This window comes from Saccharopolyspora sp. NPDC050642 (assembly GCF_040654735.1).
Lineage (GTDB): Bacteria > Actinomycetota > Actinomycetes > Mycobacteriales > Pseudonocardiaceae > Saccharopolyspora > Saccharopolyspora elongata.
Map to the genome: position 1 here is coordinate 229295 of NZ_JBFAIN010000009.1, position 57362 is coordinate 286656.

The following is a 57362-nucleotide window of genomic DNA, read 5'->3' on the forward strand; positions in this document are numbered from 1 at the left end:
TTCGTTCGCGGCGGTACCGTTGGAGCCACGATATGCCGATACGCCCGGGAGCGGTGCATCTGGACCAACGGCGGCTGCGAGATCGCCGAGTTCGGGTACGGCACGGTGATGTGCACGGGCGAGGCGTCTTCGAAGGGCAGCATTCCCCATTCCTCGGCGGCGGTGCGGTGGCTGAGCACGGCCCACGAACCGCCGTACTGCAGCGCGGCTGAGATCAAGGACGACCTCGGCAGCGGCCCGGTGAATACCGAGTACACCCCCGGCAGCACTCGCTGCCAGCGGCTCGCGGCGAGGTGGGCACGGACCGCGCTCCAGGACACCCCGAAGTCGGACAGCTGCTCGAAACCTACGACGCCGTGCTGAGAATCGACCAGCTTCACCCATCGTTCTTGGTCCTCCCGCACCGGGAATTTCGGTCGAGACCACAGTGGATTTTTTGACATGCGTCCACGATCTGACCCACTTCTGCTCCACACCAGGGGCATTGGCGGATCTGTGGACAGGTCGGCCGCCTGTGGACAACTCCCGTGCACCGGTCGTGAGTGGTTATGGTCGCTGCAGCGGCCATAACCACTCACGAGGTCATTTGCGCAGGAGGCGTTCCCGGAGGGTTGTCAGGGTGTTCCGGGTTTCCACGGCTTGGGTTTCGTGGAGGGTCGCCACCCCGTGGACGAGGAGGTCCGTCAGGGTCAGCGCCGAGGTCGATTCGGCCGCGACCCGGCCCGCTCCGCCCGCCGCGTAGAGCGCCACGTCCAGTTGCGGGGCGAACTGCTTGGCCAGGCGGCGTTCCGAGATCAGGATCCGGCGCGCGCCGACCACCTGGGCGTGGTCGAGCAGCACCTCCAGCTCCGGCAGGGCTCGCCCCGGCAGGTAGATCACCACGACGTCGTCGCGGCCCAGCGGCAGCAGGTCGTCGGCCAGCCGGAAGCCGGTGCTGCCGACGAACCGGGCCCGCCGCCCGAGCCGGTTCAGCCGCAGCGCCAGGTGCCGCGCGCCGAGTTCCGAGCCTCCGACGCCGAACGCCATCACCTCGCGCGCGTGGGACAGCAGGCTCACCGCCGTCCGCACGTCTTCGAGCTTCAGCGCGGCCAGGGTGTTCTCCAGCTCGTCGCGGGCCTCGGTGAACACCGTGGCCATCGCCCGCTCCAGGTCCGGGCCGATGCTGGCCAGCCGCTGCTCCAGCCGGGTCGCCGGCGCCACCGTGGTCACCAGCGCCCGCCCTGCTTCGCGCTTGAGCTCCGGCAGCCCGCTGTAGCCGAGCTTGCGCGCGGTGCGGACCACGGTCGCGTCGCTGGTGCCGGTGTGCTGGCCCAGTTCTTCGGCGGTGGCGAAGACCAGTTGCTCCTGCGGCATGTTCAGCAGGTAGCGCGCCACCTTCTGCTCCGCGCGGGACAGCCCGTCGAGGCGCTCCTGCACCCTCGCGCGGAGGTCTTCGGCCGCCACCTCTCCTGAAGTGTTCGCTTCAAGTCTTGACTTATCCGTCATCCTCACTACATTTCTTGTAGCAGTCACGCCCGTCACATTTTTCCTGTAGCGAATACTACAGCGCTTGGTGAGAGACCGGATGAACAACTTGACACTTCCCACCGTGGAACTCCGCGGCACCGCGCGGGAACGGGGCCGCCAGTACGGCGAGTTCGCCCGGGCCCAGATCGACCGCGCCCTCGCCTACTACTCCGACGCGTTCGGCAAGTCGACCGGCCTGACCTGGCAGCAGGTCACCGCCCGCGTCGACGAGCTCCGCCCCGGCTGCGAACGATTCGCCCCCGACCTGGTCGAGGAGATGACCGGCATCGCCGAAGGCGCCGGGGTCGGCTTCACCGACGTCCTGGCGCTCAACGCGCGCGGCGAGCTCATCCGGGACAGCCTGCCCGCCACCGACGAGGACGCCGACGGCTGCTCGTCGTTCGCGCTGCTGTCGGAGGCCAGCGGCGACGGCCACGTCTATTGTGGACAGAACTGGGACTGGCGGCACGGCATCAAGGACACCATCGTGGTGGCCCGCATCGTGCAGCCGCCGAAGCCGACCGTGGTGATGCACCTGGAGGCCGGGCAGGTCGGCCGCCAGGGCGCCAACTCCGCCGGCCTCGCGCTCAACGCCAACGGCCTCAACGGGAACTTCGGCGCCACCCGCGGCGTCCCGCAGACCCTCATCCGCCGCAAGGTGCTCGACTCGTCGAGCATGCACGAGGCGCTGGAGGTGCTCAGCAAGGCCGACCAGCAGATCGCCAGCAACGCACTGCTGACGCACCGCGACGGCTTCGCCATCGACGTCGAGACGACGCCCAAGGCGCACGGCTGGATGTACCCCGAGGACGGGGTCCTGGTGCACGGCAACCACTACCAGGCGTTCATCCCGCCGCAGCTGGCCGCCGACTACCGGCCCCGGCCGGTGGACTCCCTGTTCCGCGTGCCCCGCATCCGCACCGGGCTGCGCCAGGCGCGCACCGCGTCCGGCGGCGATGCCGTGCGCAAGGCGATCAAGGACGCCTTCTCCGATCACTTCGGCTACCCGGAATCGGTGTGCACCCACCCCGACGAGCGCACCGACGAGATCCGCCAGTGGTCGACCGTGCTGCACAACTGCATCGACCTCACCGCGGGCGAGTACTACGTGGCGGCGGGCAACCCGTGCACCGAGGAGTACCAGCTGCTGCCGTGGAACCTCTACGACGGACCGGGCGGTGACGGCTGATGCGAAGATGCCTCGCCCTGCTCTCCGTCGGGCTGCTGGCCGGCTGCGGGAGTTCGGCGCAGCTCGGCGCGGTCCAGCTGGTGCCGAACACGCCGCCGGCGGTCGCGCCGGCCGGCGACATCACCTGGTTCCTGGACTCCGAGCCGCTCACCCTCGACACCGACTACCACGGCGCCACCACCGAGGACACCGTGGTGGCCAACCTCTGCGACCGCCTCTACCAGCTGCAACCGGACCTCACCGTCCGCCCGTGGCTGGTCGGGGAACCGGCGATGCCGGACCCGGCGACGTTCGTCTACCGGGTCCGCGACGGGGTCCGGTTCCACGACGGCAGCACGGTCACCGTCGAGGACGTCGCGTTCAGCCTGCGGCGGCACGCCGAGGACGGCAACGACGAGTCCGACGAGTTCGGCAACGTCGAGTCCATCGACGTCACCGGCCCGATGGAAGTGACCGTGCGGCTGGAAGAACCGGACGCGCAGTTCAAGTACCGGATGGCCGGCGACGCCGGGATCGTCCTCAACGCCGACGTGGTGAACCGGCTCGGCCAGGACTTCGGCAGCCCCGGCCGGCCCGACGCGTGCAGCGGCCCGTACTACCTGGACCGCTGGGACGCCGGGGCGAGCCTGACGATCAAGCGGTTCCCGGACTACTGGAACCCCGAGCTCCGGCCGCTGACCGAGAGCATCCGGTTCGTCTGGGGCGACGAGTGGGCGGCGGTCAACAGCCTGCGCACCGGCGCCGCCGACGGCGCCTACCTCGACGACCCGAGCATGGCGCCGGCGCTGAGCACCAGCCCGGAGCTGTCCCTCCACTTCGGACTCACCACGTCGGCGTGGCAGCTCATCCCGACCGGTCGCGGGCCGATGGCGGACGTCCGGCTGCGCACCGCGCTGTCGCTGTCGCTGGATCGCCAGGGCATGGCCGAGGCTGCCTTCCGGGGCGCCGCCGAACCGTGGAAGCTGCCGGTCGGCGCGGGCACGTTCGGCACCGGCAAGGAGCTGTTCGAGCAGGCCTACCAGCAGATCCGCGACGTCCCGATCCGCCCCGGCGAGCAGGACCTGGCGCGCGCCCGCGAGCTCGTGCGAGACGCGGGGCCGCCGGCGGAGCCGATCGTGGTGGCCAACGACGGCACCGCAGTGGGCAACGTGCTGGCCAACGGCGTCCGCGACGCCGGGCTGAAGCTGGGGCTGCCGGTGGAGATCCGCACCGTGCCGCCCGCCCAGTTCTCGGAGCTGTTCGCCTCGCCGGAGGCGCGGGCCGGCGTCGACCTGATCGTCAACGACTGGTACCTGTCCAAGCCCGACGGGCTGGGCATGTACGACAACGTGCTGCCCGACAGCGTCAACAACTACCTCGACTTCCGCGACGAGCAGTACGAGAGCACCTTCGCCTCGGCCGCGGCCACCTACGACGACCTGCAACGCGCCCGGCAGGTCATCCGGCTGCAGGACGAGTACCTCGGGCACATGCTGTCCATCCCGCTGGTGATGGCCCCGACCACGCTGGCGATGAGCAACCGGCTCACCGGCGCGCCGGTCTCCAGCGCCTACCTGACCTATCCGTGGGCGGCCGATCTCGGGAGGCGGTCTTGATCGCGCTGTTGCGTTGGCTCGGCCAGGTGGTGATCACGCTGCTGGTCGCGTCGTTCCTGATCTTCGCCGCGATGTACCTGGCGCCCGGTGACCCGGCGACGGTGCTGGCCGGCGGCGCGGAGAACGCCAGCGAGGAGACGCTGGCTGCGATCCGCGCCGAGTACCACCTGGACCAGCCGTTCCTGGTGCAGTACGTGCTGTGGCTCGGCGGCGTGGTGCGCGGCGACCTCGGCCGGTCGTTCGTCTACGGGCAGGACGTCGGCTTCCTGATCGCCACCCGGCTGGAGACCACGGTGTGGCTGGCGCTGTACGCGGCGGTGCTGACCATCGCGATCGGCGTGCTGCTCGGCTCGCTGGCCGCGGTGCGCCGCGGGCCGCTGGACTCGGTGGTGTCGGCCGCGACGGCCATGCTGGCCGGGATCCCGCCGTTCGTCGCGGCCGTCGGGCTGATCGCCGCGTTCGGCGTCGGGCTGGCCTGGTTCCCGGTGACCGGTGCCGGCGAGGGCGTGCTCGGCAGGCTGCACCACCTGACGCTGCCCGCCGTTTCCCTGGCGGTGGTGTCGCTGGCGACCATCACCCGGGTCACCCGGCAGTCCATGGTGGACATCCTGGTGCAGGACCACGTCCGGGTCGCCCGCACCCGCGGCATCCCGGAGCGGCTGGTGATCGGCAGGCACGTGCTGCGCAACGCGGTCGGTCCGATCGCCACGATGGCGGGCATGATCACCGCGAGCCTGCTGGCGGGCACCGTGGTGGTGGAGTCCGTGTTCGGGCTCAGCGGCGTGGGATCGCTGCTGGTCAACGCCATCAACACCAAGGACTTCCCGGTCACGCAGGCGGTCCTGCTGTGCATGGTGCTGGCGTACGTGGTGACGACCGGGCTGACCGAACTGGTGCAGCACCTCGCCGACCCGCGGCTGCGCCGGGCCCGGCGCGCGGGTGTCCCACGACAGGCAGGAGCGGCGGCATGACACTGTCCGGATCACTCGTCGCCGACGCCGCGGTCGCGTCCGGGCGGCGGCGCAACGGCCCGCTTTTCTGGGGCGCTGCAAGCGTTCTCGCGGCCCTCGGGCTGGCCGCGCTGGCGGCGCCGCTGATCGCGCCCTACGACCCGACGGCCACCGATTTCGATTCGATCCTCGCCCCGCCGGGCATCGAGCACCTGCTGGGCACCGACCAGCTCGGCCGCGACATCCTGTCCCGCATCCTGCACGGCGCCCGCACCAGCCTGATCGCGCCGCTGGGCGTCCTGGCCATCGCGCTGCTCCTCGGCCCGGTGCTGGGCGTCGTTGCGGCGTGGCGCGGCGGCTGGCTGGACGCGGTGGTCTCCCGCGCGACCGATGCGCTGATCGCCTTCCCGGGCCTGCTGTTCGCGGTGCTGACCATCGCAGTGCTCGGCACCGGTGTCGCCGCGTCGGTGCTGGCCCTGGGCCTGGCGTACTTCCCCGCGGTCGCCAAGATCACCCGCAGCGCCGCGCGGGCCGAGCGGCAGCGCCCGTACATCGAGGCGTACCGGGTGCAGGGCATGGGCGGTGCGGCGATCTGCCTGACCCGGCTGCTGCCCCGGGTGATGCCGATCGTGCTCGGCTACGCGGTGGTGCTCTTCGGCGACGTGCTGATGGCGCTGGCGAGCCTGAGCTACCTCGGCTTCGGCTCGCAGCCGCCGTCGTCGGACTGGGGCCTGATGGTCGCCGAGGGCCAGTTCGCGATGCTCGAAGGCGCGATGGCCCCGACGCTGGTGCCCGGCGCGATGATCGCGATCGCGGTGGTGGCGTTCAACATCGTCGGCGTGCGGATCGCCGACCGGCTCGGCAGGGTGGAGCACTCATGAGCCTGGCAGAACTCCGAGATCTGACGGTCGGTTTCCCCGGCTGGCCGATCCTTCGCGGCATCGACCTGCGCGTCGGGGCGGGCGAGGTGGTCGGGCTGGTCGGCGAGTCCGGTTCCGGCAAGTCCACCGCCGCGATGAGCATCGCGGGCGTGCTGCCGGCCTCGGCAGCGGTGTCCGGACAGATCACAGTGGACGGTCGGGACGTGCTGGGCATGTCCCCGGCGGGGCTGCGGGAGCTGCGGACCCGCAAGGTCGGCGTGGTGCAGCAGGAACCGCGCGCGGCGTTCAACCCGGTGCGCCCGGTCGGGCACTTCCTGACCGAGCAGCTGCGCACGAATCTCGGCTGGTCCCAACAGGATGCCCGCGACCGGGTGGTGGACCTGATGCGCGAGTGCGGGCTGCGGGAACCCGAGGCCATGCTCGCGCGGTACCCCCACGAGTTCTCCGGCGGCATGCTGCAGCGGCTGGTCATCGCCGCGGCCCTCGCGCCGGAACCGGAGCTGCTGGTCGCGGACGAGGCGACCAGCGCCCTGGACGTCACCACGCAGGCCGAGATCATCGGGATCCTGAGCCGGGCACGCGCCGATCGGGGGCTCGGGATCCTCTTCATCACCCACGACCTGCCGCTGGCGGCGGCGTTCTGCGATCGCGTGGTTGTCCTGCGCTCCGGCGAGGTGGTCGAGGAGCAGGGCGCGCGCGAGCTGTTCGCCGCGCCCAAATCAGCCTACGCCGCGGAACTGCTCGCCGCCGTCCCGGTGCTGGACGAGGACGGAGTCGACGCATGACGCTCGAAGTGACCGGCCTGCGCAAGTCGTTCGGCCCGACCCGCGCGGTCGACGACGTGTCGCTGACCGTGCCCGATGGCGGATCGCTGGGCCTGGTGGGCGAATCCGGTTCCGGCAAGAGCACGATCGCCCGCATCCTGGCCGGCCTGGAACGACCCGACGGCGGCGAGATCACCTTGGACGGCGCGCCGGTCGCCACGCGCCCGCGCACCGGCCGGACGCGGCTGGCGAGGGCGAAGGCCATCCAGCTGGTGTTCCAGGACCCGTACCTCTCGCTCGACCCGGCCGTTCCCATCGGCCGCTGCCTCGACGCGGTGCTCCGCCTGCACGGCTGGTCGGACCGGGCCGCACGGCACGCCCGCGTCGGCGAGCTGCTCGACCAGGTCGGACTGGACACGGCGAAAAGGCAGGCACTGCCGCGGGAACTCAGCGGCGGCCAGCGGCAACGCGTGGCGATCGCGCGGGCCGTCGCGGTGCGGCCGAAGCTGCTGATCCTCGACGAAGCGGTGTCCGCGCTGGACGTTTCGGTGCAGGCGCAGATCCTGCGGCTGCTGGCCGAACTGCGGCGCGAGACCGGCACGGCCCAGCTGTTCATCAGCCACGACCTGGCCGTCGTCAACGAGGTCACCGACACGATCGCGGTGCTGCTGCGCGGCCGCCTCGTGGAAAGCGGCACCACCCGCGACGTCCTGCGCGCGCCGGAGCATCCGTACGTGCAGCTGCTCAAGGACTCGGTGCCCCGGCCGGGCTGGAACCCGGCGGCCATCGCCGCACGCCGCGCCGAACTCCCGGAGCTGGCGGGCTGATTTCGCGGCGGGTGTCGGTCCCGGCCGGTATAAAAGATGGCCGGTGCTCCGCGAGTCGCCGATTCCGCAGATCAAATGCCGTGAGCGTTTCGGGGTGCCATGACGCCCCGAGACGCTCACGGGCGCGCGCCTGCGGAAGCGGTGCCGCGGGGCATCCGGAACCAATGCCTTTCGCACGGTTGGAGAAGCAGCGCAGCATGAGCCCGGATCCGTCCGAACGCATCAACTCCGAAACCGCCGAGACCTGGCGGGCCGCCGACAGCCACGACCTGATCGAAGTCCGCGGGGCGCGGGAGAACAACCTCCGCGACGTCTCGCTGGACATCCCCAAGCGGCGGCTCACGGTGTTCACCGGTGTCTCCGGTTCCGGCAAGTCCTCGCTGGTGTTCGGCACCATCGCGGCCGAATCCCGGCGGCTGATCAACGAGACCTACACGGCGTTCATCCAGTCGTTCATGCCCAGCCTCGGCCGGCCGGACGTGGACTCGCTGCGCAACCTGAGCACCGCGATCGTCGTCGACCAGGAGCGGATGGGCGCCAATTCCCGCTCCACGGTCGGCACCGCCACCGACACGCACACGATGCTGCGCCTCCTGTTCAGCCGCCTCGGCACTCCGCACGTCGGCACCGCGACGGCGTTCAGCTTCAACAGCCCCGAAGGCATGTGCCCGGAGTGCGAGGGGCTCGGGCACGTCTCGACGATCGACGTCGACGAGCTCCTCGACAAGGACCGCTCACTCAACGAAGGCGCGATCACCGTCCCCGGTTTCGCGGTGGACTCCTGGTACTGGCAGGTGATCGCCGGCTCCGGGCTGTTCGACCCCGACGTCAAGCTGCGGGACTTCACGCCCCAGCAGTGGGAGGACTTCCTCCACAAGCCGGCCACCAAGATCAAGCACGCCACCATCAACACCACCTACGAGGGCCTGCTGGTCAAGGTGCAGCGGGTCTACCTCGCCAAGGACCGCGAGGCGATGCAGCCGCACATCCGGGCGTTCGTGGACCGCGCGGTGGTGTTCGCCGACTGCCCGGCCTGCGGCGGTGCCCGGCTGAACCCGGCCGCGCTGGGGGCGAAGATCGGCGGCCGCAACATCGCCGACTGCTCGGCGATGCAGATCAACGAGCTCGCCGAGTTCGTCCGCGGCATCAGCGACGAATCGGTGGCTCCGCTGCTGGAGGCGCTGCGCGACACGCTGGATTCGCTGGTCGAGATCGGCCTGGGCTACCTGAGCCTGGACCGCGAGTCCGGGACGCTCTCCGGCGGCGAGGCGCAGCGGGTGAAGATGGTGCGGCACCTCGGTTCGAGCCTCACCGACGTGACCTACGTCTTCGACGAGCCGACGGTGGGCCTGCACCCGCACGACATCCAACGGATGAACGACCTGCTGATCCGGTTGCGGGACAAGGGGAACACGGTGCTCGTCGTGGAGCACAAGCCGGAGACGATCGAGATCGCCGACCACGTGGTGGATCTCGGGCCGGGCGCGGGCACCGCCGGCGGGCAGGTGTGCTTCGCCGGCGACGTGGCAGGCCTGCGGCGCTCGGATACCCTGACGGGACGGCACCTGGACCACCGGGCCCGGCTGCGCGAGGAGGTCCGCAAGCCGGCCGGCCACCTCTCGATCACCGGCGCCGACGCGCACAACCTGAAGAACGTCGACGTGGACATCCCGCTGGGCGTGCTGACCGTGGTCACCGGCGTCGCCGGGTCGGGGAAGAGCTCGCTGATCCACGGTTCGCTGCCCCGCCGCGACGGCGTGGTCGTGGTGGACCAGGCCCCGATCCGCGGTTCGCGGCGCAGCAACCCGGCCACCTACACCGGCCTGCTCGACCCGATCCGCACGGCCTTCGCCAAGGCCAACGGCGTCAAGGCGAGCCTGTTCAGCGCGAACTCCGAGGGCGCCTGCCCGAACTGCAAGGGCATCGGGCTGGTCTACACGGACCTGGCGATGATGGCCGGCGTCGCGACGGTCTGCGAGAAGTGCGAGGGCAAGCGGTTCACCGCCGAGGTGCTGGCCCACAAGTTGCGCGGCAAGGACATCAGCGAGGTCCTGGGCATGTCGGTGGCGCAGGCGCACGAGTTCTTCACCGCGGGTTCGGCGCGCGCGATCCTGGGCCGTCTCGTGGACGTCGGCCTGGGCTACGTCCGCCTCGGCCAGCCGCTGACCACGCTGTCCGGCGGCGAGCGGCAGCGCCTGAAGCTCGCGATCCACATGGCGGAGAAGGCGTCGATCTACGTCCTCGACGAACCGACCACGGGCCTGCACCTGGCCGACGTGGACCAACTGCTCGCGCTCCTGGACCGGCTGGTGGACGACGGCGGCACGGTGATCGCCATCGAGCACCACCAGGCGGTGATGGCGCACGCGGACCACCTGATCGACCTCGGCCCCGGCGCGGGCCACGACGGCGGCCGGATCGTCTTCACCGGCACCCCGGCCGAGCTGGTCGCGACCGGCGACTCCCTGACGGCCCAGCACCTCCGCAAGTACGTCGGCGGCAACTAGGACCGCGGGAGGGGCACCGCGAACGGCGCGGCGCCCCTCCCCCGGTGTGGTCGGCGTCACCGATGAGTTTCTCCGGCGCGCGCTGTCTTCCCCAGCACCAAGAGTTCAGGAGGAACCCGCGTGACCCAGCTGCTGAGAGTGCAGAACTTCAACGTCTCGCTCGACGGATTCGGTGCCGGTGAGGGCCAGAGCCTCGAGCGGCCGTTCGGCCACGCCGACCCCGGCACCATGTTCGCCTGGGGCGGCGCCACGGCCAGCTGGCCCACCCGAACCGATCCCGGTGGCAGCCGCGGGCTCGACGACTACTTCACGCGGGACTTCGCCCGCAACATCGGTGCCGAGATCATGGGCCGCGGCAAGTTCGGCCCGCAGCGCGGACCATGGGAGGACCACGACTGGCTGGGCTGGTGGGGTGACGAACCCCCGTTCCACACCCCGGTTTTCGTGCTGACCCACCACGTGCGCCCGTCGTTCACCCTGTCCGACACCACGTTCCACTTCGTGGACGGCGACCCGGCGACGGTCCTCGAACAGGCGCGGGAAGCGGCGCGGGGCAAGGACGTCCGGCTCGGCGGCGGAGCCACCACCATCCGGCAGTTCCTCGACGCCGACCTCGTCGACACCATGCACGTGGCGGTCTCGCAGGTGGAGCTGGGATCCGGGTCGAAGCTCTGGGAGTCGCCCGACGAGCTGCGCGACCGGTTCCACCTGGAGATCGTGCCCAGCCCGAGCGGCGTGACCCACCACCTGTTCTGGCGGAAGTGACGCGAGCCGGGCCCGGTGGTGAACGATCACCACCGGGCCCGGCTCGCTCTGCGTCGGATCAGGCGGTGACGGCCTGGCGGGGCTTGGCGAGGTCCCAGCGGTGGCGGGTCAGCACCACCGGCACGCCTTCGCCGCGGGCCTCCGCCGCGAACACCTCCGCCCGCGCCCGGCGCCACCAGACCACCGTCCGGAACGCGCCGAACAGCAGCATCGCCACCAGCGCCAGCATCGCCACCCGGTACTCCGAGCCGCCCGGCATGTCCTGCGCCAGGTCCAGCACCAGGCCCACGAACAGCACGCCGAGCGCCGTCGCGGAGTGGCCGCCCGCGTTCGCCACGCCGGTCGCGGTGCCGACCCGGGACACCGGGTTGTAGTCCCGCACCAGGGCGAACGCCACCGCCGAAACCGGGCCGCCCAGGGCGAAGACCAGGAACGCCGTCGCGATCACCACCAGCGGCGGACGGCCTTCCGGCCAGCCCAGCAGCACCACCCAGGACAGGGCGTTGAGCACCAGGTAGCCCAGCACGATCCACATCCGGCACTCCGGGCGGCTGCCGATGAGCGCGCCCACCACGGGCCCGCCGACGACCTGCCCGATGATCAGCAGGCTGAGCATCACGCTCGCCGTCGCCGCCGGCACGCCCAGCCCGTTGACCAGGTACGGGAAGCCCCACAGCAGGGTCAGCGCGCCCGAGACGAACATCGTGCAGAAGTGCGCCCAGAACGCCAGCCGCGTGCCCGGCACCGACCAGGCCTCGCGCACCTGCTGGAACACCGCACCGCCGCTGCGCGCCTGCGCACCGCCGAGCGAAGCGTCCCGCACGACCGTCGAGGTCACCGCCGCGTAAGCCAGCGTCAACGCGCCCACCAGCAGGAACGTCGCCGTCCAGCCCATGTTCTGCAACGCCAGCGCGAGCGGGAACGTGGCCGCAACGCCACCCAGCGCCCCCAGTGCGCTGGACACCGTTGCCACCAGTGCGTAGCGGCGGGCGGAGAAGTGCGCCGCCACCAGCCGCAGGATGCTGACCCACATCAGCGCGTCACCGAGGCCCAGAACCGCGCGGGCGAGCAGGCCCATCGAGTAGGAATCGGCGAGGGCGAAGAGCATCTGCCCCGTGCCCAACAACAACACCGCTACGGTGATCACCTTCCGGGAACCGAAGCGGTCCACCAGCAATCCGGTGGGAATCTGCATGCCGGCGTAGATGCCGACCTGCAGGACCGTGAACGCGCTCAGCGCGGCCGGACCGACGTCGAACCGGTCGAGCGCCTGCGTTCCGGCGACCCCCAAGCTGCCCCTGTGAAATACCGCGGCGAGATAGGCGATCACCGCCGCGCTCCAGATCCACCATGCCCGACTCTCCGGTCGGTCGGCAGCCACGAAAGACCTCCTTGTTCAGTTCTGTGCAGCGAAAGTCGAAATCAAGATCATCGATGATCGATCGTTCACCGGGTTTGTCGTCGCGAGCCGACGCGGAGTTACGGGAAACGCACGTGCACTGCACCACACTTCGCGCGGACGTCCGTTTTCCCCACCAAGACCGGAAACCCGCACGATCATCCACTATGGACACTCGCCACCGGTGGTCCCTGGTCCGCAGTTTCAATTGAAACTGTGCGTCCACCGACGGGCACCCGCTGGCAGTTTCAATTGAAACTGTCGGATCAGAGCTCTGCGGCGACCTCGTCGAGGAGGCCGATCAGCCCGGCAAGCGCGGGGTTCGGATCGTCCGCCCGCCACACCAGCGCCAGCGGGATCGGCGGGGCGTCGTGCACCGGAACCAGCACCACCCCGGGAACCTTCAGGTGCGCGGCCGTCGACGGCACCAGGCTGACACCCGAACCCGCACCCACCAACGACAGGATCGTGTGGGTGTCCGGCGCTTCCTGCACGAAGTCCGGGCTGTAGCCGTGCCGCAGGCACGCCGCCTGCACCAGCTGGTTCACCACCGACCCCCGGTTGGTCGGGTAGCTGATGAACGACTCGCCCCGCAGGTCGTCCAACCCCAGCTGCCGGACGCGGGCCAGCCGGTGGTCCTCCGGTAGCGCCGCCGCCAACGGGTGCTGCTCCAGCTCCCGCACGCAGAGCCCCTCGGTCGGCACCGGCAGCCGCAGCAGCCCGGCGTCGACCTCGTGCTGGTTGATCTGGTCCACCAGTTCGCCGCCGTAGAGCGGGCTGAGGATGTCGAAGCGCACGTTCGGGTAGCGCTCGCGGAACTTCCGCACGATCAGCAGCATCACCCGGTACGACGTCTGGCCGCTGAAGCCCAGCCGCACCACGCCGATCTCACCCGCGGCCGCCTGCCGCGCCAGCCGGGGCGCGGCCTCGGCGGACTGCAGCGTCTTGCGCGCCTCGCGCAGGAACGCCTCCCCCGCCGCGGTCAGCGCCACCTGCCGCGTGGTGCGGCGCAGCAGCGCCACCCCGACCTCGTGCTCCAGGCGCTTGATCTGTTGCGATAGCGGTGGCTGGGACATGTGCAGCCGCACCGCGGCCCGCCGGAAGTTCAGCTCCTCCGCCACGGCGACGAATGCCTGCAGGTGGCGTAGCTCCACCGCTCCAACCTCCCGACAGCGAGCGCCTTTGCCCAGGTCAGCGCCGATTATGTCGCGCGACCGAATCAAACCTACCCGAATTTGGTGTTAGACGGAACACACCCGCTGACCTAGCGTCGAGGAACCGCGTTCGCGATGCGGCGGGCGCCGGGCCCCGTCCGCCGCATCGGCGAATCCTGCGGTGTCCCAACGGGTTTCGACCCGCCGAGCAGCGCGGCGGGTGCCCGCGGTCGGTGGAGACGGAGCCAGATTCGATGAGACGGCTTTCAGAGCAGGAAAGAATGGGGCGCAAGGCCGGGATCGCCTCGTTCGTCGGCACCAGCATCGAGTGGTACGACTTCTACATCTACGGCACCGCGTCCGCGCTGGTGTTCGGCAAGCTGTTCTTCCCCGTCGTGACGCCCGCGATCGGCGTCCTGGTCTCGTTCGCGACGTTCTGGGTCGGGTTCCTGGCCCGGCCGCTGGGCGGCATCGTCTTCGGCCACCTCGGTGACCGGGTCGGTCGCAAGAAGGCCCTGATCATCACACTGCTGCTGATGGGTTTCACCACCGTCGGGATCGGCCTGCTGCCCACCTACGCCACCATCGGCATCGCGGCGCCGATCTTGCTGGTGCTGCTGCGCGTCGTGCAGGGCCTGGCGGTCGGCGGCGAGTGGGGCGGCGCGGTGCTGATCGCGACCGAGCACGCGCCCAAGGGCCGCAGCATCATCTCCGGCTCGTGGGCGCAGCAGGGCTCGCCGTCCGGGCAGATCCTCTCCTCGCTGGCCTTCACCCTCGTCTCGCAGCTGCCCGACGAGTCTTTCTACAGCTGGGGCTGGCGGATCCCGTTCCTGGCCTCGGCGGTGCTGGTGGTGCTGGGGCTGGTGATCCGGCTGAGCATCGAGGAGTCGCCGCAGCTCACCAAGCTCAAGGAGACCGGGCAGACCGCGAAGTTCCCGCTGCTGGACACCTTCCGGCACCACACCGGGCTGGTGGTCCTCGGCGTCTTCGCCTGCGCGATCGTCTTCTCCGCCTCGTACTTCAAGAACACCTTCGCGGTGTCGTGGGCGACCAACGAGCTCGGCTTCCAGCGCGAGACGTTCATGACCGTGGTGCTCATCGCCAGCATCACCCAGTTCTTCGTGCAGCCCTTCGGCGCGGTGCTGGCCAGCAAGTACGGCGTCCGCAAGATCGTCACCATCCTGCTCGTCGCCGAGCTGCCGGTGATGCCGCTGATGTTCCTGCTGATCAGCACCGGCAGCTTCGCGTGGTCGGTGGTCGGCATGGTGCTGGCGACCGTCCCGCACGTGATGTTCTACTCGATCCTCGCCGGCGTGCTGGCCGACTCGTTCCCGGCCCGCGTGCGCTACACCGCCATCTCGCTGTCCTACGGCCTGGCCGGGACGTTGCTGGGCGGCACCACCCCGATGATCGGCCAGCTCCTGCTGACCGCCTCCGGCTCGATCCTGCCGGTGATCGGCTGGGCGCTGGTGACCGTGCTGATGTCGCTGATCGGCGTCCGAATCCTGTTGACCCGGTCCGCGCAGCGCGCGGACCGAGAAGCCGCCGAGCCCGCCGTGGCCGGGTGAGCGAATGGCTCGATAGCGGCTACCGCCGCTCGCAAGGCAAGACCTGGCGAAGGAGTGAGGAGAACGATGGACCCGAACGTGTTCGACGACGTGCTGCGCACGGTGCGCGACTTCGTCCGCAACGAGGTGGTGCCCGCCGAGGACGAGATCGACGAGACGAACGCGATCCCGCAGCGGGTGCGCGCGACCGCCGCCGAGATGGGGCTCTTCGGCTTCGCGCTGCCCGAGGAGTACGGCGGGCTGGGCCTGTCGATGAGCGAGGACGTCCGGCTGGCGATGGAGCTGGGCTACACGGTTCCGGCGTTCCGCTCGATGTTCGGCACCAACAACGGCATCGCCGGGCAGGTGATCGTCAAGTACGGCACGGAGAAGCAGAAGCAGGCGTGGCTGCCGCGGCTGGCCGCCGGCGAGGCGATCGCGTCGTTCGCGCTGACCGAGGACGGCGCGGGTTCGGACCCGAGCTCGGTGCGCACCAAGGCGGTTCGTGACGGCGACGACTACGTGATCTCGGGCGCGAAGCGGTTCATCACCAACGCGCCGCAGGCCGACCTGCTCGTCGTGTTCGCCCGCACCGACCAGGAAGCCGAGGCGCACAAGGGCATTTCGGTGTTCCTCGTCGAGACCGGCCTGGACGGGGTCCGGATCGGGCCGCCGAACGTGAAGATGGGCCAGGCCGGGGCGCACACCGCCGAGGTGTTCTTCGACGACGTGCGCGTGCCGGCCGAGGCGATCGTCGGCGGCCAGGAGGGCACCGGGTTCGCCGCGGCGATGTCGTCACTGACCCGCGGCCGCCTGCACATCGCGGCGATCTGCGTGGGGTTGGCGGGCCGGATCGTCGAGGAGTCGGTGCGCTACGCCGCCGAGGCCGAGCAGGGCGGCAAGCCGATCAGCCGGTTCCAGCTGGTGCAGGCGCTGCTGGCCGAGTCGCAGGCCGAGCTGTACGCGGGTCGGTCGATGGTCCTGGAGGCCGCCCGGGAGTACGACTCGGGTGCGGACACCCGGCTGGCGCCGTCGTGCGCGAAGTTGTTCTGCAGCGAGATGGTCTCCCGCGTCGCCGACCGCGCGGTGCAGGTGCACGGCGGCTCCGGCTACATGCGCGGTGTCCCGGTGGAGCGCTTCTACCGCGACTCGCGGGTGTTCCGGATCTACGAGGGCACCAGCGAGATCCAGAAGCTGATCATCGCCAAGCAACTGCTCCGCCAGATCTCCTGACCCGGTTCCCCGCAATTTCAATGGAAATCGAAGGTCCGATTTCCATTGAAATTGCGGCACCACCGGTCACCCGGGCACGGATCCAGGCCGAACGCGAACGATATTCGCTTCCCTTTGCTAGGAGGACTCTGTGGGCGCCGTCGACAACACGGCCATCCAGCGACTGCTGCATCCCCGATCGATCGCCATCCTGGGCGCCTCGGACAACCCGATCAAGTTGTCCGGCCGGCCCATCGAGCTGATGAAGCGGTTCGGCTACACCGGCCGGTTGCTGCCGATCAACGCGCGGCGCTCCGAGGTGCAGGGCCTGCCCGCCTTCCGCAGCCTCGACGACATCGACGGCGACATCGACCTGGCGATGGTGATGCTGCCCGCCGACAAGGTCGTCGACGGGGTGCGGGACTGCGCCAAGCGCGGCATCCCGGCGGCGATCGTCGGCGCCTCCGGCTTCGCGGAGGTCGGCGGGCGCGGCGAGGCGCTGCAGCAGCAGTTGCAGGACGTCATCGCCGAGACCGGCATCCGCGTGCTGGGCCCGAACTGCCTGGGTATGTTCAGCCTGCGGGACCGCGCGCTGCCCACGTTCACCTCGGCGATGGACGACGGCGGCGACCTGCGCGAGGGCCCGGTGTCCTTCGTCAGCCAGAGCGGCGCGTTCGGCACCTTCATCTTCAGCGCGGCGCAGGCCGCCGGGCTGGGCATCTCGCACTTCCTGAACACCGGCAACGAGGCCGACCTGTCGGTGGCCGAGGTGCTCGGCGGGCTGGTGGAGACCGACGAGACCAAGGTGCTGATGGCCTACCTCGAAGGCGTGCACCACGGCCGCGAGCTGCTGCAGGTGGCCCGCCGGGCGCACGAGCTGGACAAGCCGATCCTGGCGGTGAAGGTCGGCCGCTCGGAGGCCGGTGCGCGCGCCGCGCAGTCGCACACCGCGTCGCTGGCCGGCGAGGACGCCGTGTTCGACGGCGCGACCCGCCAGCACGGCATCGTCCGGCTGGACGGGATGGAACAGCTGCTGGACGCCGGCCTGGTGTTCGCCGACGGCAGGCGCACCCGCGGCAGACGGCTGAGCACGCTGTCGCTCTCCGGCGGCGCCGGAGTGCTGATGGCAGACCAGGCCAGCAGCAACGGCCTCCAGGTGCAGCCGTGGGACGAGGCGTGGCAGCGGCGGATGGCCGAGGTCATCCCGCCGTTCGGTTCGCCGCGCAACCCGGTCGACCTGACCGCCACGCTGATCAGCGACCCGGGCATGCTGCGCCGCGCCCTGGAGATCACCGTCGAGCACCCCGGCACCGACATGATCGCGGTGCTGCTGGGCAACTCCGACAACGCGTCCGGGCCGCTGATCGACGCGATCGAGCAGGCCTACCGCTCCACCGACCGGCCGCTGGTGGTGGTGTGGACCGGCGGCAGCGGGCGGCCGCGCCGGCGGCTGCAGGACCTGGGCATCCCGTGCTTCACCGACCCCGGCCGGGCGGCAGCCGCGCTGGGGAAGCTGGCCGACTTCAGCCTGCGCCCGCCGCTGCCGACGGCCGAGCGCCCGGACGACATCGACGACCAGGTTGTCCGCGGAATCCTCCGGGACGCCCGGCAGCAGGGCCGCGCCCAGCTCAACGAGTACGAGTCGAGCCGGTTGATCGCCGCCTACGGCGTGCCGTGCTCGGGGGCGTTCCCGGCCGACGACCCGGACTCTGCGGTGGCCGCCGCGCGGGACCTGGGCGGTCCGGTGGCGGTCAAGCTGCTGTCCGACCACATCGGGCACAAGTCCGACATCGGCGGGGTGCGGCTGGGCCTGACCGGTGACGCGACGATCCGCACGGCCGCCGCGGAACTGCTGGACATCGCGCGGGAGGCCGGCGATCCGGCGGCGCGGCTGCTGGTGCAGCGGATGGCCGGCGGCGACACCGAGCTCATCGTGGGCATCAAGCGCGACCCGGCCTTCGGTCCGGTGGTGGTCGTCGGGTTCGGCGGCGTGCTGGTGGAGGTCCTCGCCGACAGCCAGGTCGGCGTGGCGCCCCTGGACGCCGACGCGGCGAAGCGCCTGCTGACGTCCCTGCGCGGCAGCCGCCTCTTCGGCGAGGTCCGCGGCAAACCCGCGCGGGACCTCGACGCCGCAGCGGACGTGGTCGCCCGGCTGTCCTGGCTGGCCCACGACCTGGCGGACGACATCGCGGAGCTCGACGTGAACCCGCTGCTGCTGGACCAGGTGGGCGAGGGCGTCGTCGCGGTGGACTGCCTGGCGGTGCTGACGAAGCCCGAGAAGTGAGTGCGGTGCCGCAATTTCAATGGAAATCGCGGCCCGGCACGGCGCCGAGAACCAAGGAAGGTACGGAGATGACTGAAGTGACGCCCCTTGCCGGGGCGGCGCCCGAGGCGGTGTTCCGCGACGGCCTGACGGCCGGTGAGTTGCGGTTCCAGCGCTGCGGCAAGTGCGCGGCGGCGGTGTTCCAGCCGCGCGTGCTGTGCCCGGCGTGCGGCAGCGACGAGTTGGACTGGGAACGCAGCAGCGGCCTCGGGACCGTCTACTCGACGACCGCGGTGCGCGGGCGCGAGGGGATGCACAACGTCTCGTTGATCGACCTCGACGAGGGCTTCCGGATGATGTCGCGCGTCGACGACGTGGATGCAGATCAGGTCGTCATCGGCACCCGCGTCGAATTCACCACGGTCGAGCAGGACGGGGCACCGGTGGCGGTGTTCCGGGCCGAATCCGCCGCCGCGCGTGACGACCGACCGGGTGCGGGTGTCCCGCAGGACAAGGAGCAGTCATGACGTTGCGCGGCACCACGGCGGTCGTCGGCGTTGCCGAGTCGGACCTCGGCCAGGTCGCGCCGGGCCTGACCCCGCTGGACCTGGTCGGGCAGGCGACGGTGCGGGCGCTGGCCGACGCGGGCATCCAGAAGTCCGAAGTGGACGGTCTGTTCACCGCGTCGTCCTACTACCCGATGTCGGGCATGGACACCGCCGAATACCTCGGCATCCGGCCGAAGTACGTCGACGGGTCGACGATCGGCGGCAGCTCGTTCGTCTCGCACCTGCTGCACGCCGCGGCGGCGATCAACGCCGGGGTGATCTCGACGGCGCTGATCGTCTACGGCAGCACCCAGCGTTCCGATGGCGGCCGGCTGGTGTCGCCGTCGAAGGCGAACCCGTTCGAGGCGCCGTACCGCGCGCGGCACCCGATCAGCATGTACGCGATGGCGACGGCGCGGCACATGCACCAGTACGGCACCACCCGCGAGCAGCTGGCGGACGTGGCGGTCGCGGCGCGGCAGTGGGCGCAGCTGAACCCGGTGGCGTTCGCCCGCGACCCGCTGACCCGCGAGGACGTGCTGGCCGCGCGGATGATCAGCGATCCGCTGACCAAGCTGGACTGCTGCCTGGTCACCGACGGCGGCGGCGCGGTGGTGCTCACCGGCGCCGAACGCGCCCGGCAGCTGCCCGGCAAGCCGGTGTTCCTGCTCGGCGCGGGCGAGGCGACCTCGCACCGCAGCATCTCGGCGATGCCCGACCTGACGGTCACCGCGGCCGCCGAATCGGGCGGCCGCGCCTTCGCGATGGCCGGGCTGTCCCCGCAGGACGTCGACGTGGTCGAGCTCTACGACGCGTTCACCATCAACCCGGTCCTGTTCCTGGAAGACCTCGGGTTCTGCGAGAAGGGCGAAGGCGGCGCGTTCGTCGCCGAGGGCCGGATCGCGCCGGGCGGGAAGCTGCCGGTGAACACCAACGGCGGCGGGCTGTCGTACTGCCACCCCGGCATGTACGGGATCTTCACCATCATCGAGGCGGTGCGGCAGCTGCGCGGCGGATGCGGAGCCCGGCAGATCGAAGGCGCCGACGTCGCGCTGGCCCACGGCAACGGCGGCGTGCTCTCCAGCCAGGTCACGGCGATCTTCGGCACCGAACGCACCCTGTGAACGACCGACCACAGTAGACGGTCCGGCACTTCCCGCAGTTTCAATTGAAACTGCGCGGGTGCACGGCACGTCCGGGCGTATCGGGGGGACGCCCGGACGTGTCCCACCGGCATGGGACAGCACTAGGAGGATTTGCAGATGTTGCAGGACAAGGTCGCCGTCATCACCGGCGGCGCCAAGGGCATCGGGTTCGCCATCGCGGAGAACTTCGTCGCTCAGGGCGCGAAGGTCGTGCTCGCCGACATCAACGCCGACCACGCCCAGGAATCCGCGGACAAGCTCGGCGGCAAGGGCACCGCGCTCGGCGTGGCCTGCGACGTCACCGACCCGGACGCCGTGCAGGCGGCGATCGAGGCGGCCACCGGCGAGTTCGGCTCGCTGGACGTCATGGTGAACAACGCAGGCATCACCCGCGACGCCACCATGCGCAAGATGACCCTCGACGACTTCGAGGCGGTCCTCGACGTGCACGTCAAGGGCGCCTGGCTGGGCACCCGCGCCGCGGCCGCGGTCATGCGCGAGCAGGGCAGCGGTTCGATCGTGAACATCTCGTCGATCTCCGGCAAGGTCGGCATGATCGGCCAGACCAACTACAGCGCTGCCAAGGCGGGCATCGTCGGACTGACCAAGGCCGCCGCCAAGGAGGTCGCGCACCTGGGCGTGCGGGTCAACGCGGTCCAGCCGGGCCTGATCCGCACCGACATGACGGCGGCGCTGCGCGAGGACGTGTGGAACGCCAAGCTCAAGGAGATCCCGATGCAGCGCGCGGGCGAGCCGGATGAGGTCGCCAACGTGGTGCTGTTCCTGGCCTCCGACATGTCGTCGTACATGACCGGCTGCGTCCTGGAGATCACCGGCGGCCGCCACATCTGACGCCGCACACCGACGAGGGCGCCGCCTCCTGCGCGAGGCGGCGCCCTTTCGCTGCTCAGCCGCGCAGCTTGACCGGGAGCCCGGTCAGCCTGCTGCTCAGGAGGCCGCCGATGCCGGTCTGCCGGAGCTCGCCGAACGGGACCGCGAGGCGGGCGTCGGGGAAGTCGGTCCGCAGCACCGAAGCCACGGCGCGCAGTTCGAGCTGGGCGAGCTGCGCGCCGATGCAGAAGTGCGGCCCGGCGCCGAAGGACAGGTCGGGGCCGGCTGGGCGGGCCGGGTCGGTGTTGATCCCCAGGACGTCCACGAGCACGGGCGCCCGGGCGGGCAGCCGCGCACCGGCCAGCTCGACCTCCTCGGTGGTGAACCGCCAGAGCGTGAACGGCGCGGGCGGGTGCATCCGCAGCGTGTCGCGGACCAGTTCGTCGACCGCCTCCTCGTCCGCTGGGATCCGGTGCGCGCCGTCCGCGAGCAGGCGCGCGATCAGGAAACCGAGGGCCGCGTCGGTGGTGAGCTGTCCGGCGAAGATCAGTCCGAACAGGTGGTACCGCAGCTGGTCCCGGGTGGTCCCCGGGGCGACCCGGTCGCGCAGCTCGGCGGCGAATCCCCTGCTGTCGTCCCGGATTCCGTCCTCCGCGAGCTCCGAGAGCTCAGCGATCGCCCTCCCCTGCGCGCCCGGCTCGGCGCTGAACATCAGCCGGCAGGCGTCGGTTGCGCGGTCGAGGTGGTCGAGCGGAACGCCGAGCAGGTCCAGCAGGACGGTGAGCGGGTAGCGGGTGGTGAAGTCCGCCACCAGGTCGACGTCCGCGCCGCCGGCGGCGAGCTCGGCGAGCAGTTCCCGGGCGATCGCATGGATCCGGTCGGAGTGCTGGTGGATCCGCTTCGCCGCGAAGATCGGTGCGTGCGCGCGCCGCAGCTCGGCGTGCTCCGGCCCGTCGAGGGTGGTGAGGGACGGCTGTTCGGCGGCGGTCCGTTCGAGCCCGGCGCGCTGCGGATCCCAGTCCAGGGGCGCGAATGCGGGGTCCTTGACTATTCGCGGGTCGACGAGAACGGCGCGCGCCAGCGCGTCGTCGGTCACTATCCACGCTCGCCCTCCGGCGGGCGCGTCCACCTGGACGATCGGCCCGGCCGAGCGCAGCGCGGCACGCGCGGGATCCGGCTCGTCCAGGCCGCGGACGAACGGGGCGAACGGGTCTACGCCATCGGGGTGCGGCGCGTTGGTCATCGGGCTCTCCACGAGGTCTACCAACTAGCTTCATCAACAAATTACTTCATGGTGAAGCTAAAGTTGGTAGGGTTGGATTGTCAACGCACCAACCACGGCAACGACGCGGGAGAGCGAACGACCCATGACCGAGGCACGGCAACCCGACGACACCGCAGCGCGCAGCGCGCGCCTCCTGGACGGCCTCCGGAGCTTCGGCGCGAACTACACCGACCTCACCGGCCGCTTCGCGACGTGGCTCGGGCTGCATTCGACCGATGCCGCCGCCCTGGTGGAGATCCTCTACGCCGAGGACAAGGGAACCCCGCTGTCGCCGACCCGCCTCAGCGAACGCCTCGCGCTGACCACCGGCGCGACCACGAACCTGCTGAACCGCCTGGAAAAGCTCGGGCACATCGTCCGCACCCGCGAGCACGCCGACCGGCGCAAGGTGACCCTGCGCAGCAGTGCGCGCATCGAGGATCCCGCGCGCGAGTTCTTCGGCCCCTTCAGCGAGCGCTTCAACGCCCTGGTCGCGCAGTACCCACCGGAGCAGCTGGAACAGTTCGAGAGCTTCCTCGACCAGCTGTGCGCCACGATGGGCGAACCGCCGGACGCGGCGGAGTAGTCGCGGGTCAGTCGCGGGGCGCTTCGTCGACGTCGGCGAGTTCGGCGAGGATCGCGCTGGTGTGCTGGCCGACCTCCGGGATCGGATCCATGCGCGGCTCCCGGCCCGCGACGGTCACCGGCGGCAGCAGGGTGCGCAGCGGCCCGGCGGGCGAGTCGACCTCGCGCCACCGGTCGCGGGCGGCCAGCTGCGGGTGGTCGGCGAACTCCGCCATAGTGCGCATCCGCGCGTTGGCGATGCCGACCTCCTCCAGGCGGGCTTCGATGTCCGCGCTGCTCAGCTTCGCGAACACGGCCTCGATGACCGCCTTCAGCTCGGCGACGTTCTCGACGCGCTTGGGGTTGGCGTCGAACCGGGGATCGGCGGCCAGTTCCGGCCGGTCGAGCACCTGCTCGCAGAACTTCACCCACTCCCGCTCGTTCTGCACGCCGAGGAACACCTGCGCCCCGTCACCGGCCGCGAACGGGCCGTACGGCGCGATGGCCGCGTGCCGCGCGCCGGCGCGCTTCGGCGCGGTGCCGCCGTATGCCGCGTAGTAGTACGGAAAACCCATCCACTCGCCCAGCGCGTCGAACAGCGAGACCTCGAACGCCGTTCCCTTCCCGGTGCGCTCGCGCTCGTACAGCGCCGTGAGCACGCCGCTGTAGGCGTACATGCCGCCGGCGATGTCCGCCGTGGAGATCCCCGTCTTGGCCGGTTCGGCCTCGCTGCCGGTGATGGAAACGAGCCCCGTCTCGCACTGGATCAGCAGGTCGTAGGCCTTCTTGTCGCGGTAGGGGCCGGAGCTGCCGTAGCCGGAGAGGTCGCAGACGATCAGCCGCGGGTGCTTCGCCGTCAGCTCGGCCGCCCCGAGCCCGAGCCGCGCCGCCGCACCCGGTGCGAGGTTCTGCACGAACACGTCCGCGGTCGCCAGGAGCTTGTCCATGATCAGCCGGTCGGCCAGTTCCTTCAGGTCGAGCGCGATGCTCTCCTTGTTCCGGTTGAGCCAGACGAAGTGACTGGCCAGGCCCTTCACCGAGGTGTCGTAGCCGCGGGCGAAGTCGCCCGTCGGGCGCTCGACCTTGATCACCCGGGCGCCCAGGTCGGCCAGTTGCCGGGTCGCGAACGGGGCGGCGACGGCCTGCTCCAGCGACACCACGGTCACGCCTTCCAGCGGAAGCATCGACCCTCCAGGCGAGTATTTGTACGGCCAATTGCCCGCCAACATTGCCCCGCCCGACCAAAAGTTGTCAATGCCCACGATCACGCCGCCCAAGAAAAATGGCCGTACATATGCGCCGGACCGAGCGAGACCTCCAGCGGCTGGTGAGGCCGCGCAGCAAGCCGCCTTCGCCGATGCCCGGCGGCTGCTGCACGGCCTGGACGCCGATGGTGTGTAAGCCCGTCAGGTGAGGTGGCGGCGGAGGAAGTCGAGGGTTCTCGGCCAGGCCGTTCGGGCCGAATCTTCGTGGTACGCCGCCGGGTTCTGGTCGTTGAAGAACGCGTGTCCCGCCGGGTAGACGTGGATCTGCGGGCGGACTTCGGACTGCTGCTGGATCTTGTCGCGCAGTTCCGCTACCGCGTCCATGCTGATGGATCGGTCGTATTCGCCGAAGTGGCACAGCATGGGTGCCGTCAGTCCCGCGAAGTCCGTGTCCGTCACCGACGGCAGGCCGTAGAACGGCACCACCGCGCCGACCCGGTCGCCCTGCTGGGCGGCGAGCACGATCGCGAACTTGCCGCCCATGCAGAACCCGACCGCCCCGACCGCCGAGCCCGTCACCGAGTCGTGCGCCAGCAGGTAGTCGACCGCGCCGGAGAGGTCCCGCGCCGCCTGGTCGACAGGCAGCTCCTGCATCAGCCGCGCCGCCTCCTGCGCGTCGTGCGTGGTGTGCCCGCCGTAGAGATCGGGCGCCAGCGCGACGAATCCCTCCGCCGCCAGCCGGTTCGCGATGTCGGCGACGTGGTCGGTGAGCCCCCACCACTCCTGGATCACCACCACGCCGGGGCCAGAACCGGACGGCGTCGCCAGGTAACCGTGCGCCGTGCGCCCGTTGCTGGCGAAACTGACGTTCTGGTGCGGATTCGTCACGCTGGTACTCCTTCGTCCGGCCGACCCCGACCGGCCCATCGTCGCGCTCGGCCGGGCTGATCGCACACGGTCACACCGCGCCGCCGGGCGAACCGCCCGGCGAAGATCGGCAACGTACCGAGGACCGGCGGCACCTGCCAAGGCCCGACCCGGTGATCCGCGACGGGGTCAGACGAGGACGCCCGCGATGGTGGCGCTGAGCAGGTTCGCGAGGGTCGCAGCCATGATCGCCCGGACGCCGTCCTTCGCGATCCAGCCGCGGCGGCTGGGAACCAGGCTGCCCAGGCCGCCGAGCAGGATCGCCAGCGAACCGAAGTTGGCGAACCCGGTCAGCGCGAAGGTGATGATGGTGGCGCTCTTCTCGCTGAACTGCCCGATCTGCGGGCCGAAGTCGGCGAACGCGACGAACTCGTTGATCACCAGCTTCTCGCCGACGAACCCGCCGGCGGCGACCGCCTCGTGCCACGGCACGCCGATCACCCACATCAACGGCGAGAACAGGTAGCCGAGGATCTGCTGGAGCGTGAGGTCGGGCAGCCCGAACAGCCCGCCGACGCCGCCCACGATCAGGTTGACCAGCGCGATCAGCGAGACGAACGCGAAGAGCATCGCGCCGACGTTCATCGCCAGCTTGAGGCCGTCGGCGGCGCCGCCGGCGGCGGCATCGATGATGTTGCGCGGCTTCTCCTCCGCCTCGGCCTCCACGGCGATCTTCGTCGCGACGGCCGCCTCCGCCTGGCCTTCGTCCTCGGCGGAACCGGCCGAGCCGGCCTCTGCCGGGGCGGACTCAGCCGCACCGGCCTCGGCCGGGGCGGGCTGCTCCTTCGCCGCGGGCATGACGATCTTCGCCATCAGCAGACCGGCGGGCGCCGCCATGAAGCTCGCCGCGATCAGGTTCTCCAGCTTCGCGCCGAGCATCGCGTAGCCGACCATCACGGTCCCCGCCACCGTCGCCAGCCCGCCGACCATCACCGCGAAGAACTCCGAGCGGCTCATGCTCTTCAGGTACGGCCGGATGGTCAACGGCGCCTCGGTCAGGCCGAGGAAGATGTTCGCGGTCGAGTTCAGCGACTCCGGCCGGGTGGTGCCCAGCACCTTCTGCAGGCCGCCGCCGATGATCCGCACCACCCACTGCAGGACGTTCAGGTGGTAGAGCACCGCGGTCAGCGCCGAGATGAAGATGATGATCGGCAGCACCTGGAAGGCGACGACGGTGCCCTGCGACGGCAGGATCGGCCCGACCATGAACTCGATGCCCTCGGTCGAGGAGCTGATCACCTTCTGGACGCCGTCGGCGACGGCGCTGAGCACCTGCTTGCCGAGGTCCCAGCGCAGCACGATCACCGCGAAGGCGATCTGGATCAGCAGCGCACCGATCACGGTGCGGGGGTTGATCGCGCGCCGGTCGGTCGACAACGCGAACGCGAGCAGCAGCACCACCAGCATGCCGCCGATTCCCCACAGGACCTGCACCTGAACCGCCCCTCCCGGTGCCGCCGCGAGAATCCGCGGCGGAGTACTCGAACGCCGGAATTCTCGCTTCCCGCGAATTCCAACGACGAGGCGGGCGGCCGCTCCAGGCCGGGCGCGCAACCGGTCGATCACGGTCCGTCACGCCCGGCCAGCCGGTCAGCGGTCGGCGAGCAGCGGGATCGACCGGCGGCGTCCCCAGGCGATCACCAGGAACAGCAGCACCAGGGCGAACGGCATGAGCGCGACGACCGGCCCGTCGAGCACGAACACCTGGGTGATCGTGGCGCCGACCATGACGCCAGCGAGGCCGAGCGCCGCCAAGCCGGCCAGCCGGGGCACGAGCAGGCCGATGGCGCCCAGCAGTTCGAGACCGCCGGTCAGGTATCGGAACCACTGCCCGAGCCCGATCAGGTCGAACATCTGCACCGCCGTCGGGTCGCCGAGGAGCTTCGGGGCCGAGGCGAGCACGAAGAACGCCGCCAGGAGGATCTGGAGCACCCAGAGCGCGACGTTCGCGCCCCGCCGCTGGGAAACCGCCGCATTCGAACCGATCGTCATGACTGGCACGCCCTCTCCACACCGGATGGAAGTGTTCGCTACTCCCATAGACCGGGGGTGCGACGAGAACTCATCGGTGCCGGGCGGCAAGCCTCGACCCGATCCAGGTCCCGATGCCGGACCCGGCTCAGGAGCGCGACGGTTGTTCCTTCGGGATGAGCCGCGTGAAGAACAGCGAGATCCCGGCGATGAGCGCGAGCACTGCGTCGGCTGCACGCAGGGCCTGCAGCCGCGCGGCTGCGTTCTCCTGCACGATCGCGGAAGCGGCGCCCGGCGGCAATCCGGTCGCGGCGAGGGCCTGTTCCAGGGCGGCGTCGGACAGGAAGGGGGCACCGCTGACGAGCTCGACCTCGGCTTGGGAGGTCACCTGGGGCGGCACGCTCGGGTTCTGGCTGATGCCCTGCAGGAACGATGTGGTCAGGGCAGCGATGAGCACCGAACCGGCCAGCGCGGTGCCGACCGACACGCCGAGGTTCGTGGCGGTGTTCTGGAGACCACCGACCTCGCCGGTCTGTTCGTCCGGGACCGCGGAGACGGTCACGCTGCCCAACTGCGAGGCCAGCGAGCCGATGCCGAGCCCGGCCAAGAGCATGGGCACGGTCGTGACTTCGGGGCCCGCACCGAGCTCGAGTGCCGCCAGCAATGCCACCAGCCCGCCGAAGAGGGCGACCAGACCCCACTGCACCACGCGACGCGGTGATGCATCCGGCCACACCTTCGGGATGCCGACCGCGGCGAGGAGCAGGGTGATGGACAGCGGCAGCAGGCGCGCGCCGGTCTGCAGAGCGGTGAGTCCGAGGGAAACGGACAGGAACAGGGGCACGATGAAGAACAACCCGGCCTGCAAGAGGAACTGGAAGAAGAAGATCGTCAATCCCCCGCGAAGCTGCCGATCGCGCAGCATGGCGGGGGCGACGAGCGGTTCGAGGCCGTGCGCCACGCGCCTGCGCTCGCACGCGAGGAACAGCTGGAGCACGAGCATGCCGGCCAAGATCAGCCAGAGGGTGGCGGAGACGCCCAGCAGAGCCGGTGCGCCCGGCTTGGGCGCCACCCATCCCCAGCTGCTCGAACGCAGCACCGCGTAGACGACCAGCCCGAGACCCGCCGCGGACAGCACCGTGCCGACGAGATCGAAATCCGGGCGGCGGTGCGGCGGCGCGTCCGCCACGCGGCGTGCGAGAAGGACGATCACGATCACGATCACGACCTCACCGGCGAAGACCCACCGCCACGAGAAGTACGTGGTCACGAGGCCGCCGACGAGCGGCCCCACGGCGACGGCTATCGCGCCGGCGGACGCCACGAGCCCGTACGCCCGCGGCCGCTGGGCCTGCTGGAAGTTCGCGGCCACGAGCGCGACGATCGCCGGCATGATGAGCGCGGCGCCCAGCCCTTCCAGCAGGGACCAACCGAGGATCAGCACTCCCAGGCCGGGGGCGAGCGAAGTGGTCAGGGAGCCACAGCCGTAGATCACGCAGCCGACGGTGAACGCGCGGCGTCGGCCGATCAGAGTACCGATCTTGCCGCCGGTGATCATGAACATCGCCATCACCAGGGCGTAGAGCGTGATGGCGGCCTGGATGCCGCTCACCGTCGTGCCGACGTCCTCGGCGACCGTCGCGATGGACACGTTCATCACCGAGGTGTCCAGCGTCATCAGGAACTGCCCGACCGCCAGAGTTCCCAGCACCGTCCCGCCGCCGGTCCCCCTCCTCGCCTGCATGCGGTAATCATCTGCGGAGGACGACGTCGCGGCAGCGCGACCCAGTTCGAATGATCAAGGGCGGCAAGGGAGTTCGCGCCGGATCAGTCGGCGACGACCTGCTCCAGCACGGTGGTGAACGCCTCGCGGTCCACGCTCGCCGGGTCCTGCGCGAGCCATCGCCCGATCTCCCGCACGAACTGCGCCGGGGTCATCGGCGACACCGGATCGCCGTCCTGCTCGACGGTCGTGACGTCACCGGCACGACTCGGGTAGATCAGGACCACGCCGCGCACCTCGACGTCGGGCAGCAGCTCGGCGAAGGCGTCGACGCCTTCCGGCAGCCGGGTCGCGCCGCCGCGGAAGAGGTGGCCGTTGCGCCACAACTCGCCGTCCTCGTCGGCGGTGTAGTGGCCGGGCAGCCAGCTCTTGGACTCCACGAGCACCAGCCGGCGCCCGCACAGCACCGCGTGGTGCACGTCCTCGAACACCGAGTCGGGCCAGGCCAGGCCGTGGAACACGCGCACGCCCGGCAGCCGGGTCAGGTACTTCGCGCACAGCTCGGCGGTCAGCTGCTGCGCGCGCTCGTGCTGCGCGTCGGGCAGGCCGAAGATCCGGCGGCCGCCGAACTCGGAGACGAACGACCGATCGATCCGGTGGGCCCGGATGTGCCGCCGCAGCAGCAGCACGATCACCACGCCGGATGCCACCAGCAGGGACAGCCAGGCGGCCAGCAGCATCGCGGTCAGCTCGACGGCGAGCCCGGCCAGCAGCAGCATCGACCAGCCGCCGACCAGCGCCAGCGTCGGCGCCCGCTCCGGGCCGGTGACCGGCAGGTAGCGGACCCGGGCGCCCGGGTCGACGGTGTCCCACCAGGAGATGTCGTCCAGGCGCAGCCGCGGGACCTTGGGCACGTAGTCCGGGTCTTCGCCGAAATCCCGCCGCCGGCGCCGTTGCGGCCCTCGCGGCCGGCGCGCGGGCTCGTCGACGCGGTCGTAGTCGGCGCGGCGCACCGGATCGTTGAGCGTCTCGTAAGCCTCCTGCAGCAACCGGAAGGTTCCTGCGGTGCCGCCGACATCGGGGTGCATGCTGCGTGCCAGCGACCGGTAGGCGGACTTGATCTCGGCTGCCGTCGCGTCGCGGTTCACGCCCAGCAGCTCGTAATAATCGACCCCGCGCACGGCCCTCCCGCCTCCCACCACTGCGCGGTCATGATAGGGCTTGCGCGGAATTCAAGATCACCCGCGTCAGGTGTTTTCGTCGGCGAGCTCGGCGATTTCCTGCCCCTGGGCGACTTCGGTGCCGTCGGCGAGCAGGAACCGGGTCACGGTTCCGGCGGCGGCCGACTTGACGGGGTTGAAGGTCTTCACCGCTTCGATCACCGCGATGGTCTGGCCGGGATCGACGTGGCCGCCCTCGCGCACGTACGGGTCGGCCTCCGGGGCCGGGCGCCGGAAGAACACGCCTGACTGCTGTGCCTTGACAGTGGACATACCCGGTACCGTGCGCCTTCCCCGGCCGGGTCGCCAGTCGCGCGGCCCTGAAAGCGAAAAAACCCGCTGACCTCCCGGTCAGCGGGCTCTTCCACGCGGGCGGCCGAGACGGCTGGCGCCGTCCCTCCCTTTTGACCACCCGGGACAGCCGCGCGGTCTGAGGTGGCGCCTTGGACCGGCACGGCTAGTTCTGCGGTCGTACGCCGGGGCGACGGGCCGTGGAGCGGGGATGCTCCGGCGACCCACCCGGCACCGCCAGGTCGTTCGCCAGCGGGCGCTGGGGCCCACCGATGCCGCTGCCACCTTAGCCGATGTTCCCGGCTCCGCGGGGAGAAACGTGACCCAGCGCTCCTCACGCGCCACATTCCACACACCGGACGCGTGCGGCACACGGGGTCGGCGAATTCGCGATCCGCCTCAACGCGACACAGATCGGTCCACAGCGGACAGTGCCCAATTCCGGCAGGCAACTAAATGATCTTCGGGACCGAACCCTGCCATTCCGCGCAACCGAAAAGGTATTCGAACATTTCGGACATGTATCGGAAAAGCAGCCCAAACCCGCCGAAAACGATCGCATCGACCCAGGTCAACAGCGTGTCGCAGGGTTCACAACCATTTGACATGAAGGTGAGCCTTACCTATGTTCTCCATGCCTCGCCGGTCACCGAACAAGGAAGATGCGAATGCTATTCAGTAATGCGTTGATCGGACTGCGGGAAGGGCTGGAGGCCGTTCTCGTGGTCAGCATTCTGGTCGCATTCCTCGTCCGGACCGATCGCCGCCGCGCGCTGCCGCAGGTTTGGCTCGGGGTCGCCGCGGCGGTCGCGCTCTCGGTGGCCCTCGGAGCGGTGCTCACCTACACCGCGGCGACGCTCAGCTTCGAGGCGCAAGAAGCCTTCGGCGGGATCGCCTCGATCATCGCGGTCGCCTTCGTCACCGGCATGATCTTCTGGATGCGCCGCGCCGGCCGCACCATGGCCGCCCAGCTGCGCGGTCAGCTCGACGAGGCGCTGCGGCTCGGCCCGGTCGCCGTCGCCACCGTCGCGTTCCTCTCGGTCGCGCGGGAGGGCATGGAGACCGCGGTGTTCTTCTTCTCCAGCGTCCAGTCCGCCGGCGGCGGCACCGTGCTGCCGCTGGTCGGTTTCCTGATCGGCATCGCGATCTCGATCCTGCTCGGCTGGCTGCTCTACGCCGGGGCGATCAAGGTCAACCTGTCGAAGTTCTTCACCGTCACCGGCGTGCTGCTGGTCTTCGTCGCCGCCGGGGTCTTCGCCTACGGCGTGCACGACCTGCAGGAGGCCGGGATCCTGCCCGGCCTGAACGCGCTCGCGTTCGACGTCAGCAACATCATCCCGCCGACGTCCTGGTACGGCGCGCTGCTGAAGGGGATCTTCAACTTCTCCCCGCAGACCACCGTGCTCGAGGCCGTCGTCTGGGCCGGCTACGTCGCGATCGTCCTCCCGCTGTTCCTCCGCCCCCACCGCCCCGCCGAAACCCGCACCGGAGACGCCAAGTGAACCTCAAAGCCCGCACCCTGGTGCCCGCGCTCGGCGCGGTCCTGCTCGCGGCCGGATGCGCCGGCCAGCCCGGCGGCGGCGCGCCCGGCGCGATCACCGTCGAGGCCTCCGATGACGCCTGCAAGCTGTCCGCGACCTCCGCCGCGGCCGGCACGATCCGCTTCGACATCACCAACAAGGGCAGCCAGGTCACCGAGTTCTACCTCTACGACGAGGGCGGCCGGATCGTCAGCGAAGTCGAGAACATCGGCCCCGGCCTGAGCCGCCAGCTCGTCGCCGAGGTGCCGCAGGGCGGCAAGTACACGACCGCGTGCAAGCCCGGCATGAAGGGCGACGGCATCCGCGGCGAGTTCACCGTGACCGGCTCCGCCGCGCCGCAGGGCGGTGCCGCGGCGCAGGCCGTCACCGAGTACAAGCAGTACGTGGACGGGCAGGCCGACGAGCTCAAGGCCAAGACCGCCCAGTTCGTCGCCGCCGTGAAGGCCGGTGACGTGGCGCAGGCCAAGCAGCTGTACGCGCCGGCCCGGCTGCCGTGGGAGCGCATCGAACCGGTCGCGGAGAGCTTCGGCGACCTGGACCCGAAGATGGACGGCCGGGAGGCCGACCTGGAGCCCGGCCAGGCGTTCACCGGTTTCCACCGGCTGGAGAAGGACCTCTGGGTCACCGGCCCGCAGCCGGACACCCCGGCGATCGCCGACCAGCTGCTCGCCGACGTCGACCAGCTCGTCGCGCAGACCCGCACCGTGGAGCTGACCCCGGCGGGCATCGCGGGCGGCGCCAAGGAACTGCTCGACGAGGTCGCCACCGGCAAGGTCACCGGCGAGGAGGAGATCTTCTCGCACACCGACCTGTGGGACTTCCAGGCCAATGTGGACGGTGCGAAGCAGGTCGTCGCCGTGCTGCGCCCCGTGCTGGCCGAGAAGGATCCGCAGCTGGTGGCCACCCTCGACGAGAAGTTCGCCGCGGTGGACGCGCTGCTGGCGCGCTACCAGGTCGGCGACGGGTTCCGGCTCTACACCGAGCTGAGCCCGGAGCAGGTCAAGGAGCTGGCGGCGGCCGTGGACGCGCTCGGCGAGCCGCTGAGCAAGACCGCGGGCGTGGTGGCGCGATGACCGGAGTCTCCCGCCGCAGGCTGTTCGGGCTGGCCGGAGCGGGTGTCGCCGTCGCGGGAGCGGGCGCCGGGGCGGGATATGTCGTGGGCAGCCCCGGCGACGAGGCGGCGACGGTGCCGTTCCACGGTCCGCACCAGGCGGGCATCGTCACGCCGGCCCAGGACCGCATGCACTTCGTCGCCTTCGACGTGACCACGACCGACCGCGCCGAGCTGGTCGCGCTGCTGCGCGACTGGACCCGGGCCGCGGAGCGGATGACCGCCGGGCAGGAGGCGGTCGCGGACGGGGCGGTCGGCGGGCACGCCGAGGAGCCGCCCGGCGACACCGGGGAGGCGCTCGGCCTGCCCGCGTCCGCGCTGACGCTGACCATCGGCTTCGGGCCGTCGCTGTTCGACGGGCGCTTCGGCCTCGCCGACCGCCGTCCCCCGGCCCTCGTCGACCTGCCGCACTTCCCCGCCGACGCCCTCGACCCGGCGCGCAGCGGCGGCGACCTGTGCGTGCAGGCCTGCGCCGACGACCCGCAGGTGGCGGTGCACGCGGTGCGCAACCTGGCGCGCATCGGGTTCGGCAAGGTCGCGGTGCGCTGGTCGCAGCTCGGATTCGGCCGGACCGCCACGACGTCGCGCACCCAGAGCACGCCGCGCAACCTGTTCGGCTTCAAGGACGGCACCAACAACCTGAAGGCCGAGGACACCGCGGAGCTGGACCGGCACGTGTGGGCCCAGCCCGGCGACGGTCCGCAGTGGATGACCGGCGGCACCTACCTGGTGGCGCGGCGGATCCGGATGCACATCGAGACCTGGGACCGGACGTCGCTGGGCGAGCAGGAGACCATCGTCGGCCGCACCAAGGGCAGCGGCGCACCGCACGGCGCGGCCGGCGAGTTCGACCGGGTGGACCTGCAGGCCCGCGGCCCGGACGGCGAGCTGCGCATCGCGGAGGACTCGCACATCCGGCTCGCCGCGCCCGAAACGCACGGCGGCGCGCGGATGTTGCGCCGCGGCTACAACTTCACCGACGGATCGGACGGCCTGGGGCGGCTGGACGCCGGGCTGTTCTTCGTGTGCTTCAACCGCGATCCGCGCACCCAGTTCATCCCGGTGCAGCGCCTGCTGTCCAAGAAGGACCTGATGATGGAGTACCTCCAGCACAACGGCTCGGCGATCTTCGCCTGCCCGCCGGGCACCCGGCCCGGCGGCCACTGGGGCGAGTCGCTGTTCGGTTCCTGATCCCGGACATCGGGCGTTGAATGGCGGAATCCGCATCGCGGGCCGAAAGTCTCTGGCCCCGCAGGTGAAACGGGTAGCACGCTGCGGGATGGAACCCGGAGCTGCGGGATTCCCAGGTGCTGGATCGCGGCGCCAGCCGATTTCCGGTCGTTCGCCCGCAGATGGGGATCCGGGCAACCAACGACGATCGAGCCTCCGCAACCTGGCCGGGAGGCAACCCCAACCCCGCCGAAGAGTCCGGCTGCGGAGGCTCGGGAAGAAGGTCGGCCATGAACAACAGGTGCGTCAGAACGATTGCGGCATTGGGCATATCGGCGGCCCTGGCCGGTGGGGGGTTCGCCATCGGCACGACCGCCAACGCCGCACCCGCCGCCGACAGCTCGACGGCCGTCACGCAATACCACCCGGCACGCCACTGCTGGTGGGAGAACGGGCGCAGGCACCACGTCTGGCACGACGGCTGGTGGGACCACCGGAACCACCGCTGGCACCACGGCTGGTGGAGCTGGGAGTCGCGGCCCGGCCGCTGGCACTGCAGCTGATCACCACTTCGCGACGGAGGCCCCGGGAAACCCGGGCCTCCGTCGACGGCCTGAAGCCGCCGCGGTTACTGGGTGCCGCCGAAGCGGGGCAGGCCGCCGTCGGCGATCCAGGCGTGCACGATGCGCTGGTCCGTGTAGAAGTCGATGCTCCGGGTGCCTCCCTCGTGGCCCACTCCGCTGGCCTTGATGCCGCCGAACGGCGTCCTCAGGTCCCGGATGTTGTGCGAGTTCAGCCAGAGCATGCCCGCCTCGACCTGGTTGGCCACCCGCAGGCCGCGCTTGAGGTCGTTGGTCCACACGTAGGCCGCCAGGCCGTACTTCGTGTCGTTGGCCAGCCGCACCGCCTCGGCCTCGTCGTCGAACGGCGTCACCGCCACCACCGGGCCGAACACCTCCTCCCGGAACAGCGTGTGCTCCGGGGTGACGTCGGCGAACACCGTCGGCTCCAGGAAGTTTCCGTCCGGCAGGTGGTCCGGCCGCTTGCCGCCGGTGACCAGCCGCGCGCCCTCCGCCTCGGCCTTCGCCACGTGGCCGATCACCTTGTCGAAGTGCTCCGGGTGGATCAGGGCGCCCAGTTCGGTGGATTTGTCGCCGGGCGGGCCGACCTTGAACCGCGCGGCGCGCTCCCCCAGCTGCCGCACGAAGTCGGCGTAGATGCTGCGGTGCACCAGCACCCGCGAACCCGCCGTGCAGCGCTCGCCGTTGAGCGAGAACACCCCGAAGATCGCGCTGTCCAGGGCCGCGTCCAGGTCGGCGTCCGCGAAGATGATGTTCGGCGACTTGCCGCCGAGCTCCATCGACAGGCCCTTGAGCCCGTCGGCGGCGTTGCGCATGATCACCTGGCCGGTGGCGGTCTCGCCGGTGAACGACAGCACCGGCACGTCCGGGTGCCGGACCAGCGCGTCGCCGGCCTGCTCGCCGATGCCGTGCACGATGTTGAACACCCCGGCGGGCACGCCCGCCTCGGCGAAGATCTCCGGCAGCAGGCTCACCGACAGCGGCGACCACTCGGCCGGCTTGAGCACCACCGTGCAGCCCGAGGCCAGCGCGGGCGCCAGCTTCCAGCTCTCCAGCATGAACGGCGTGTTCCACGGCGTGATCAGCCCGGCCACGCCCTTGGGCTTGCGCACCACGTAGTTGAGCTGGACGTCGGCGACCCGGTAGGCCTCCTCGGTCTGCACCACGATCAGGTCGGCGAAGAACCGGAAGTTCTCCGCCGCGCGCTTGGCCTGCTGCTCGACCTGGGAGATCGGCAGGCCGGTGTCGAAGGATTCCCACGGCGCGATCTGCTCACCGCGGGCCTCGATGCCGTCGGCGATCCGGTTGAGCACTCCCGCGCGGGCGCGATTGCGCATGTCGGCCCACCCGCTGTCGCGGAACGCCTCGGCCGCGGCCGCGACCGCGCGGTCGACGTCGGCGGCCTGGCCGGCGGCGGCGCGGGTGTACTCGGTGTTGGTCGCGGGATCCAGCACCCCGAAGGTCTGCCCGCCGGCGCTGGGCACGTGCTCGCCGCCGATGTAGTGGGTGATCAGCTCGGGAACCTGCTCCGGTGCGTTGCTCATAGTTCGCAGTCCTCTTCCTCTAAGCCCGTCCACGCCCGGTGATCCCGCAGTTTCAATTGAAACTGGGGCCTGGAGAGGGAGACCGGGCACAGTTTCAATTGAAACTGCGGACACCACTTGCCCGGCGGCACTCAGCTCGGGATCAGGTCGCCGCCCTCGGCCAGCAGGGTCTCGATCTTGGTGCGGCCCCCGTCGGTGAGGGGGATCAGCGGCGGCCGGACGTGGTCGCTGGCGATCAGGCCCCGCTCCGCGAGCACCGCCTTCACCGCGGACGGGTTGGTCTCGGTGAACACCAGCTCGACCAGCGGGTGCAGCCGGTAGTGCAGGTCGATCGCCTCGTCCACCCGACCGTCCACATAGGCCTGGTACATGTCCGCGACCGCCTTCGGCGCCAGGTTGGCCACCGCGCTGACGAACCCGACGCCGCCGATTGCCAGCAGCGGCAGGCACAGCAGCTCGATGCCGGACCACATCAGGAAGTCGCGGCCGCAGGCCTTGAGCACGTGCGAGAAGTGCTCGAAGTCCTTGGTGGTCTCCTTGATCCCGACGATGTTGTCGTGCGCCCTGCGCAGCCGGGCCACGGTGGCCGGGTCGACGCTGACCGCGGTGCGGCTGGGCACGTTGTAGACCACGATCGGCAGGTCCGGGTACTCCGCGGCGACCGTCGAGTACCAGGTGAACAGCGCCTCCTGGGTGGGCCGGGCGTAGTAGGGCGTGATCACCAGGGCGATGTCGGCGCCGAGGTCGCGGGCGTGCCCGGTCAGCTCCAGCGTCTCGTCCAGCTTCGCCGATCCGGTGCCCGGCAGGAACGGCACCCGGTCGGCGGTCTCCGCCGCCACGATCTCCAGCGACCGCTTGCGCTCCGCGAGCGTCTGGGCGCTGGGCTCGCCGGTGGAACCGCCGCTGGAGATGCCGTGCGAGCCGTTGGCCAGCTGCCAGCGGACCAGGTTGCGCAGGCCCGTCTCGTCGAGTTCGCCGTCCGCGGTGAACGGCGTGACCACCGGCGCGATCGAGCCCCTGACCTGCGTCGGGTCGGCGCGGAACCTCATCATTCCTCCTCTTCTTCGGCGGTCGCCTGCAGCGAGGCCACGGCCGCGCGAGCGGTCCGCAGCGTGTGCTCCCGCGCGAATTGCTCCACAGTGGACTCCGCCGCGCCGCAGGCGACGAGCTGCAGCAGGGCCTCGTGCTCGGCGAAGGATTCGGCGTAGCGCTCGGGGACCAGCGCGAAGCTGGACCGGCGGATCAGGTCCAGCCGCGACCACTCCCGCTCCAGCAGGCCGAGCAGGTGCGCGTTCGCGCTCGCCCCGCACAGCGCGCGGTGGAACTCCCGGTTGAGCTCGGTGTAGGCGCGGGCGTCGCCCTGCTCGGCCTTGCGCTTGAGCTCCTGGTTGATCGCCCGCGCCCGGTCGAGCTCGGCCGCGCTGATCAGCCGCGCGCCCGAGGCGGTGGCGAAGCCCTCCAGCAGCGCCAGCGCCTCCATGCTGTTCAGGTACTGGTCCGGGTCGATCGAGGCGACCTGCGCGCCCACGTTGCGCTGGTAGCTGACGTAGCCCTCGGCCTCCAGGCGGCGGATCGCCTCCCGCACCGGGACCACGCTCATGTCCAGCTCGCGGGCGATCTGCTCCAGCACCAGCCGCGCGCCCGGCGCCAGGGTCCGCTCGACGATCTGCTGCCGGAGGTGCCGGTAGGCGATCTCGGACTTCGACGCGCCGTCCTGCGCCGCAGTCACGCTGCACCGTCCCGCCACTGCTGGTACCGCTCCCGCCATTCCCCGCCGAGCGGGTACAGGCCTTCGATGCGGTGGCCCGCGTCGACCTGCTGGTAGATGAACCGCTCCTGGCGTTCCTGCTCGGCGGCGTCGGCGGCGACCTCGTCGGCCAGGGCGGGCGGGATGACGACCACGCCGTCGTCGTCGCCGACGAGGACGTCGCCGGGTTCGACCAGTGCTCCCCCGCAGGCGATCGCGACGTTGTCCTCCCACGGCACGTGCCGGTTGCCGAGCACGGCGGCGTGCTGGAAGGCCGCGAAGGTCGGGATGTCGAGGTCCGCGAACGAGCCACTGTCCCGCACCGCGCCGTCGGTCACGATCCCGGCGCCGCCGGCGCGCTGCACCCGCAGCGCGAGGATGTCGCCGATGGTCCCGGCGTGGGAATCGCCGCGCGCGTCGATGACCAGCACCTCGCCGGGCCCGATGGAGTCGACCGCGGACTTCTGCGCGTTGTAGCCGCCGCCGCGCTTCTCGAAGAGGTCTTCGCGCAGCGGCAGGTAGCGCAGCGTGTGGGCGCGGCCGAGCAGCCGGGTGCCGGGCTTGGCCGGGCGGACCGATTCGATGAACGCGTGGTGGATGCCGCGCTTGCGCAGCTGGGCGGAGATCGTCGCGGTGGCGACGCCGCGCAGGTTCCGCTCGGTCTCCTCGGAGAGCCCGAGCCCGGCCGGTTCGCCGAAGGCGTCCTTCCGGTCCTTTTCGGACAGTGCCGGGAGCGCGCCCGGCCCGCTCATCGGTTCGTCGCTCTCGGCGATCACCGTCCGGAGCCTGCCGCCCTCGCCGACCTCGACCTCGACGACGTCGCCGACCCGGACGATCGGCGGCGCGGCCGGGGTGCCGGTGAGGATGATGTCGCCGGGTTCCAGGGTGAGCGACCGGGAAAGATCGGCGATCAGGTAGTCGAAGCCGAACAGCAGGCCGCCGGAGTCGTCCTCCTGGACGAGCTCGCCGTTGACCCACAGGCGGATGGCCAGATCGCGCAGGTCCACGCCGGCGGGGTCGATGATGGCCGGGCCGACCGGGGTGTAGCCGTCGGAGCCCTTGCTGCGCACGTTGGAGCCGCGGTCGGCGTAGCGCAGGTCGTAGCAGCCGATGTCGTTGGCCGCCGCGATGCCGCCGATGTGGTCCGCGGCGGATTCCAGCGGCACGTTGCGCGCCCGTTCGCCGATGATGATCGCGATCTCGCCCTCGACGCCGAGCGCCTCCGCGCCGCGCGGGCGCACGGCAGCCTGGCCGTCGGCGGCCAGCGACGACGGCGGCTTGAGGAAGTACGACGGCTCCCGGGGCGTCCGGCCGCGCTCCCGCGCGCGGCTGCGGTAGTTCAGGTGCACCGCGATGATCTTGCTGGGCGAGAGCCCCAAGGGGTGCGACACCGGATTCCTCCCGTCGGGCGCACGATCCGTTCGCCGAGATATTGAACCCAAATCAGATACGATGTCAACCAAGATCGATACGCCCGCCCAAATGACCTGATCGAGTTTTCGTTCAGCAATAGGGACTATTGACGCCCCAGAAGACGCTGCGTAATCTTCAACGCCATCCAATCATATATGATTCTGGTAGGTGCGCGAATGCCTGTCCCCGCTCCCGACGTGGTCCGCGCCGCGGACGCCGAGCTGGCCGTCACCGATCTGCCACGTGCTCGCCGGTTCTGGGTGGACGCACTCGGTTTCGAAGCCATCGAAGAGGACGACGAGGTCATCTACCTGCGCGGCTACGAGGAGTTCCTGCACCACAGCCTCGTGCTGCGCAAGGCCCCGGAGCCCGGCCTGCGGCGGCTGGCGTACCGGGTGCGCACGCCCGAGGACGTCCAGCGCGCCAAGGAGTTCTTCGCCGCCAAGGGCCTGCCCACCCAGGAGGTGCCCGCCGGCACGACGCGCGGCATCGGCGAGGCGGTGCGCGTCGAGGACCCGCTGGGCTTCCCGGTCGAGTTCTTCCACCACGCCGAGCACGGACCGCGGCACGTGCAGCGCTACGACCTGCGGCGCGGCGCGGAACCCGCGCGCATCGACCACTTCAACGTGCTGACCCCGGACGTGCAGGCCGCGCACGACTTCTACGCCGAGCTCGGCTTCCGCACCTCCGAGACCATCGAGGACGACGAGCAGCTCTACGCGGCCTGGATGTTCCGCAAGCCGACGGTGCACGACATCGCCTTCACCGGCGGCGCCGGGCCGCGGCTGCACCACATCGCGTTCTTCGTCCCGGAGTCGCACCACATCCTGCGGGCCTGCGACATCCTCGGCGCCACCGCCGACCACGCCCACATCGAGCGCGGGCCGGGCCGCCACGGCGTGTCCAACGCCTTCTACCTCTACCTGCGCGACCCCGACGGCCACCGGCTGGAGCTCTACACCAGCGACTACTACACCGGCGACCCCGACCACCCGACCACCCGGTGGAGCGTGCAGGACCCGCGCCGCCGCGACTTCTGGGGCCACGACGTGGTCGCCTCCTGGTACCGCGAGGGATCGACCGCCTTCGGCCTGGACGGCAAGCCGAAGCCGCTGGTGCACCCGCCGGTGTCGGAGGAGACGGTGCACGTCGGCGCCGACGGGATCGGCGTGGTCACCGAGGCGCAGCTCCAGTAGTCCTGACCGGCCCCGTGCGCACTTCGTGTCGCCATAGCAGCACGAAGTACGCACGGGCGATGTCCACAGCGGACGGTTCCACTCAACGCAGAGGCGGATCCATGAGCAACGCGGAACAGGCGCGCCGCGCCAGGCTCGCCAGCATGGTCGGCACCACCATCGAGTGGTACGACTACTTCCTCTACGGCACCGCTTCGGCGCTGATCTTCGCGCCGCAGTTCTTCCCCGACCTCTCACCCACCGCCGGGAAGCTGGCCGCGTTCTCCACGCTCGCCATCGGGTTCGTGGCCCGGCCGCTGGGCGGGGTGCTGATGGGGCACTTCGGCGACCGCATCGGCCGCAAGTCGATGCTGGTGTTCTCGCTGCTGGTGATGGGCTGCTCGACGATGGCCATCGGTCTGCTGCCGAACTACCACGCGTGGGGCGCGTGGGCGCCGCTGGCGCTGGTGCTCTGCCGGGTGCTCCAAGGCATCAGCGCGGGCGGCGAGTGGGGCGGGGCCGCGCTGATGGCCGTCGAACACGCGCCGCGCAACCGGCGCGGGCTGTTCGGCTCCTACGCCCAGATCGGTACCCCGCTGGGCATGGTGCTGTCCACATTGGTCTTCCTGGCGGTGCGCGGCGTCACCTCCGCCGAGGAGTTCGCCGCCTGGGGATGGCGGATCCCGTTCCTGCTCAGCATCGTGCTGGTGCTGCTCGGCCTCTACATCCGGCTGCGGGTGGTGGAGAGCCCGGTGTTCGCCGAGGTCCGCCACCGGCGGGCGAGGCTGCCGGTGGCTCAGGTGCTCCGGCACCAGCCGGCGGCGCTGCTGGTGGCCACCGGCACCTTCATCGGCAACAACACCCTCGGCTACATCTTCATGGTGTACCTGGTCAGCTACAGCGTCGACGAGGCCGGGCTGGGCCAGCAGACGGCGCTGGTGAACCTGCTGCTCGGCTCGGTGGCCTGGCTCGCGCTGACGCCGCTGTTCGGCGGCCTCTCCGACCGCATCGGCCGGCGCAACGTCTACCTGCTCGGCAGCGCGCTGAACCTGCTGTGGGCGTTCCCGCTGTTCTGGCTGATCGACACGAGGGCGGCGCTGACGGTCCTGCTGGCCCAGGTCGTGTACGTGGTCGGCGTGGCGGCGACCTACGCGCCGCAGGCGGCGCTGTTCACCGAACTGTTCCGGCCGGAGTGGCGCTACTCGGGCGCGTCGCTGTCGTACTCGCTCGGCGCGGTGCTCGGCGGCGGCTTCGCGCCGATCATCTGCACGGCCCTGTTCGGCCACTTCGGCACCACGGCCGCGATTTCCGGCTACGTGGTGGTGGTCAACCTGATCAGCCTGGCGGCGATCGCGGCCATCCCCCGCCACCTCGGCAAACCGGCGCAGCACCGCGATCCGGCCGCCGTCTGACGACCAGCGGGTGCGGCGGGGCGGCGCGATGATTGGCGCATGGACGTCACCGAAGTTCTGCTCCCCGGGGTCGGGCTGCGGTACGAGTTCACCACCACCGACGGCCAGCGCATCGGCGTGGTGGCTCGGCGGCGCGGCGACTTCGATTTCGTCGCCTACCCCGGCGACGATCCCGACGAGGTCCGGCTGCTGTTCCGGCTCAGCGAGGCGGAGGCCGACGCGGTCACCGAGATCCTCGGCGCCCCGCGCATCGCCGAGCGGTTCGCCGACCTGACGCGCGAGGTGCCGGGGCTCAACGCCGGTCAGGTCGAGGTGACCGCCGGCTCGCCGTTCGACGGGCGCACCCTCGGCGAGACCCGCGCCCGCACCCGCACCGGCGCGTCGATCGTGGCGATCGTGCGCGGCGAGGACGTCATCGCCTCGCCCGCGCCCGGCCAGGGCCTGCAGGCCGGGGACATCCTCGTGGTGATCGGCACGCAGCAGGGCATCACCGGGGTGGAACGCATCCTGGCGGGGTGAGCTGCCGTGCACACCTCGATCGCGCTGCTGCTGGAACTGGGGATCGTCCTGATCGTGCTCGGCGCGGTCGGCACGGTCACCCGGCGCTTCGGGGTGTCCCCCATCCCGCTGTACCTGCTGGTGGGGCTGGCGGTGGGCGAGGGCGGCATCGCGCCGCTGCCCGCCGCCCGCGACTTCGTGGAGATCGGCGCGTCGATCGGCGTGGTGCTCCTGCTGCTCACGCTCGGCCTGGAGTTCTCCATCGAGGAGTTCACCGTGACGCTGCGCCGGCACGTCCCGTCCGGGCTGCTGGACATGGTGGTCAACGCGGCCCCGGGCGCGCTGGCCGGCTGGCTGCTCGGGCTGGACGCGACCGGGATCGTGGCGCTCGCCGGGATCACCTGGGTGTCGTCGTCGACGATCGTGTCCCGGCTGCTGGACGACCTGCACCGGCTGGGCAACCGGGAGACGCCGGCGGTGCTGTCGATCCTGCTGCTGGAGGACTTCGCGATGGCCGTGTACCTGCCGATCCTGGCGGTGCTGGCCACCGGCGGCACCGCGCTGCACGGCCTGGCGAGCGTGTCGGTGGCGGTCGGCGTGCTGCTGCTGGCGCTGATCACGTCGCGGCGGTGGGGGCATCGCGTCGGGCACCTGGTCGAGGACGGCGACACCGAGCAGCTGCTGCTGCGGATCGTCGGGTTGTCGCTGGTGGTGGCCGCGATCGCGGAGCTGGCCGGGGCGTCGGCGGCGGTCGGGGCGTTCCTGGTGGGGCTGGCGCTGACCGGCCCGCTGGCCGACCGGGTGCGGGCGCTGGTCGCGCCGCTGCGGGACCTGTTCGCGGCGGCGTTCTTCCTGGCGATCGGCATCTCAGTGGCCCCGGCGGCGCTGGTTCCGCTGCTGCCGGTGGCGCTCGCGCTGGCCGCGGTGACGGCGCTGACCAAGATCGGCACCGGCTGGTTCGCGGCGGCCCGCGCCGGGGCTGGGCGGAAGGGCCGGCTGCGCGCGGGCAGCGTGCTGATCGTGCGCGGCGAGTTCTCGATCATCATCGCCAGCCTGGTGGCGGTCCAGGGCGACAGCATCGGCGCCCTGGCCACGGGCTACGTGCTGGTGCTGGCGATCGCGGGCCCGCTGCTCACCTGGTGGTTCAGCCCTCCCCTCCGCCAGGTGTGACCTGCTGCGTGAGGTTCACGGCGTTGCCGTCAGGGTCGAAGACGTGGGCGACTCGCTGGCCCCACGGCATGTCGTTCGGCGGGCCCTGGACCCGTCCGCCGAGCTCCGCCACCTGGTCGAGGAGGGCATCGACGTTCTCCACGTCGAAGCTCAGCAGGACCCGCCCCGTCGTGCCCGCCTCGGCGTCGCGGTCGATGACCAGGCCGAGCTCGGCGTCGCCGACCTGCAGGCCGATGAAGAACGTCGGCTCGCCGTCCGGGATGCGGAACTTCTCCACCGCGCCGAACAGCGTCGTGTAGAAGTTCAGCATCCGGTCCAGGTCGGGCGTGTTGATGATCGGCTGAATCGTCACGGCGGGTGCCTTCCTCGTCGGGTGAACACGGTCTCCGCAGGGGTAGACCGCCCGCGAGCCCGGAACTCATCAGTGCCGATCACGCGCGGTGCAGCGCCGTGGTCACCTGGGTCCGGGCGACGAGGCGGCCCCGGTGGAAGACCGCGCGGTCCTCGGTCGCGCCCGCCACCGCCTCGTCCAGATCCGCCGCGCGGATCGCGAGGAGCTCCACCGGGTCGCCCGGGCGCAGGCCCACCGGCGGCAGGTTCAGCACCGTCCTGGCCTGGTCGGACACCGCCGCGTAAGCCGCCGCGGTGTCTAGGTGGCCCGCGGCGACCAGCAGCGAGGCGATCTCGAACGGATCCGCGCGGCCCACGGCGTTGAACGGATCCCGCCAGTTGTCGCCCCCACCGGCCAGCACGGCGCCCGCGCGGCGCAGCGCGTCGATGGCCGTCAGCCCGCGCGGCACGAGGACACCTCCCTCGCGCCCCTGCAGGTACAGGTTGGTCTGCGGCAGAGTGATCACCGCGACGCCCGCGGCCGCCGCGTCCTTCGCGACCAGGTCCGCGGTCTCCGGGTCCTGTTGGCCGAGGCTCACGCAGTGCGAGGCGGCGACCTTGCCGCCCATGCCTGCTCGGGCGGTCTCGGCGATCAGCTCCCGCAGCGAGAGCACGCTCGCATCGGTGGTCTCGTCGGTGTGCAGGTCGACCAGCCGCCCGTATTCCTTTGCGGCGGCGAGGTATTCGCGCACCGCCTGGGCCGGATCGGGGTCGGCGTAGGGCAGGCCGCCCACCACGTCGGCACCCATCCGAAGGCCCTCGTCCAGCAGCACGCGGGCCCGGGCACCGGCCTCGCCGGAGACCGGGCCGACGAACGCCACCACCTGGAGGTCGACGATGTCGGCGTACTGCTGCCGCAGGTCGAGCAGCACCTTCAGCGGGCGCGTGCCGTTTCTCGCGTTGACGTCCACGTGCGTGCGGATCGCGGTGTAGCCGTGCCGCACGGCCAGTTCGATGCCCCGGCTCGCCCGCTCCCGCACGTCTTCGTCGGTCATCGTGGGCGCGATCGCCGACATGACCTCGATCGCCCCGGCAAGGTCGCCGGCCGGGTTCGGCACCCGCCGCCCCAGGAACGCCTTGTCCAGGTGCGCGTGCGTTTCCACCCCGGACGGCAGCAGCAGGTAACCGGCGAGGTCGAGCTCGTCCGCTCCCCCGGCGTCACCGCCGACCGCGGCGATCTTGCCCTGGTCCAGCAGCACGTCGGCGCGGCGGCCGTCGGGCAAGGTGGTGCCGCGCAACAACAAGCGCCCACCCGCCGAACCCGTGGCGGACCCGCCGGTGCATGCGGCGGCACCGGTGGCGACCAGGGCGCCGACCATCACGGCGCGCCGGGATACCTGCGTGTTCTGAGCAGCGAAGCCTGCCAATTCGACCCCAACCGTCGGCGGGCGCCAAGCACCCTCGGGAGCTTTCGCGGGGGCTCCCTCGACACCGGCCGGGATGATCACCGTAGCGGCTCGACCACGCGCTGACATGCCGCCGTTCGGAGGCAGGGGACAATGGGGCGGTGACGCCGGAGGCGACCGTGCTGGTGCGCATCGATCCGGATCTGCGGTTCTTCGCCGCTCCGCGGCACCGGGTCGAGCAGTTCGAGCTGCGCTACGACGGCACCGCCACGCTGGGGCACCTCGCCGAATCCGTCGGGGTGCCGCTCACCGAGGTGGGGAGGCTGCTGGTCGACGGCGTTCCCGCAGGTCCGGGGCACCAGCCGCGGCCGGGCGCGACCATCGACATCGGTCCGGTCGAGCGGCCGCAGCCGGTTGCGGCACGGTTCGTGCTGGACGTGCACCTGGGCAAGCTGGCGCGGCGGCTGCGGCTGCTCGGCGTGGACACTGCCTACCGCAACGATTCCGCCGACGACGAACTGATCGCGCAGGCCGAGCGGGAGCGGCGGGTGCTGCTGACCCAAGATCGGGGAATCCTGCGCCGCCGGGCGCTGTGGGCGGGCGCTTACGTTCGGGGCGCCGATCCGGCACGGCAGCTGGCGGACGTCATCGGCCGGTTCGCGCCGCCGCTGGCTCCGTGGACCCGCTGCACCTCGTGCAACGGTCCGTTGATCACGGTGTCCAAAAAGGACGTTCTGGCGGAGATCGAATCCGGAACCCGCCGCCACTACGACGAATACGCGCGCTGCGGGGACTGCGGCCAGGTGTACTGGCGAGGCGCGCACGCAAGGCGGATCAACGCGATCATCCGGGCAGCACGCCTCTCCCACCCCGAGATCGGCCCCGGAGCATGAAATTGCGTTTCGCGGACGTTCCGCTCGCGCTAGCTTGTGCAAGCGAGGCCAGCCCCGAGCAGCGAGGATTCATGCCCCGGAAACTCCAGGTAGCGCAAGACGGACGCGGCGCGTTCACGACGATCCGCGACGCTCTGGAGGCCGCCGGCCGAGAAGCGGTCATCTCCATCGCTCCGGGCGACTACCAGGAACCGATCACCATCCGGCGGCGGCACGTCACCCTCGCCGCGCTCGAACCCGGCACCGTCACGATCGCCGATCCCCAGCGCAAGGACGCCGGGATATCGGCAGAAGATTCCACGGTGCGGCTCGAAGGGCTGGTGGTGCGTTCCGCCGGGAAGCCGGCCATCGAAATCTCCGGCGGTGAAGCCCAGATCATCGATTGCGCCGCATCCGCCGAGACCGGCACGGGGGTGGTGGTCCGCAACAGCGCCGAGGCGACCATCCGCGGCACCGACATCTCGGACTCGCGGAACGGGCTCCTGATCACCGGCGACGAGCACAGCCGGGAGCGCCCCTCGGTCGAGGTGGAGAACTGCTCGATCCGCAACATCGCAGAGGATGCGATCACCGTGCGCAAGGGCGCGGCCGCGCAGGTGCGCCTGTGCACCGTCACGCACGCGGGCGGCCGGGGAATCCACCTCGACAGCGCCAACAGGGTGTCCATCGAGCAGTGCGAGATCGCGCACGGGTCCGGCACCGGAATCGAAGTCCGCTCCTACCAGGTCACGATCTTCGAATGCTGGGTGCACGACCTGGACGGGATCGGCATCGTCTGGGGCGAGCGGGCCGGCGGTGTGCTGCATTCCCACCTGGTGGAGAACACCGCGGCGCCCGGAATCCTGCGGGAGTACCTGTGGCAGGGACAGATCCGCGTGCCTGCGCGCCGGTTCCGGAGCTAGGCCGGCATGCGAAATGGGTGGCGATTTCGCGCGAAACCGCCACCCACGCAGGAACCTGGATCAGCCGGTGACGGCGTTGAGCACCGGGAGGTACGCCTTGGCGTGGCCGTCGATGTCCGGGTGGAAGGACTCCACCAGCGGGTTGCTCGGGCCGTTGATCCACTCGTCGGAGGAGCACACGCCGTGTCCGGCGAATGCGTCGCGGGTGTCGGCGAAGGTGAACCCGGCCGCGTCGGCCCGGGCGGAGATCACCTCGGCCAGCACGTCGGCACCGTCGTTGATCCGCTGCCGCTTGGCATCGGAGAAGAACGGGATGCCGCAGCTACCTTGCTCGGTGAGGCGCGGGTAGCCGAGCACCACGACCTTGGCGTTCGGGGCGGCCTCGCTGATGTTGGCGTAGGTGGCGTCGAGCTTGGCGGGCAGTTCGTTGCGGGCCCGCTCCTCGCCCTTGCTGACCGCCGAGTCGCAGCCGTTGTCGTCGCCGAGCAGGCAGTCCTGGATGACGCTGCTGAAGCCGATGTCGTTGCCGCCGATGGAGATGGTGACCAGCGTGGTGTCCGCGCTGAGCTGGTCGAGCTGGTTGGCGTTGACGTCATCGGTGACCGCGCCCGAACAGGCCACGAACGCGAAGTTCGAGACGTCGTGCGAGTCGGCCCACAGCTGCGCGTAGGCCTTGGGGCTGCGCAGGCAGTCCCCGCTGTCGTCGGTGTACTCGCGGGTGCCGACCCCTGAGGCGTAGGAGTCGCCCAGCGCCGCGTAGTTCTCGGCGGCGGGCGCGGCGAACGCCGGGGTGGCCAGCACGGTGCTCGCCGCCGCCACGGCGGCAGCAGCGCCGACGATGTGCCGTAAGTGACGCATTCTTCCTCCGATCGGAGTTCGAAATCGCCACCATTCAAGGAGAAGTCCGCAGCACATCGAAGAAATTGGCGAGTACCCGCCAGTAACGGCAGAAACGGCACAGAACGCCCGCCCGCAACAGCCGCTGTACGGGTGATTCCCGGCCCCACCGGACACCACAGTGGACCCATTCCCGTTGAGCCGAGCAGTGTCGGCAGCGTTCGTCCGAACAGTGCAGGTACACGCGGTGAAGGCACTTCGGCTCGCCCGGAGGTGCCTTCACCACTGCGTTGGTCAGGCCCGCTTCGAAAGGCTGGGCAGCAGCAACGAGATCGCGATGGCCAGGACCAGGTTGACCGCGACGGCGAGGGCGAAGGCGTACCCGTAGGAACCGGCAGGAGCGCCGAGGGCTCCGTAGTAGACGGCCCCGAGAACGGCGACGCCGAGCGCGCCGCCGACCTGCTGCCCGGTGGAGAGGACGCCCGAGGCCATGCCCGCTTCCGCGTGCGGAATCCGCGAGAGCACGGCGTTGAGCAGCGGCGGAACGAACAGGCCGTTGCCCGCGCCGACGAGGATCAGCGGCGGGGCCAGCCACCAGCCCGTCAGGCCGTCGCCGAGGAGCAGGACCACCGCGATCGTGCAGGCGTTTCCGCAGCCGCCGAGAACCGCCCCGGCCAGCAGCACGTTCTTGCCCTTCTCGGACAGGCGGCCGCCGAGGAAGCTGGCGGCGAAGAACGCGGCGGCGAACGGCAGGTAGATCAGACCGGCTTCCAGCGCGTTCATGCCCAGACCGTCCTGCGCGGTGAGCGACAGCACGAGGAAGAAGGAGTTGATGCCGGCGTAGGTGAGCAGCACGAGCGTCATGCCGACGGCGAAGGGGCGCTGCCGGAACATCCGCAGCCGGATCAGCGGCACGCCACCGCCCTGCGCGATCTGCCGTTCGACGAACCCGAAAACTCCGAACGCGAGCACGCTGCCGAAGAGGCTGAACCACGTCCACAACGGCCAACCCGCCTCGCGCCCCACGATCAGCGGCACCACCAGCAGGCACAGCGCGACGGTCAGCACCGCGGCGCCCGGCAGGTCGAGGCGGCGCGCCTCGGCGGGCCGCGACCGCGGCACGAACGCCAAGGCGAGCCCGATGGTGATCAGGCCGATGGGCACGTTGACCCAGAAGATCGGCCGCCACGAACTGCCGAAGAGGTTCGCGCCCACCAGGACGCCGCCGAGCAGCTGTCCGACGATCCCCGACATGCCGATGACCGCCCCGAGCACGCTGAACGCCTTGGGCCGCTGCACCTCGGGCACCACGACGTGAATCATCGCGAGCACCTGCGGGAACATCGCGGCCGCCGCGAGCCCCTGGACGAACCGGGCGGCGATCAGCAGACCGGCGTCCGGCGCGGCGGCGCAGGCCGCGGAGGACAGCGTGAACAGGAGCATCCCGCCCAGGAACATCGGCTTGCGGCCGAGGAGATCGCCGAGCCGCGCGCAGGTGATCAGGGCGACGGCGTAGGTGAGCTGGTACCCGGCGAAGACCAGCTGCAGTTCCGCTCCGGTCGCGCCGAGGTCGGCCTGGATGGCCGGGGCGGCGACGAGCACGATGAACGTGTCCAGGACGGCCATGAACACCCCGACCAGCAGGATCGACAGCGCTCGCCACGGCGAACCCTCGCTCGGCGGTGACGGATGGGTGACGCCGGAGGGGTCTGTCTGTGTCATGCGCCCAGCGTCGCCAGCCTCGACCGCGGCCGGGTAGCGGGCGATTATGCTGGTATCGCCACTACCAGGACATCTCGGCCCGGAACGAAGATCGATGTTGCCCCAGCAGCGCCGTCGCGCACTCGCGGATTTCCTCCGCTCCCGCCGGGATCGGCTCACCCCCGCCGAGGTCGGCCTCCCTGCCGGGCCGCGACGCAGGGCGCCGGGCTTGCGCCGCGAGGAGATCGCCCAGCTCTCCGGCGTCAGCGTCACCTGGTACACGTGGCTGGAGCAGGCCAGGGACATCTCGGTGAGCCGCCAAGTCCTGGAGAGCCTGGCGCGCGAACTGCGGCTGTCCTCTGCCGAGCGGCGGCACCTGTTCGCGCTGGCCGACGCCGCGCCGCCGGATGAGATCGCGGATGGCGCGGGCGTTCCCGCCGCGTTGCAGCGCATGGTGGACGCCCTCGACCCCAACCCGGCGTACCTGCTGGACGCGAACTGGGACCTGGTGGCCTGGAACCGCGCCGAGGCGGCGCTGATCGGCGAACCGGCGGACCGCAACCTGATCCGCCTGGTGTTCACCGAACCGCGCATCCGCGCCCTGCTGGCCGACTGGCCGGGCCAGGCCCGCAACCTGCTCGCGCAGTACCGCGCGGACGTCGCGTCCCGCCTCGGCGAGCCGAGCATCGAAGCGCTGATCGCGGAATTGCGGCGGACCAGCCCGGAATTCGACCGCTGGTGGGCGGATCAGGACATCGCGGAGTTCAGCTCCAACCGAAGGGTTTTCGACCACCCGAGGGTCGGCAGGCTGACCTTCGACTACGCAAAACTGTCCACGATGGACGCCACCGGCACCAAGCTCTTCGCCTGCATGCCTGCCGACCAGACGACAGCGGAAAAGCTGCCACAGCTCATCAAGGAGCCCCGAGCCGGGTCGTGAGTGTTCGTTCCGGTTTTTACCGGCGCGAACACTCACGAGGACTTGGGTCGTTACCAGGCGTCGCCGTCGCGCCAGTCGCAGGCGAGGTCTCCCGTCAGGTCCAGCGGGGCTTCCGCAGGGAGGACGAAGATGAAGCCGTCCTCGTCCGCCGTGCGCTGGATTCCCGTTGGCGCCAGGGCGAAAGTCGGCCCCTGCCAGCGCTGCCAACCGCGCGCCTCGTACAGCGCCGCTCCTTCGTCGCTGGCTCCCAGCGCTCCGAGGTCGTAGGCGCGGCGGATCACGCCCTCCAGCTCCGCCATCATCGCTGCCGCGATGCCCCGGCGTCGTCGGTCCGCTCGCACCGCGACGCCCTCGACGTAGCCCGTGCGCAGGGCGCGGCCGTCGTGCAGGAGGCGCCGCTGGATCACCGATGCGTGGCCGATCAGCTCGTCGCCTTCCCAGACCAGGGCGTGGATGCCGCCCAGGCAGTGCTCCCAGTCGTGCTCGGTCATGTCGTCTTCGAACACGTCCCAGAGCAGCGCCCGGGCAGCCTTGAGCGTCGCTTCGTCGAGGTCGGCGGTATGCGCGGTACGCACTTCGGTCATACCGCCCATCCTGGCAGCGGTCAGCGCATTCCCGCGACCGATTTGTCCGCCAGCGCCGATCGCCGGTAGCCGTAGAACGCGTAGACCAGAGGCCGACGGCCATCCAGCCGACGAAGCGCGCCCAGGTGACCCAGTCGAGCTGGCTGATCAGCCACAGCGAGAACACCACGCCGATCCCCGGCACCACCGGCACCCACGGGCAGCGGAAACCCCGCTCCAGTTCGGGGCGTTGGCGGCGCAGCACCACCACCGACACCGCGACGACGATGAACGCCACCAGGATGCCGATGTTGGTCAGCTCGGCCGCCTCCCGGATCGGCAGCAGGCCCGCGATCAGCGCCGACACCACGCCCACCACCCAGGTGACCCGGTGCGGCACCTTGCGCACCTCGTGGGTCTTGGCGAACCAGGCGGGCAGCAGCCCGTCGCGGCTCATCGCGAACCACACCCGCGTCACCGCGAGCATGTTCGCGAACATCGAGGTCACGATGCCGAACACCGCGCCGACCGCGACGATCAGCGCGAGCCCCGGCAGGCCGACCGCCGCCAGCGCGCCGGAGAACGGGCTGCGGACGTCGATCTCGCTGTAGTGCTGCATTCCGAGCAGCACCACGCACACCAGCACGTAGATCACCGTGGCGATGCCCAGCGAGTAGATGATCGCGCGCGGCATCGCCCGCCGGGCGTCGGCCGATTCCTCCGCCGCCGCGCTCATCGCGTCGTAGCCGTAGACGGCGAAGAAGGCCGTGGCCGCACCGGTGATCGCGCCGCCGAGCCCGTAGGGCAGGAACGGCGTGTAGTTGCCCGCGTTGATGTGGAACGCCCCGGCCACCACGACGACCAGGACCAGCACGATCTTCATCACCACCAGCGCGGTCTCGACCCGCGCCGAGGACTTCGCGCCGCGGTTGAGCAGCCACGCCAGCAGCAGGCACAGCAGCATCGCGAACAGGTCGACCACGTGGCCGTCGCCGGTGCCGGGCGCGCCCAGCATCCAGGCGGGCACGTCCAGCCCGAGCTGGCCGACCAGGTAGGACAGGTAGCCGGAGACCCCGATGGCGACGACCGCGACGATCGCGGTGTACTCCAGCAGCAGGTCCCAGCCGATCAGCCAGCCGGCCAGCTCGCCGAGCACCGCGTAGGCGTAGGTGTAGGCCGAGCCCGCTTTCGGGATCATGCTGGTGAATTCGGCGTAGCACAGCGCCGCGGCCGCGCTGGCGAAGACCGCGATCAGGAACGACAGCAGCACCCCGGGCCCGGCGAGCTCGTTTGCGACCACGCCGCTGAGGGAGAACACCCCGGCGCCGACCAGGCCGCCGAGGCTCAGCGCGGTCAGCTGCCAGGTGCCCATCACCCGTTTCAGGCCGGCGCCCTGCGGCGGATCGTCGATGTCGTCCACCGGTTTGCGCCGCAGCACGCCGCGGCCGTTCGCATCGATCATTGGGCCACCTCCGCCGAATTTGGGCGCGCGGCACCGCCCGGCGCACCACGTCGGTGCGCCGGTTGTGCGGTCGCGCGGAATTACAACGTGAAGCCGGTCGGGAACGGGTCGGTCGGGTCCAGCAGGTACTGGGCCATGCCGGTGATCCAGGCCCGGCCGGTGATCGCCGGCACCACCGCCGGGCGGTCGCCGACCTGCGCGGTGTCCACGAGCCGCCCGACGAACCGGGTGCCGATCAGGGATTCGTTGACGAAATCGGTGTCCAGTGCGAGCTTCCCGCGCGCGTGGAGTTGCGCCATCCGCGCGGAAGTTCCGGTGCCGCAAGGAGATCTGTCGAACCAGCCGGGGTGGATCGCCATCGCGTGCCGGGAGTGCGCGGCGTCGCTGCCGGGCGCTTCGAGGTAGACGTGCTTGCAGCCTGCGATGTTCGCGTCGAGCGGGTGCTGCGGGCGGCGCTGCTCGTTGATGGCCGCCATGATCGCCAGTCCGGCGCCCAGCATCCGGTCCTTCTCGGCCTTGTCGAAGGGAATTCCGAGGTCGGCCAGCGGCGTGATCGCGTAGAAGTTGCCGCCGAAGGCCAGGTCGTAGCGCATCTCGCCGATCCCCGGCACCTGCACCGACGCGTCCAGCTCCACGGCGAACGACGGCACGTTGCGGATGGTCACCGACTCCGCCTGGCCGTCGCGGACCGCCACCTCGGCCACCACCAGCCCGGCCGGGGTGTCCAGCCGGACCGTGGTGACCGGCTCGACCACCTCGACCATGCCGGTCTCCACCAGCACGGTCGCGACGCCGATGGTGCCGTGCCCGCACATCGGCAGGCAGCCGGAGACCTCGATGTAGATGACGCCCCAGTCGGCGTCCGCGCGGGTCGGCGGCTGCAGGATCGCGCCGCTCATCGCCGAGTGCCCGCGCGGCTCGTTCACCAGCAGCTGCCGGATGTGGTCGAGGTTGTCCACGAAGTACCGGCGCTTGTCGGCCATCGTCTCGCCCGGCACGACGCCGACGCCGCCGGTGATCACCCGCGTCGGCATGCCCTCGGTGTGCGAGTCGACGGCGCTGAAGTAACGGCGCGACCGCATCATTTCTCCTTGCTCTGCAAGTACTTCACGGCGCGCTCCATGTCGGCGTCGACCTGCGCCAGCATGGCCTCGGGAAGCGGGCCGCGAGGCGGGCGGCAGGGCCCGCCGAAGCGACCGACGATCTCCATGCCGCGCTTGATGGCCTGCACGAACTCGGTGCGCGAGTCCCACCGGAACGCGGCCACCAGCGGCTCGTACAGCGCCCGCGCCTCCTCGACCTTGCCAGCCCGGGCCAGCTCGTAGAGCCGCACCGATTCGGCCGGGAAGACGTTCGGGAATCCGGCGAACCAGCCGCCCGCGCCCATCAGCAGCGATTCGAGGACCACGTCGTCGGCGCCGGACACCACGTTCAGCCCGGGTGCCTGCTCGCGGATCTCCAGCACCCGGCGGACGTCGCCGGAGAACTCCTTGATCGCCGCGATGTTGTCGATCCCGGCGATCTCGCGGACCACGTCGGGGGTGAGGTCGACCTTGGTGTCGATCGGGTTGTTGTAGACCATCACGGGCAGGCCCACGGCCGCGACCTGCTCGAAGTGGTGCAGGAGTTCGCCCTTGTTGGCGCGGTAGATCGTCGGCGGCAGGCACAGCAGCCCGTCCGCGCCGTCCTCGGCTGCGAGCTCCGCCCAGTACCGCGCCTCGTGCGCGCTCGGCGCGTGCACCCCGACGATGACCGTCGCCCGGTCGCCGACGGTCGCGATCGCGGTCTGGGCGACCTTGCGCCGCTCCTCGTGGGTCAGCGACGAGTACTCGCCGAGGGAGCCGTTGGGACCGACGCCGTGGCAGCCGTTGTCGACCACCCAGCGGCAGTGCTCGGCGTAGCGGTCGTAGTCGACCCGCAGGCCGGCCGGGGCCGACGCGTCCTCGGCGTAGGGCAGGGCGGTCGCGACGACGACACCACCGAGATCGTTGCTGGAAGTCACTTCTCCTCCTCGTCAGGGGTTGGGATGGCGGCCAGGTCGGCGAGCCGGATCGGCGCTGCGATCGGCCGCCGGGCAGGTGTTTCCGGGTCAGGGAGCGGTTCGCCGAGCAGCCGCGCGGCGAGGTCGGTCGCGTTCTGCCCGCAGATCCGGCCCTGGCAGGGACCGAGGCCGACCCGGCAGAGCAGCTTCAGCGAGCGGGCGCTGTGCGCGGCACGCTGCTGCACGGCCGCTTCCAGTTCGCGGTACGGGACCTCTTCGCACCGGCACACGAGCGTGTCGGCCTCCAGCCACTCGGACCACGCCGATCCGATCGGATGGGCCTCGGCGAGCGCCCGGGCGAACTTTCGTCCATTCCGGACTTTCATGAGTGCTTGGCGCGCTTGGGTTTCCACCTGCTTCCAGCTGGTGGCGCCAACACGAACTGCGGCGGCGAGACCGGCGACGACGCCTTCGGCGGCGGCGAGGTCGGCACCGCCGATGCCGGTCGCTTCACCGGCCGCGAACACCCCCGGCGCGGACGTCCGCTGCGCCGCATCGACCTCGACGAACCCGTCGACGATCCGGCAGCGCGCGGCCAACGCCAGCTCCAGCTGCGGGACGAAGCCGTGCCCGACGCACACGGCATCGACCTCGAACCGGCGCTGGGTACCGGGAATGGGTCGCCAGTCCGCATCCACTTTGGACGTCACGACTTCCCGGACGCGGTCGTCGCCGTGCGCCGCGATGACGGCAGTGCGGGTCCGGTACGGCACGCGACCGGTGAAGCGGGCCGCGTAGGACGCGAGCTCCCGGAGCTTGCCGAGCTGCCCGGCGGCCGCCGCCGACTGCCGCAGCCACGCGGCCGGATTCCCGGCCTCCAGCACGCCGACGACCTCGGCGCCCACGTCGAGCAGCGACTCCGCCACCGGCAGCAGGAACGGTCCCGTCCCGGCGACGAGCACGCGGTGCCCGACCGCGATCCGCTGCCCCTTCGCCATCGCCTGCGCGGCCCCCGCGCTGAACACCCCGGGCAGGTCCCAGCCCGGGAACGGGAGGACCCGGTCGTGCGCCCCGGTGGCCAGCACCAGCGCATCGGCGCGCAATGCCGTCAGCCGCCGGCCCGGAGCATCGGCGGGGCCGCTTTGGATGTTGATCCGCCGGTCCGGTTCGAGCGACCACACCGTGCTGCGCGGCAGGTACCGGATCCGCGGGTTCGCCAGGAGCTCGTCCTGGAGCGCCCGGAACGACCGCCAGCCGTGCTGGATGCGTTCCGGCCGCCGCGCCGCGAACTGCTCGGGCAGCTGGCGGTGGAACTGCCCGCCGAGCCGCTCGGCGGAGTCGACCAGCACCACCTCGGCACCGGCCCGCGCGGCTTGCACCGCGGCGTTCATGCCCGCGGGTCCCCCGCCGACGACCACGACGCTCATGCCTCGCCTCCCGGCAGTTCGGCCCCGTGCTGGGTGCGGATGACGTCGCCCGGCTCGACAACGCGTTGGCACGCCCGCACATCCGGCACGTCGTTCACGACCAGCAAGCAGTCGAAGCACGCGCCGATGCCGCAGAACAGCCCGCGCGGCCGCCCGTTCTCCCTGGTACTGCGCCAGGATGTGCGGCCGGTCGCCATCAGCACAGCGGCGACCGTCTGCCCGGCACGCGCGGCGACTCGCGCCCCGTCCACCTCGACGGCGAATTCGCCGGAGTGACTCGGCTGCGCCGGATCCCGCCGGTCCGGGGTCAGGAACGGGCCCGTCACGCGCGCACCTCCTCGATCAGCCCGGGCCGGTCCACGCGGAACGGTTCCGGGTCGACGTGCGGCGGCCGTCCGCCGAACAACTCCGCGAGCAGCTGCCCGGTCGCGGCGGCGAGCCCGACGCCGGCGCCCTCGTGCCCGGTCGCGTGCCACAGGCCCGGGACCCGGGGATCGGCGCCGATCACCGGCAGGTGGTCCGGCGCGTACGGCCGGAAGCCGCCGTAGGCGCGCATCACCGGGACCCGCCCCAGCACGGGGAACAGCGCGGCGGCCTTGCCCGCGATCTCGCGCAGCACGCGTGTGCGGACGGTGTCGTCGAAACCGATGCGCTCCCGGCTCGACCCGATCAGCACGGTTCCGGCCCGAGTGCTCTCCACCACCGTCGAAGTCTGCAGCTCGGCGTCGCCGCTTTCCACCGCGCCGACGTAGTCGGCGTCGTAGACCTTGTGCCGCACGGTGCCCGGCGGCACCGGCGCGGTGACCAGGACCATGCCCCGGCGGGGCAGCACCGTGATCGGCGCGCCAGCCAGCCGCGCGAACTCACCGGACCACGGGCCACACGCGTTCACCACTGCCCCACAAGGCAGAACGGTGCCGCCCGCACGCACCCCGGTCACCCGGCCGTCGCGGCCGCGCACCACCCCAGTGGCGGCGGTCCCCGAGCGGAGGCTTCCGCCGCGCCGGCGCACTGCCGCGAGGAGCGCCGATGCCGCGAGGACGGGCTGCACCTGGGCGTCCTCGGAGTAGTGCACCGCGAGCACCGTGTCTCGTGTGAGGTGCGGTTCGAGATCGAATACCGCGCCGGGTGGCAGAACCCGGGCGTCCACGCCCGCGTCGCGCTGCTGCGCGGCGAACGCCGTCAGCGCCTCCGCTCCGTCCACAGTGGTCGCGGCGACCACGCCGCCCTTGGGCTCCCACTCGAAGTCCGCACCGAGCTCCTCGCTCAGGCTGCGCACCAGCTCCGGCCAACGCCTCCGGCTGGCCTGG

General features: G+C 70.9%; 52 protein-coding genes and 1 pseudogene (2 of these 53 running past the window's edge). 26 read left to right on the plus strand and 27 right to left on the minus strand.

The features are described 5' to 3' along the window. Together AB0H93_RS17290 and AB0H93_RS17295 are read right to left on the minus strand one after the other, a co-directional pair. On the minus strand, positions 1 to 485 hold the 5' portion of the coding sequence (locus AB0H93_RS17290; RefSeq protein ID WP_358573331.1) for a hypothetical protein. The gene continues 550 nt to the left of window position 1, outside the view; only the first 485 of its 1035 coding nucleotides appear in the window; its start codon is at positions 483 to 485; its stop codon lies off the left edge, out of view. A 97-nt stretch (positions 486 to 582) separates the two neighbouring features. Then, positions 583 to 1443 carry a MurR/RpiR family transcriptional regulator gene (locus tag AB0H93_RS17295; protein ID WP_358573333.1) on the minus strand — a complete coding sequence of 287 codons (861 nt, stop codon included), beginning with the start codon at positions 1441 to 1443 and terminating at the stop codon, positions 583 to 585. A gap of 121 nt (positions 1444 to 1564) precedes the next feature. Between AB0H93_RS17295 and AB0H93_RS17300 the strand changes: the two genes are divergently transcribed. The 8 genes from AB0H93_RS17300 to AB0H93_RS17335 all read left to right on the plus strand — a co-directional run bounded on the left by AB0H93_RS17300 (position 1565) and on the right by AB0H93_RS17335 (position 10984). After that, positions 1565 to 2695: a C45 family peptidase gene (locus AB0H93_RS17300; protein ID WP_358573335.1), complete on the plus strand. Its 1131-nt coding sequence runs from the start codon at positions 1565 to 1567 to the stop codon at positions 2693 to 2695. Next, on the plus strand, positions 2695 to 4290 hold the full coding sequence (locus AB0H93_RS17305) for an ABC transporter substrate-binding protein (RefSeq protein WP_358573337.1): 1596 nt from the start codon (positions 2695 to 2697) through the stop codon (positions 4288 to 4290). Before AB0H93_RS17300 ends, AB0H93_RS17305 begins: the two co-directional genes overlap by 1 nt. Further along, positions 4287 to 5261, plus strand: coding sequence for an ABC transporter permease (locus tag AB0H93_RS17310; protein ID WP_358573339.1), 975 nt, complete (start codon positions 4287 to 4289; stop codon positions 5259 to 5261). The genes AB0H93_RS17305 and AB0H93_RS17310 overlap by 4 nt, the downstream gene beginning before the upstream one ends. Then, positions 5258 to 6121 carry an ABC transporter permease gene (locus AB0H93_RS17315; protein ID WP_358573341.1) on the plus strand — a complete coding sequence of 288 codons (864 nt, stop codon included), beginning with the start codon at positions 5258 to 5260 and terminating at the stop codon, positions 6119 to 6121. Before AB0H93_RS17310 ends, AB0H93_RS17315 begins: the two co-directional genes overlap by 4 nt. Further along, positions 6118 to 6906, plus strand: a complete 789-nt coding sequence (locus AB0H93_RS17320; RefSeq protein WP_358573343.1) for an ABC transporter ATP-binding protein — start codon at positions 6118 to 6120, stop codon at positions 6904 to 6906. The genes AB0H93_RS17315 and AB0H93_RS17320 overlap by 4 nt, the downstream gene beginning before the upstream one ends. Then, positions 6903 to 7712 (plus strand): ATP-binding cassette domain-containing protein, encoded by an 810-nt coding sequence (locus AB0H93_RS17325; protein WP_358573345.1) that lies wholly within the window; start codon positions 6903 to 6905, stop codon positions 7710 to 7712. The genes AB0H93_RS17320 and AB0H93_RS17325 overlap by 4 nt, the downstream gene beginning before the upstream one ends. A gap of 197 nt (positions 7713 to 7909) precedes the next feature. Continuing rightward, complete coding sequence (locus AB0H93_RS17330) at positions 7910 to 10219, plus strand: excinuclease ABC subunit UvrA (protein ID WP_358573347.1); 2310 nt, start codon at positions 7910 to 7912, stop codon at positions 10217 to 10219. Between the two features lie 120 nt (positions 10220 to 10339). After that, a complete protein-coding gene (locus tag AB0H93_RS17335) occupies positions 10340 to 10984 on the plus strand; it encodes a dihydrofolate reductase family protein (protein WP_358573349.1) in 645 nt (214 codons plus the stop codon). A gap of 58 nt (positions 10985 to 11042) precedes the next feature. On the opposite strand, the gene AB0H93_RS17340 is transcribed toward AB0H93_RS17335, so the two are convergent. Together AB0H93_RS17340 and AB0H93_RS17345 are read right to left on the minus strand one after the other, a co-directional pair. After that, positions 11043 to 12365: an MFS transporter gene (locus AB0H93_RS17340; RefSeq protein ID WP_358573351.1), complete on the minus strand. Its 1323-nt coding sequence runs from the start codon at positions 12363 to 12365 to the stop codon at positions 11043 to 11045. A gap of 284 nt (positions 12366 to 12649) precedes the next feature. After that, positions 12650 to 13537 (minus strand): LysR substrate-binding domain-containing protein, encoded by an 888-nt coding sequence (locus AB0H93_RS17345; RefSeq protein ID WP_358573353.1) that lies wholly within the window; start codon positions 13535 to 13537, stop codon positions 12650 to 12652. A gap of 281 nt (positions 13538 to 13818) precedes the next feature. Between AB0H93_RS17345 and AB0H93_RS17350 the strand changes: the two genes are divergently transcribed. The 6 genes from AB0H93_RS17350 (at position 13819) to fabG (ending at position 21104) form a co-directional block, all read left to right on the plus strand. Further along, positions 13819 to 15105, plus strand: a complete 1287-nt coding sequence (locus AB0H93_RS17350) for an MFS transporter (protein ID WP_358573355.1) — start codon at positions 13819 to 13821, stop codon at positions 15103 to 15105. Between the two features lie 66 nt (positions 15106 to 15171). Continuing rightward, the gene (locus AB0H93_RS17355; RefSeq protein WP_358573357.1) at positions 15172 to 16317 is read left to right on the plus strand and encodes an acyl-CoA dehydrogenase family protein; all 1146 of its coding nucleotides are present in this window, start codon (positions 15172 to 15174) and stop codon (positions 16315 to 16317) included. A gap of 130 nt (positions 16318 to 16447) precedes the next feature. Then, positions 16448 to 18580 carry an acetate--CoA ligase family protein gene (locus tag AB0H93_RS17360; protein ID WP_358573359.1) on the plus strand — a complete coding sequence of 711 codons (2133 nt, stop codon included), beginning with the start codon at positions 16448 to 16450 and terminating at the stop codon, positions 18578 to 18580. 68 nt (positions 18581 to 18648) lie between these two features. After that, complete coding sequence (locus AB0H93_RS17365) at positions 18649 to 19086, plus strand: OB-fold domain-containing protein (protein WP_358573361.1); 438 nt, start codon at positions 18649 to 18651, stop codon at positions 19084 to 19086. Beyond that, on the plus strand, positions 19083 to 20231 hold the full coding sequence (locus AB0H93_RS17370) for a thiolase (RefSeq protein WP_358573363.1): 1149 nt from the start codon (positions 19083 to 19085) through the stop codon (positions 20229 to 20231). Before AB0H93_RS17365 ends, AB0H93_RS17370 begins: the two co-directional genes overlap by 4 nt. A gap of 138 nt (positions 20232 to 20369) precedes the next feature. Continuing rightward, the gene (gene fabG, locus AB0H93_RS17375) at positions 20370 to 21104 is read left to right on the plus strand and encodes a 3-oxoacyl-ACP reductase FabG (RefSeq protein ID WP_358573365.1); all 735 of its coding nucleotides are present in this window, start codon (positions 20370 to 20372) and stop codon (positions 21102 to 21104) included. A 55-nt stretch (positions 21105 to 21159) separates the two neighbouring features. On the opposite strand, the gene AB0H93_RS17380 is transcribed toward fabG, so the two are convergent. Then, positions 21160 to 22326: a cytochrome P450 gene (locus tag AB0H93_RS17380; RefSeq protein WP_358573367.1), complete on the minus strand. Its 1167-nt coding sequence runs from the start codon at positions 22324 to 22326 to the stop codon at positions 21160 to 21162. A 124-nt stretch (positions 22327 to 22450) separates the two neighbouring features. Here AB0H93_RS17380 and AB0H93_RS17385 point away from each other — a divergent pair, with 124 nt between their 5' ends. Further along, complete coding sequence (locus tag AB0H93_RS17385; RefSeq protein ID WP_358573369.1) at positions 22451 to 22933, plus strand: MarR family winged helix-turn-helix transcriptional regulator; 483 nt, start codon at positions 22451 to 22453, stop codon at positions 22931 to 22933. 7 nt (positions 22934 to 22940) lie between these two features. Here AB0H93_RS17385 and AB0H93_RS17390 read toward each other — a convergent pair whose 3' ends face one another. The 7 genes from AB0H93_RS17390 to AB0H93_RS17420 all read right to left on the minus strand — a co-directional run bounded on the left by AB0H93_RS17390 (position 22941) and on the right by AB0H93_RS17420 (position 30230). Then, a complete protein-coding gene (locus AB0H93_RS17390; protein WP_132492523.1) occupies positions 22941 to 24095 on the minus strand; it encodes a CaiB/BaiF CoA-transferase family protein in 1155 nt (384 codons plus the stop codon). Between the two features lie 222 nt (positions 24096 to 24317). Next, positions 24318 to 25004, minus strand: a complete 687-nt coding sequence (locus AB0H93_RS17395; protein ID WP_358573371.1) for a dienelactone hydrolase family protein — start codon at positions 25002 to 25004, stop codon at positions 24318 to 24320. 168 nt (positions 25005 to 25172) lie between these two features. Next, complete coding sequence (locus AB0H93_RS17400) at positions 25173 to 26477, minus strand: nucleoside transporter C-terminal domain-containing protein (RefSeq protein WP_358573373.1); 1305 nt, start codon at positions 26475 to 26477, stop codon at positions 25173 to 25175. Between the two features lie 156 nt (positions 26478 to 26633). After that, on the minus strand, positions 26634 to 27035 hold the full coding sequence (locus tag AB0H93_RS17405; RefSeq protein ID WP_358573436.1) for a DoxX family protein: 402 nt from the start codon (positions 27033 to 27035) through the stop codon (positions 26634 to 26636). A gap of 127 nt (positions 27036 to 27162) precedes the next feature. Further along, positions 27163 to 28758, minus strand: coding sequence for an MFS transporter (locus AB0H93_RS17410; protein WP_358573375.1), 1596 nt, complete (start codon positions 28756 to 28758; stop codon positions 27163 to 27165). A gap of 83 nt (positions 28759 to 28841) precedes the next feature. Then, positions 28842 to 29918 carry a DnaJ domain-containing protein gene (locus AB0H93_RS17415; RefSeq protein WP_358573377.1) on the minus strand — a complete coding sequence of 359 codons (1077 nt, stop codon included), beginning with the start codon at positions 29916 to 29918 and terminating at the stop codon, positions 28842 to 28844. A gap of 66 nt (positions 29919 to 29984) precedes the next feature. Continuing rightward, on the minus strand, positions 29985 to 30230 hold the full coding sequence (locus AB0H93_RS17420) for a biotin/lipoyl-containing protein (protein ID WP_132492511.1): 246 nt from the start codon (positions 30228 to 30230) through the stop codon (positions 29985 to 29987). A gap of 686 nt (positions 30231 to 30916) precedes the next feature. On the opposite strand from AB0H93_RS17420, the gene efeU reads away from it, so the two are divergent. The 4 genes from efeU to AB0H93_RS17440 all read left to right on the plus strand — a co-directional run bounded on the left by efeU (position 30917) and on the right by AB0H93_RS17440 (position 34633). Next, positions 30917 to 31750, plus strand: coding sequence for an iron uptake transporter permease EfeU (efeU, locus tag AB0H93_RS17425; RefSeq protein WP_358573380.1), 834 nt, complete (start codon positions 30917 to 30919; stop codon positions 31748 to 31750). Then, positions 31747 to 32862 (plus strand): iron uptake system protein EfeO, encoded by a 1116-nt coding sequence (efeO, locus tag AB0H93_RS17430; protein ID WP_358573382.1) that lies wholly within the window; start codon positions 31747 to 31749, stop codon positions 32860 to 32862. The genes efeU and efeO overlap by 4 nt, the downstream gene beginning before the upstream one ends. Next, positions 32859 to 34091 carry an iron uptake transporter deferrochelatase/peroxidase subunit gene (efeB, locus tag AB0H93_RS17435; RefSeq protein WP_358573384.1) on the plus strand — a complete coding sequence of 411 codons (1233 nt, stop codon included), beginning with the start codon at positions 32859 to 32861 and terminating at the stop codon, positions 34089 to 34091. Before efeO ends, efeB begins: the two co-directional genes overlap by 4 nt. A gap of 302 nt (positions 34092 to 34393) precedes the next feature. Further along, the gene (locus AB0H93_RS17440; protein ID WP_358573386.1) at positions 34394 to 34633 is read left to right on the plus strand and encodes a hypothetical protein; all 240 of its coding nucleotides are present in this window, start codon (positions 34394 to 34396) and stop codon (positions 34631 to 34633) included. 65 nt (positions 34634 to 34698) lie between these two features. Here AB0H93_RS17440 and hpaE read toward each other — a convergent pair whose 3' ends face one another. From hpaE to AB0H93_RS17460, 4 genes are all read right to left on the minus strand, one after another. Next, positions 34699 to 36195, minus strand: coding sequence for a 5-carboxymethyl-2-hydroxymuconate semialdehyde dehydrogenase (gene hpaE, locus AB0H93_RS17445; protein WP_358573388.1), 1497 nt, complete (start codon positions 36193 to 36195; stop codon positions 34699 to 34701). 131 nt (positions 36196 to 36326) lie between these two features. Continuing rightward, positions 36327 to 37244, minus strand: a complete 918-nt coding sequence (gene dapA, locus AB0H93_RS17450; protein WP_358573390.1) for a 4-hydroxy-tetrahydrodipicolinate synthase — start codon at positions 37242 to 37244, stop codon at positions 36327 to 36329. After that, on the minus strand, positions 37244 to 37924 hold the full coding sequence (locus tag AB0H93_RS17455; protein ID WP_358573392.1) for a GntR family transcriptional regulator: 681 nt from the start codon (positions 37922 to 37924) through the stop codon (positions 37244 to 37246). Before AB0H93_RS17455 ends, dapA begins: the two co-directional genes overlap by 1 nt. Then, positions 37921 to 39405, minus strand: coding sequence for a fumarylacetoacetate hydrolase family protein (locus AB0H93_RS17460; RefSeq protein ID WP_358573394.1), 1485 nt, complete (start codon positions 39403 to 39405; stop codon positions 37921 to 37923). The genes AB0H93_RS17455 and AB0H93_RS17460 overlap by 4 nt, the downstream gene beginning before the upstream one ends. Before the next feature lie 126 nt (positions 39406 to 39531). On the opposite strand from AB0H93_RS17460, the gene hpaD reads away from it, so the two are divergent. The 4 genes from hpaD (at position 39532) to AB0H93_RS17480 (ending at position 43610) form a co-directional block, all read left to right on the plus strand. Beyond that, positions 39532 to 40551: a 3,4-dihydroxyphenylacetate 2,3-dioxygenase gene (gene hpaD / locus AB0H93_RS17465; protein ID WP_358573396.1), complete on the plus strand. Its 1020-nt coding sequence runs from the start codon at positions 39532 to 39534 to the stop codon at positions 40549 to 40551. A gap of 101 nt (positions 40552 to 40652) precedes the next feature. After that, positions 40653 to 41942, plus strand: a complete 1290-nt coding sequence (locus tag AB0H93_RS17470; RefSeq protein WP_358573398.1) for an MFS transporter — start codon at positions 40653 to 40655, stop codon at positions 41940 to 41942. A gap of 39 nt (positions 41943 to 41981) precedes the next feature. Continuing rightward, positions 41982 to 42461 carry a cation:proton antiporter regulatory subunit gene (locus tag AB0H93_RS17475; RefSeq protein WP_358573400.1) on the plus strand — a complete coding sequence of 160 codons (480 nt, stop codon included), beginning with the start codon at positions 41982 to 41984 and terminating at the stop codon, positions 42459 to 42461. A 6-nt stretch (positions 42462 to 42467) separates the two neighbouring features. Beyond that, entirely contained in the window at positions 42468 to 43610 is a 1143-nt protein-coding gene (locus AB0H93_RS17480; RefSeq protein ID WP_358573402.1) for a cation:proton antiporter, read from the plus strand. On the opposite strand, the gene AB0H93_RS17485 is transcribed toward AB0H93_RS17480, so the two are convergent. Continuing rightward, the gene (locus tag AB0H93_RS17485; protein WP_358573404.1) at positions 43585 to 43962 is read right to left on the minus strand and encodes a VOC family protein; all 378 of its coding nucleotides are present in this window, start codon (positions 43960 to 43962) and stop codon (positions 43585 to 43587) included. The genes AB0H93_RS17480 and AB0H93_RS17485 overlap by 26 nt on opposite strands. Positions 43963 to 44041: 79 nt before the next feature. Next, entirely contained in the window at positions 44042 to 45319 is a 1278-nt protein-coding gene (locus AB0H93_RS17490) for an amidohydrolase family protein (protein WP_358573438.1), read from the minus strand. A gap of 188 nt (positions 45320 to 45507) precedes the next feature. Between AB0H93_RS17490 and AB0H93_RS17495 the strand changes: the two genes are divergently transcribed. Beyond that, the gene (locus AB0H93_RS17495) at positions 45508 to 46239 is read left to right on the plus strand and encodes a Mut7-C RNAse domain-containing protein (protein ID WP_358573406.1); all 732 of its coding nucleotides are present in this window, start codon (positions 45508 to 45510) and stop codon (positions 46237 to 46239) included. Positions 46240 to 46310: 71 nt separating this feature from the next. Beyond that, positions 46311 to 47141: a right-handed parallel beta-helix repeat-containing protein gene (locus AB0H93_RS17500; RefSeq protein ID WP_358573408.1), complete on the plus strand. Its 831-nt coding sequence runs from the start codon at positions 46311 to 46313 to the stop codon at positions 47139 to 47141. A 60-nt stretch (positions 47142 to 47201) separates the two neighbouring features. Here the strand turns inward: AB0H93_RS17500 and AB0H93_RS17505 are convergent, their stop codons facing one another. After that, positions 47202 to 47999, minus strand: coding sequence for an SGNH/GDSL hydrolase family protein (locus AB0H93_RS17505; protein ID WP_358573410.1), 798 nt, complete (start codon positions 47997 to 47999; stop codon positions 47202 to 47204). A gap of 273 nt (positions 48000 to 48272) precedes the next feature. Next, positions 48273 to 49700, minus strand: a complete 1428-nt coding sequence (locus AB0H93_RS17510) for an MFS transporter (RefSeq protein ID WP_358573412.1) — start codon at positions 49698 to 49700, stop codon at positions 48273 to 48275. A gap of 94 nt (positions 49701 to 49794) precedes the next feature. Here AB0H93_RS17510 and AB0H93_RS17515 point away from each other — a divergent pair, with 94 nt between their 5' ends. Next, positions 49795 to 50619, plus strand: a complete 825-nt coding sequence (locus AB0H93_RS17515) for a helix-turn-helix transcriptional regulator (protein WP_358573414.1) — start codon at positions 49795 to 49797, stop codon at positions 50617 to 50619. Positions 50620 to 50669: 50 nt separating this feature from the next. Here the strand turns inward: AB0H93_RS17515 and AB0H93_RS17520 are convergent, their stop codons facing one another. The 7 genes and pseudogenes from AB0H93_RS17520 to AB0H93_RS17550 form a co-directional block, all read right to left on the minus strand. Next, positions 50670 to 51203, minus strand: a complete 534-nt coding sequence (locus AB0H93_RS17520) for a GNAT family N-acetyltransferase (RefSeq protein ID WP_358573416.1) — start codon at positions 51201 to 51203, stop codon at positions 50670 to 50672. Between the two features lie 20 nt (positions 51204 to 51223). After that, positions 51224 to 52644, minus strand: a pseudogene (locus AB0H93_RS17525) (amino acid permease). Positions 52645 to 52724: 80 nt separating this feature from the next. Further along, on the minus strand, positions 52725 to 53726 hold the full coding sequence (locus tag AB0H93_RS17530) for a proline racemase family protein (RefSeq protein WP_358573418.1): 1002 nt from the start codon (positions 53724 to 53726) through the stop codon (positions 52725 to 52727). Next, positions 53726 to 54646: a dihydrodipicolinate synthase family protein gene (locus AB0H93_RS17535; RefSeq protein ID WP_358573420.1), complete on the minus strand. Its 921-nt coding sequence runs from the start codon at positions 54644 to 54646 to the stop codon at positions 53726 to 53728. Before AB0H93_RS17535 ends, AB0H93_RS17530 begins: the two co-directional genes overlap by 1 nt. Then, positions 54643 to 56052 (minus strand): NAD(P)/FAD-dependent oxidoreductase, encoded by a 1410-nt coding sequence (locus tag AB0H93_RS17540; RefSeq protein ID WP_358573422.1) that lies wholly within the window; start codon positions 56050 to 56052, stop codon positions 54643 to 54645. Before AB0H93_RS17540 ends, AB0H93_RS17535 begins: the two co-directional genes overlap by 4 nt. Continuing rightward, complete coding sequence (locus AB0H93_RS17545) at positions 56049 to 56303, minus strand: (2Fe-2S)-binding protein (RefSeq protein ID WP_235883990.1); 255 nt, start codon at positions 56301 to 56303, stop codon at positions 56049 to 56051. The genes AB0H93_RS17540 and AB0H93_RS17545 overlap by 4 nt, the downstream gene beginning before the upstream one ends. A gap of 71 nt (positions 56304 to 56374) precedes the next feature. Continuing rightward, positions 56375 to 57362 carry the 3' portion of an FAD-dependent oxidoreductase gene (locus tag AB0H93_RS17550; RefSeq protein WP_358573424.1) on the minus strand. It continues 191 nt past the right edge of the window, so 988 of the gene's 1179 nt are visible here — the last part of the coding sequence; its start codon lies off the right edge, out of view; the stop codon is at positions 56375 to 56377.

Coding starts and splice junctions, on each gene's coding strand:
- AB0H93_RS17510 (WP_358573412.1), bottom strand. CDS start 49,700: ATGACACAGACAGACCCCTCCGGCGTCACCCATCCGTCACCGCCGAGC.
- AB0H93_RS17540 (WP_358573422.1), bottom strand. CDS start 56,052: ATGAGCGTCGTGGTCGTCGGCGGGGGACCCGCGGGCATGAACGCCGCG.
- AB0H93_RS17490 (WP_358573438.1), bottom strand. CDS start 45,319: ATGGTCGGCGCCCTGGTCGCCACCGGTGCCGCCGCATGCACCGGCGGG.
- AB0H93_RS17320 (WP_358573343.1), top strand. CDS start 6,118: ATGAGCCTGGCAGAACTCCGAGATCTGACGGTCGGTTTCCCCGGCTGG.
- AB0H93_RS17410 (WP_358573375.1), bottom strand. CDS start 28,758: ATGCAGGCGAGGAGGGGGACCGGCGGCGGGACGGTGCTGGGAACTCTG.
- dapA (WP_358573390.1), bottom strand. CDS start 37,244: ATGAGGTTCCGCGCCGACCCGACGCAGGTCAGGGGCTCGATCGCGCCG.
- efeB (WP_358573384.1), top strand. CDS start 32,859: ATGACCGGAGTCTCCCGCCGCAGGCTGTTCGGGCTGGCCGGAGCGGGT.
- AB0H93_RS17470 (WP_358573398.1), top strand. CDS start 40,653: ATGAGCAACGCGGAACAGGCGCGCCGCGCCAGGCTCGCCAGCATGGTC.
- hpaD (WP_358573396.1), top strand. CDS start 39,532: ATGCCTGTCCCCGCTCCCGACGTGGTCCGCGCCGCGGACGCCGAGCTG.
- AB0H93_RS17305 (WP_358573337.1), top strand. CDS start 2,695: ATGCGAAGATGCCTCGCCCTGCTCTCCGTCGGGCTGCTGGCCGGCTGC.
- hpaE (WP_358573388.1), bottom strand. CDS start 36,195: ATGAGCAACGCACCGGAGCAGGTTCCCGAGCTGATCACCCACTACATC.
- AB0H93_RS17370 (WP_358573363.1), top strand. CDS start 19,083: ATGACGTTGCGCGGCACCACGGCGGTCGTCGGCGTTGCCGAGTCGGAC.
- AB0H93_RS17385 (WP_358573369.1), top strand. CDS start 22,451: ATGACCGAGGCACGGCAACCCGACGACACCGCAGCGCGCAGCGCGCGC.
- efeU (WP_358573380.1), top strand. CDS start 30,917: ATGCTATTCAGTAATGCGTTGATCGGACTGCGGGAAGGGCTGGAGGCC.
- AB0H93_RS17505 (WP_358573410.1), bottom strand. CDS start 47,999: ATGCGTCACTTACGGCACATCGTCGGCGCTGCTGCCGCCGTGGCGGCG.
- AB0H93_RS17355 (WP_358573357.1), top strand. CDS start 15,172: ATGGACCCGAACGTGTTCGACGACGTGCTGCGCACGGTGCGCGACTTC.
- AB0H93_RS17365 (WP_358573361.1), top strand. CDS start 18,649: ATGACTGAAGTGACGCCCCTTGCCGGGGCGGCGCCCGAGGCGGTGTTC.
- AB0H93_RS17300 (WP_358573335.1), top strand. CDS start 1,565: ATGAACAACTTGACACTTCCCACCGTGGAACTCCGCGGCACCGCGCGG.
- AB0H93_RS17330 (WP_358573347.1), top strand. CDS start 7,910: ATGAGCCCGGATCCGTCCGAACGCATCAACTCCGAAACCGCCGAGACC.
- AB0H93_RS17315 (WP_358573341.1), top strand. CDS start 5,258: ATGACACTGTCCGGATCACTCGTCGCCGACGCCGCGGTCGCGTCCGGG.
- AB0H93_RS17350 (WP_358573355.1), top strand. CDS start 13,819: ATGGGGCGCAAGGCCGGGATCGCCTCGTTCGTCGGCACCAGCATCGAG.
- AB0H93_RS17500 (WP_358573408.1), top strand. CDS start 46,311: ATGCCCCGGAAACTCCAGGTAGCGCAAGACGGACGCGGCGCGTTCACG.
- AB0H93_RS17520 (WP_358573416.1), bottom strand. CDS start 51,203: ATGACCGAAGTGCGTACCGCGCATACCGCCGACCTCGACGAAGCGACG.
- AB0H93_RS17325 (WP_358573345.1), top strand. CDS start 6,903: ATGACGCTCGAAGTGACCGGCCTGCGCAAGTCGTTCGGCCCGACCCGC.
- AB0H93_RS17390 (WP_132492523.1), bottom strand. CDS start 24,095: ATGCTTCCGCTGGAAGGCGTGACCGTGGTGTCGCTGGAGCAGGCCGTC.
- AB0H93_RS17530 (WP_358573418.1), bottom strand. CDS start 53,726: ATGCGGTCGCGCCGTTACTTCAGCGCCGTCGACTCGCACACCGAGGGC.
- AB0H93_RS17515 (WP_358573414.1), top strand. CDS start 49,795: ATGTTGCCCCAGCAGCGCCGTCGCGCACTCGCGGATTTCCTCCGCTCC.
- AB0H93_RS17380 (WP_358573367.1), bottom strand. CDS start 22,326: ATGACCAACGCGCCGCACCCCGATGGCGTAGACCCGTTCGCCCCGTTC.
- AB0H93_RS17420 (WP_132492511.1), bottom strand. CDS start 30,230: ATGTCCACTGTCAAGGCACAGCAGTCAGGCGTGTTCTTCCGGCGCCCG.
- AB0H93_RS17475 (WP_358573400.1), top strand. CDS start 41,982: ATGGACGTCACCGAAGTTCTGCTCCCCGGGGTCGGGCTGCGGTACGAG.
- fabG (WP_358573365.1), top strand. CDS start 20,370: ATGTTGCAGGACAAGGTCGCCGTCATCACCGGCGGCGCCAAGGGCATC.
- AB0H93_RS17405 (WP_358573436.1), bottom strand. CDS start 27,035: ATGACGATCGGTTCGAATGCGGCGGTTTCCCAGCGGCGGGGCGCGAAC.